Origin of the sequence: Vibrio gangliei (genome assembly GCF_026001925.1) — a bacterium.
GTDB lineage: Bacteria > Pseudomonadota > Gammaproteobacteria > Enterobacterales > Vibrionaceae > Vibrio > Vibrio gangliei.
The window spans coordinates 692057-749727 of the sequence record NZ_AP021869.1 but is presented as its reverse complement, the minus strand read 5'-3'; the positions used below and the strand labels follow the sequence as shown (position 1 = coordinate 749727).

The following is a 57671-nucleotide window of genomic DNA, read 5'->3' as shown; positions in this document are numbered from 1 at the left end:
AGCCCATGTGGTAAAGGTACGCTGATGCTAAAACGCGGTATCGAAGTAGGCCACATTTTCCAACTAGGTTCGGTTTACTCTGAAAAAATGAACTGTAATGTACTTGGCCCTGATGGTAAGAGCGTGACGCTAGAAATGGGTTGTTACGGTATCGGTGTTTCTCGTGTGGTTGCTGCGGCGATTGAACAAAATCACGATGAAAACGGCATCATTTGGCCAGATGCGATTGCCCCATTCCAAGTGGCGATCGTTCCAATGAACATGCACAAATCTGAGCGCGTAAAAGAAGCGGCAGAAAAACTGTACGCAGAGCTAACAGCGGCTGGCATCGAAGTTCTATTTGATGATCGTAAAGAGCGCCCAGGTGTGATGTTTAAAGACATCGAACTTATCGGTATTCCGCACACGGTTGTGATCGGCGATCGCAGCATGGATGAAGGCAACTTTGAATACAAACACCGTCGTGACGGTAACAAGGTTGCAGTGGCAATGGATAACATCATTGAGCACATTCAGTCTCAAATGAAGTAATAGCAACAAAGGCGAGCTTAGGTTCGCCTTTCTTTTTCCAAGAGTAATAAATATGAAAGTCTATGATTGTTGTGATTTAGTTCGTGAACTGTACGCACTGATTGGCAGTGGCGATCAAGGTTACATTCCACAAGCCATTACTTGTGTGGTCAAAACCTTAAATGATATTGCAGCGGACGAAAACCTACCGATGCCAACTCGTGAAAAAGCCGCATTTGCCGCCGCTAATTTATTAATTTCTGATTTTGAAGATTAGGAGTAAATATGGATTTAGCCAATTTTGACAAAATGGATCCTGTGATGCTGATGAGCATCGTCAATATGAAATTGCGTGATGAATATGGTGATTTAGATAACCTAGTCAAAGCGTTTGATATTGATAAAGATGCTTTAATCGCCAAACTGGCTTCTGCAGGTTTTGATTATTTGCCAGAAGCGAAACAATTTCGTTAAAGCTCATTTATAAACTACAACGCCCGCCTGAAGTCATCACTGGCGGGCCTTGTATTAAAATACATATCGGATTCCGGTTCCAAGAATCCAACTTTCATATTGGTAAAAATCAATATTCGATAAATGCTCAGTAAAACCCGCTAAAACACCGACACCAACGCCTTGCCAGCCGAAAATATCATCATAAGTGTACGTAGCTAATAGACCAACGGCGTCATTTTCTTGGACTTTATCAAACAGAGGATGTGATTCATCGAATTTCGCGTATTGATATTTTAGAGATAACGTTAATGTCGATTGCTGATAACGTTGAAATAAAGCGATTTGCCCGGTGTATTGATTCGATGCCATTGCATCACCATTGGCTTGGTTACGTAAATACGAAAATGAACTTCTTATCAAAGCGGTTTCGGTCACCGGTGTGACGTAATACAGCTCGCCGTAATATAAGTCGCCTTCCCTATCGAGTTGTGATTGCACTTGCGATGAATACTGACTACCACTTAATTCGTCATCAATTTCATTTTTACCTGCGGCGAACTCAAGCCCTAAACCAGTATCTAAAATTTCAGAAAATTGCAGCCTTGCGCCTTTAATGGTTCTATCGGTTTCGTGTCTTTTGCTGCCAACAAGAAAAGGATCTTGCCAAGTTGTCGAACTGATCAAACCGGGAATATAAGACAATTTTATCGTACCAACTTGATCAATATGCTGCCCATAACCAACCTGTAAATGAGGTCGGCCTAGCGCAATGTCAGCGTTACTGGTTCCAATAAACACCTGATGGTTTCCACCAGTAAAGGTATAACTCAGATCGCTACTGGCAATAGGAAAAACAAAACCTTCAGTCTGTTTCTCACCATCTTCATCCAAAGAGCCAATCGTATCGTCGCCTGAATCGGCTTGCGAGTTCGATTGTGTCACACCAAACAGTAACATCGCAGAGCCAGAGAAACCCTCTTCCCACTTGCCAGCTTGTTGTGACTGAGTTTGACCATTTCCCTGCAGGTTATCTTGCGTATTCTCTTGTGCATGAGCGACAAATGCCGTCGACATCATCATGCAAAGACAAGCCATCCTGACTTTCATATCCACTCCTTGACGTTCATATCCGCTTTTTTTGGTTTTTGCTCATTTATCCAAGCCAGTACGAGAGTTTACGAATGGCGAAGGGGTTAATAAATCGATTGTTTTAATCTCACTGACAGCTCGAAAATAAAATATTGAGCCTGTCCGCAATCAACATGATGAGATTGGTTCTTTCAAAATAGAAATGAGAACTCACCCGAAAGTTAACGTTTAAAAACCGTTTTCAGACATACGATACAAATAAATCAACTACTTAATATAAGGAATTATTCATAAATTCATAGTGCATGTTACGAATTTATAGTGCTGTTACGAATTTATGGTGCTGTTACAAATTTATAGTGCATCTGATGAGTTTTCTACTACAAAAATAGAATAAATGGAGAGAAAAATGAAACGGACCATTTTATATGGCGCAATAACAACGGCTCTACTCTTATCTCAGCAAGCCTATACTCAAGATTGTAGTACTCTGCCAATTTGGAATTCTAGCCAAGCCTATTCCGGCGGGTCACAAGTCCAACAGGATAATATCGCTTATGAGGCAAACTGGTGGTCACAAGGTCATTCACCCGCAGCTCATTCTGGTGATTGGCAAGAGTGGAAAAACATAGGAGTATGTGAAAGCTCAGATGGCAACCAAGCACCTTCCTTATCAATCACCTCACCACTTGACCAAGCTCAGGTAACGGCAAATACGACCATTACTTTAAAAGCTGACGCCTCAGATCCCGATGGCGAAGTGCAATATGTAGAGTTTTTTGCTGGCAATACGTCACTTGGCCAAGTAAGCAGCGCCCCATACCAACTTGAGTGGGAAGCCACGTTAGGCACAACCAGCATTACCATGACCGCCATGGATGATCAGGGGAAAACCAGCACCGCTTCGGTTTCGATTAACGTCCAAAGCAGTAGCGAGAATGTCGCACCAAGCATAAACCTTGCAAGTCCAGCCTCGGAAGATACCATTCAAACTAATGACACAGTGACCTTATCCGCGAATGCTTCCGATACAGATGGCTATGTCGCCAGTGTCGAGTTTTATGTCGATAATGCATTGGTCGCCACCGATACTTCCGAGCCTTATGAACACAGCTGGATAGCCACATCAGGTGAACACGCTTTAAAAGCCAAAGCCATTGACGACCTTGGTGCCAGCACCTTCAGTAATACGGTTCAAATTGACGTCACCTCCCCAAGCACTTCTGGTGGTTGCAGTGATCTACCAACCTATACAGCAGGAACGGGTTATACCTTAGGGCAATTAGTGCAATCCAATAATCAAAAATATCGCTGTGATGTGGCTGGTTGGTGCTCTTCAAGCTCAGCGTGGGCTTATGAGCCAGGAAAAGGATCACATTGGCAAGAGGCTTGGACTGAGGTCGGCGCTTGTACGACACCGCCTAGCGTCTCGTTAACATCACCGCTAGATGGCAGCGTTGTCTTAGCCGGCAGCGAAATCAACGTCAGTGCAGAGGCATCGGATCCTGATGGCACTATCTCGCAAGTTGAATTTTTTGCCAATGACACAAGTTTAGGGACAGATACTGAAGCGCCTTATAGCGTGTCATGGCTCGCCACCAACGTGGGCTCCAATGTTATTAAAGCGATCGCAACCGACGATGAAAACAATCAAGTTGAATCCATCAGCCAAGTGACGGTTAGCGACCAACCTGTTGTCACACGTTTAACCTCTCCGGTGGCAGGTAGCACTGTCGGATTAGGAAAAAGCGTTCAGATCACCGCCGATGCGACTAGCCTTTCTGGCAGTGTAAGCAAGGTTGATTTCCTTGTTAATGGCACAGTGATAGCCAGTGATTCCACCGCACCTTATGCGGTCAATTGGACACCTTCCGCTATCGGCTCTTACACCGTTTCAAGCTCCGCGACTGATAATCAAGGTAACAACGCCAAGTCTGATTCTGTATCGGTGAATGTGATTGAAAAAACATCGAAAGTTCACAAACTGATCGGCTATTGGCACAACTTTGTTAATCCAGCTGGCTGCCCTATTCCTCTCTCTGAAATGTCAGACGATTGGGATGTGATCGACATTGCCTTTGCGGATAACGATCCGAACAGTACGGGTACGGTGCATTTCAACCTATTCCAAAGTGACATTCGCAGCGATTGCCCAGCCATTGATCCGGTGAAATTTAAGCAAGATATGGCAGACCTACAAGCCAAAGGAAAAGTGTTTGTGCTTTCACTTGGCGGTGCAGAAGGAACCATTACGCTCAATAGTGATTCCGATGAACAGCATTTTGTCTCTAGCTTGACTGAAATCATTCAAGAGTGGGGTTTTGATGGGCTTGATGTCGATTTAGAAAGCGGCTCAGGTCTTGTTCATGGTTCGCAAATTCAAGCTCGTTTAGGAAGAGCGTTACTGCAAATTGAACAAAATATTGGTGGAGATATGTATCTCACCATGGCGCCAGAGCATCCATATGTACAAGGCGGTATGGTGGCTTACTCAGGGATCTGGGGGGCGTATATTCCTATCATCAATCAAGTTCGTGATACCTTGGATTTGCTTCACGTTCAACTGTATAACAACGGCGGACTACCGAATCCTTATATGTCAGGCTCAGCGCCAGAAGGCTCTGTCGATATGATGGTTGCTTCAGCCAAAATGCTGGTAGAAGGATTTGATTTAGCCGATGGTTCTCACTTTGCACCATTACGCGACGATCAAGTGGCCTTTGGTCTGCCTTCCGGGCCACAATCAGCGAACTCTGGACAAGCGCCAACACAAAACATCACCGATGCTTTAGATTGTGTCACTTATGGTAGCCATTGCGGTACGGTTGTGCCGAGCAAGCTATACCCTAATTTTGGCGGTGTAATGACGTGGTCAATCAATTGGGATGAATACGACGGCTTTAATTTCTCCAACCCCATTGGAGCAAAATTAACGCAGATGAATAGCGATCAATAAACCAAAACAAAAGTGCCAGCTAGATGATTAGCTGGCACTTTCACTTCATTGTTGAAGCTATCATTATCGAAACAATCATTGTCGAAGCAATGCTTTCAAAGCTATCGTCAATAATTAGATATTGACGAACGGCATTTAAATCACAAACACTTCATAGCCCTTCAACTCAGGAATTTGCTGACGCAGCTTCTCTTCATCTTTTGCTATACCTTGTAGATCAGTACAGTAATCGGTCGCTTCTTGTTGTAATTCAGCCGATTGCGATTCGAGTTTGGTTTGGACTTTAGTTTTGAGTTCTATCAACTTATTTTGCAGATCGCTTAAGTTAACACTGCCATCTTGTTTCATTTGGTTTGACAAAGCAGCAAACGCACTGGAGAAAAATTCTCCGTTAAATCGTTGCATCGCTGCGGCGGAATCCGCTTTCCAATTAGCAATAGCGTCACCAACCGCATCTTTTTTCAGAACCCATTCACCATTATTATAATAACGCGATTCGATATCGGCGTAAAAATCATTCATGGCTTGTTTTAGGTTATTGAAGGCATTCGGATCTTGAAATGACTCACTGACATCATCAATTACATCATTGGCAAGCTGAACACCTTGGTCGGCAATATCTTTTGCCTTAGGAACGTAAGTGCTGACTTTCTCACGATAAGTTTGCACCGCTTGCTGCTGCAACTGATTCAAGTCGAGCTTGTCACCATTAATGAAGACTTGGTTATTTTGATCGATGACCACTTTCGGCTGCCCCTGTTGGTAAACCGACACCACGTTGTCTTTCAGGTGTAATTCATTATTAATGTTGATATCGCATCGTGGTGCTTGAGCCAATGCGGTAAAAGAAGAAAGCGTTAATGCCGTCGCGAGAAGTGTTTTTTTCATTCCAATTGCCTCACTAGAGATGAGTAAATCCAAGTATTCGTGTAAATCCAGGTATTCGTATAACTCAAAGTATGATTGCACTTTTGATTTATTGAGCCCTTACCTTAATAGAGCATGATTTTTATATAACAATAGCAATCCTATACAACTGAACGTCAGTAATAAGTGAATTTATTGCCTATTTCAATCAAAACACGGTAACAATTTCATAACATGTATTCTTTCCGCCAATATTCAACTCAACCTCATCGCCCACCTGTTTGCGGTAAAGTCGTTTTCCTAAAGGAGACTCTTTGGTGAGCAATTGCACGGTTCTGCCATCAAATTCGACCGTTAATCCACCAGCGACTGGGCTTAAAAAGAACCATTTCACTATTTCTCGCTCTACATCTAACAACTCAATGTATGCACCCAAGTCGATCTCATGGCGCTCGGAATACGTCTTCACTGGCAATGCTTTGAAGCGCTGCAGGTCTTGCAAACTTTGTTCAACTCTCTGCGCCTGACCATGCGCCAAGTAAGCCGCTTCCAAGCTTAAAGTGTCATATTTATGCTCAGGAATATTTTCTTTATCTGTCGCACTTTTCATTGCTGTTTCCGTCGCTTGATAGGCTATATCATGCTTATCAATTAACGCTTTAATGATTACTTGGTGCAATAATTCTTTATTCATGGAATAACACAAGTTCCTTTTTCATTAGTGGCTTGAACACGCTAATATGCAACTTCATTTTTCAATCAGATGATTAACCTGAGGTAAAGGATTGCCATGAACCCAATTCAGCCCAACGTTCAAAAAACACTCCAGGACTATTTTGGTTTCGATAGCTTAAGAGGTGGCCAACAAAATGTGATTGACGCAATCATGTCAGGCCATTCTGCGGCAGCTATTTTCCCGACCGGCTCAGGAAAGTCCCTATGTTACCAACTTCCTGCCATTCTATTGCCAAATTTAACCTTGGTCATTTCACCTTTATTGGCGTTAATGAAAGATCAATTGGCGTTTTTACACAGTAAAGGTATTGCCGCCGCTTCCATTGATTCTAGTCAAGATAGAGAAGCGACCAACCGCATTATGCAGCAAGTTCGTAACGGTGAAATCAAAGTCTTGATGATTTCGGTTGAACGCTTAAAAAATGAACGTTTCCGTCAATTTATTGAACAGATCCCTATCTCAATGTTGGTGGTCGATGAAGCGCATTGTATTTCTGAATGGGGTCACAACTTCCGTCCAGATTACCTCAAGTTGCCAGATTACTGCCAACGTTTAAATATTCCACAAGTGCTTTTACTCACCGCAACAGCAACACCCGCGGTTATCGATGACATGAGTCATAAGTTCAATATCGACAAACACCACATTACCGTCACTGGGTTTTATCGTCCGAACTTGGATTTGAGTGTTATCGCGTGTGAGGAAGAAGATAAACCGCAAGCCTTGGTCGATTTGTTATGTAAACAGCCCAATTTGCCCACGATTGTCTACGTCACCTTACAACACACGGCTGAACAAGTAGCCAAGTATTTACAACAGCACGATGTCAACGCGATCGCCTACCACGCAGGGCTAGATTCAGACATTCGCCAAAATATCCAACAGCAATTTATGCAAGGTCAAGTCCCCTGCATTGTTGCCACCATCGCTTTTGGTATGGGGATAGATAAATCGGATATTCGCCGTGTTGTGCATTATGATTTACCAAAATCGATTGAGAACTACTCACAAGAGATTGGGCGTGCGGGTCGTGATGGTCAAACTTCTTACTGTACCGTGTTGGCCAACAAATCTGGCCTTAATGTTTTAGAAAATTTTGTGTATGGCGATACGCCCGAGCCACAATCTATTCAGTATTTATTGGAATCAATTTTTGATCAGCAAACGTCTTCTGGTTTATGGGAAGTGATGCTTACTCGCTTATCTCGCGACGCCAATATCCGCCAATTACCACTCAAGACTTTATTGGTTTACTTAGAGCTTCAACGCGTTATCCAAGCAAAATACAGCTACTTCGCAGAATATCGCTTTAAACATATTGCCTCAGAAGCAGAGATCTTGGCACGCTTTCCGGCAACCGGCCAACATGCCGAAAGACATCAATTTATTCAAGCCATTTTCAACTGTTCTAAAATGGCCAAAACATGGCGAACGGTAGATTTCGATGCTTTATGGATGGGCTATCAAGCAGACAGAAAGCGTGTGGTAGCAGCATTAGACTATTTCCACGAGCAGGGCTTAATCGAACTTGAGAGCAAACAAATCACCGATGTCTACCAAGTGCTTTCTCAATCTCAGCAAATTGACCATCAACACATCGCACAAGAACTTACCGAGCTGTTTCAGCAAAAAGAACATGGTGATCTAAACCGAATTCAAACTCTGATTAATTTGTTTGAAAGCCCGTCCTGTCTAAGCTCAAAGCTTGCGAGCTACTTTTTGGATCATGATGTTCCAAATGCTTGTGGACACTGTAGCGTATGCCGAGGGAAAGTCGCAAAACTGCCATCGCCTTACCTAGAAGATGTCGCTCTAGAACAAATTACTCAATGGTTAGCCCCATACCAGTTGGCTTTCAATCAATCAGATAAAGCACAACAATGGACGCTGAGTTTAGAAGCAAAAACTCGATTTTTATGTGGTATTGCAACACCTTTGAGTTCACAGCTCAAAGCATCCAAAATGGAAGGGTACAGCAAGTTAGAAATGTATCCATTTGCAAAAGTGAAGCAATGGGTTTCCGCTGCTGCAAACTAGCAGCGGAATAAGATTACTCTGGCAAGAACAGCAATTGCACCGTGACAGGAATCGTAGTGGAAATGGATTGTAACTGTGCAACATCTTGCAAGGCTTTAATCCCTCCCTCAAGCCCAAAATCCGCGGCAGAAATAACGATAGGTTCAAGAGTACTGACGAGACGCCCACCATCTTCTAGTGCCGTCACAGAAACCTTTGTTTCAATCGGCACTTGATGATCATGTAAAGAAAGTTCGGCTGTCAGCGGAATCACTTTACTTTCCCCTACAGCCATATTATTAACATCGTTAATATTCAACTTGGCATTAATGCTTGCCTCTGGGTAATTAACAACATCAAATAACAACTCTTTTATACGTTCATCACGGACTTCGATATTGGTATCTATACTAGCAAGATCGATATCAACTACTGCGGTACCTTGCTCGTTCACCATTCCGCTGATCGTTCTAAAGTTATGCACTTCTGTTACCGATTCATTTTTAACGGAAATAAAATTTACCTGTGAATGAAGTGGATCTAACCTCAATAACGCAAACGCCGGTTGAGAAATACCCAATCCCATAGCAAACAGTGCCGCTGATAGACCTACTTTTGACCCACTTTTTTCTATCAACCATTTCATGGCAGCATTCCTTATTTCACTTACCGTTTACAAATATCATCAAAGGTTCAGTGTATTGGGCGTTTGTGATGTTTACGTATTCATAATGTCAGGACTTTATCAATTCTGAGGTTTTCAATTGATTTTACGCCTTGTAGTAGACGTTTATATCAATAACCCAAAAGAATTATCTTATCTATCAAAAACCTTATCGTTCAAAGTTTAGTCATAAATAAGCAGTTGAGCTCAAAAAATAAAAACGGCCACCGAAGTGACCGTTTTACTCTTTGCTTATCTCTTTCGAACAACGAGAAGCGAAGCGTTCAAGCTACGAAAATCGATTAGCCAATATGCTTACGTGCGTTGCGGAACATACGCATCCATGGACTATCTTCATTCCAATCTTCTGGATGCCATGAGTTTGCGACCGTTCTAAAGACACGTTCTGGGTGCGGCATCATGATGCTGACACGGCCATCGGTAGTCGTTAAACCCGTAATGGCATTGGGTGAGCCGTTCGGGTTATTTGGATATTGTTGAGTTGGGTTACCCAAGTTGTCCACGTAACGTAGCGTCACCGTGCCCGAGTTTTCAATCGCTTGCAGATGTGCATCATCACGTACTTCCACACGACCTTCACCATGAGAAACCGCGATAGGCATACGAGATCCCGCCATACCATTAAAGAATGCAGAATTCGATTCTTGAACTTCAACTAGGCTGAAGCGTGCTTCAAAACGCTCAGATTCATTACGCACAAAACGAGGCCATAAATCTGCACCTGGGATCAACTCGCGTAGGTTTGATAGCATTTGACAACCATTACACACACCAAGTGCAATTGTCTCTTGGCGCTCAAAGAAAGCTAAGAATTGCTCACGAGCATTGTCGTTGAACAAAATCGACTTTGCCCAACCTTCACCAGCACCAAGTACGTCACCATAAGAGAAGCCACCACAAGCCACTAAGCCTTGATACTCTTCTAATGCTGCTTGACCCGTTAAGATGTCACTCATGTGAATATCGGTCGCTTCAAATCCAGCACGGTCAAACGCTGCTGCCATCTCAACATGTGAGTTAACGCCTTGCTCACGTAAGATCGCCATTTTAGGTTTAGCGCCAGTCGCAATATACGGCGCTGCAATATCTTCGTTGATGTCAAAGCTTAATTTCACGTTGAGACCAGGGTCTGTGTTGTCTTTCTTCGCTGCAAACTCTTGGTCAGCACACGCAGGGTTATCACGTAGAGCCTGCATCTTATGGGTTGTTTCCGCCCAAATGGTGCGAAGCTCAGTACGGTTACGATCAAGAACCACCGTATTGCCAGAAGTCACAACAATAGAATCGCTGTTTTCTACAGAGCCAATCACGTGCGAACATTGCGCTAAACCATTGGCCACTAATGTCGCTTGTACCGCAGTCAGATCGTCGTTATGGACTTGAATTACTACGCCTAGTTCTTCGTTAAAGAGCGCGGCTAGCGCGTCATCACCTAATGCTTCAATGTTCGCTTTCACGCCGCAGTGCCCGGCAAAGGCCATTTCAGCTAGCGTCACAAATAAGCCGCCGTCGCCTTTATCGTGGTAAGCCAAAAGTTTGTTCTCACGAACCAAGGCCTGCATCGCAAGGTAGAAACCTTTTAATTGCTCAGCATTGTCGACATCCGCAGGTTTGTCACCTAATTGCTTATACACTTGCGCAAGCGCAGTCGCGCCCATACGATTTTTGCCGTTACCTAGGTCGACCAAAATTAAGCTGGTGTCGCCTTTGTTCACTTGTAATTGAGGCGTCACGGTTTTACGTACATCTTCAACGCGAGCAAACGCCGTGATCACAAGAGAAAGTGGCGACGTCACTTCACGCTCTTCCCCATCTTGCTGCCACTTGGTCTTCATCGACATGGAGTCTTTACCCACAGGAATGGTCAAACCAAGCGCTGGACACAACTCTTCACCGACGGCTTTTACCGCTTCATACAGACCTGCATCTTCACCAGGGTGACCCGCTGGAGACATCCAGTTAGCCGACAGTTTAATGTGTTTGATATCACCAATATCCGTCGCCGCGATGTTAGTAATTGATTCACCTACCGCTAAACGTGCTGATGCACCAAAATCGAGTAGTGCAACCGGCGTACGCTCCCCCATCGACATCGCTTCGCCGTGATAAGAATCGTAACTTGCGGCTGTCACTGCGCAGTTTGCGACCGGAACCTGCCATGGGCCAACCATCTGGTCACGAACTACTAAACCAGTCACAGAACGGTCACCGATAGTAATAAGGAACGTTTTCTCAGCAACAGTTGGTAAGCGAAGAACACGATCAACAGCTTCATTAAGCTCAATACCACTGCGATCAATCGCTGGGTTATTCGCTTTCAGTGTAACCGCATCACGGTGCATTTTTGGCGTTTTACCCAAAAGTACATCCATTGGCATGTCGATTGGCGTATTGTCGAAGTGTGAATCTTCTAGTTTTAATTGACGTTCTTCTGTTGCCACACCAACCACGGCATAAGGCGCACGTTCACGCTTACAAATAGCGTCAAATAATTCCATATTCTCTGGTGCAACCGCTAACACATAGCGCTCTTGAGATTCGTTACACCAGATTTCTAATGGGCTCATTCCTGGCTCATCGTTTGGCACGTCACGAAGTTGGAAGATACCACCGCGCTCACCATCATCCACAAGCTCAGGTAATGCATTAGAAATACCGCCCGCACCCACATCGTGAATAAAGGCGATTGGGTTTTCTTCACCCAATTGCCAACAACGGTCAATCACTTCTTGGCAACGGCGTTCCATTTCTGGGTTTTCACGTTGAACAGAAGCAAAATCTAAATCTTCCGCGGATTGACCAGAAGCCATAGAAGAAGCCGCGCCGCCACCTAGGCCAATGTTCATTGCTGGGCCACCTAAAACAATTAGGCTTGCTCCAACAGGAATTTCTTTCTTCTGAACATGCTCGTCACGGATATTACCCATACCACCAGCGATCATGATCGGCTTGTGGTAACCACGAATTTCTTCGCCATTATGAGAGTTTACTTTCTCTTCATAAGTACGGAAGTAGCCCAACAAGTTTGGACGACCAAATTCATTGTTGAATGCTGCGCCACCTAGAGGACCCTCAAGCATGATGTCCAGCGCTGTTACGATACGGCTTGGTTTACCAAAATCGGTTTCCCATGGTTGAACAAAGTTAGGAATTTTCAAGTTAGAAACCGAGAAACCCACCAGACCGGCCTTTGGTTTACCACCAATACCGGTTGCACCTTCATCACGAATTTCACCACCTGAACCTGTCGATGCGCCCGGCCAAGGAGAAATCGCCGTTGGGTGGTTGTGAGTTTCCACTTTCATCAAGATATGTGCTTGTTCTTGATGGTAGCCGTATTGGCGAGTTTTTGGATCTGGGAAGAAACGGCCGACCGTTGAACCTGTCATCACCGCTGCGTTATCTTTATAAGCGGATAACACATTGTCAGGCGTCACTTCATAGGTATTTTTGATCATCTTGAACAAAGATTTTTCTTGCTCAACACCATCAATAGTCCAACCTGCGTTGAAGATTTTATGACGACAGTGCTCAGAGTTCGCTTGAGCAAACATCATCAATTCAATATCGGTTGGGTTACGTTTTAGCTTTTCAGTGAAGCTTTCAACTAGGTATTCAATTTCTTCTTCCGCTAAAGCCAACCCAAGTGAAACGTTTGCTTCTTCAAGCGCAGCTCGTCCACCGGTAAGTAGGTCAACTTCCGTTAATGGCGCAGGTTCAGCCACTTGGAATAAAGCATGGGCTTGCTCAAAATCCGTGAACACCACTTCCATCATGCGATCATGCAATAACGCTTTTAGCTCAACCAATTGCAATTCAGATAATGTTTCGCTCGATTCAATGTAGTAAGCCGTACCACGCTCAAGACGTTTAATTTGCTGCAAACCACAATTGTGGGCGATATCGGTCGCTTTCGACGACCAAGGAGAAATGGTGCCCGGACGAGGCGTAGTAAGAAGTAATAGACCTTGAGGCTCGTGATCTTCGATGGTTGGTCCGTAAGTCAGTAGCTTTTCAAGTTTAGAAAGCGCTTGCGGAGTCAGTTCAGAAGTGAGGTCTGCAAAATGCGTAAATTCCGCATAGATGCCAGACACAGGTAGATTCAATTCACGACAAAGCTCTAAAAGCTTATTGACACGAAACTCGGATAAAGCGGGTGAACCACGCAAAATTCTCATGTGCTTAGGTCTCTTTAGCAGTTGTTTTAAAAAAGAAAAGTGATATTGAAATCAGTTCATAAGCCTATGCGTTAAGGCTAACTTACCAGCTGATTTCAATCTCACCTTAGCCTTTTGCGGCGTATTATAGAGGAAATTCAACTGAGACGTAACTCAAAAAGCAACCGTTTGCGCAATTTTTTACGCAAAACATTTTTTATCTAATTGGGTTGTTGTTTTTTCATTCACAAAGCCAAAGGTAGCAGCAAAATGTTACATACCTAAAACAACAATTTTCACGGCAAATTTTGCTGATATAGACGCCATTTGATATAAAGTAGCTTCTATTGGCTTTATGAGATTTCCTTTTGACGACCTTTTACTCTCATTCTCAATTTAAGCGATTGGTTTTTATTGCTTTTATCCTTTTAGGATTAGCCGCATGCAAACCCAATCCTCAATCGATGACCGACCTAGAAAAGATCCAAGAGCGTGGCGTCTTGCGCGTGGGGACTCTGAATAACCAATTATCTTATTTTATTGGTCCAGAAGGTCCGACGGGGCTGGAATATGAGTTAGCAAAGCAATTTGCCGATGAACTGGGGGTCAAACTTGAAATCAAACCGGCCTATCATTTAACAGGGCTACTTCCTGCACTTGAAAATCAAGAAGTGGACATCGTCGCCGCAGGGCTTAGCCACACACCAGATCGATTGAAAAAATTCAACGCAGGCCCAGCCTATTACTACATTAGTCAACAAGTGATCTATAAGAAAGGCACTTGGCGCCCAAGAAATCTCCAACAACTCATCGATAAAGAAGCCACTTTAACTGTGGTGAAAGGCTCTCAGTACGAATACACCTTGCAACAATTGAGTAAAGTTTATCCTGAACTAAAGTGGCAAACCACGGCGACTGAAGACAGCACGGATTTATTAAAAGATGTGTCGGAAGGAAAAATCGACTTTACCATTGTTGACTCCGTTTCACTGTCTATCACTCAACGCCTACACCCAAACCTTGCGCTTGCGTTTGAACTAACCGAAGATCAACCTATATCTTGGTTTATTCGTAAAACCGACGATGATTCTCTGTACGCGTTAATGGTGGAGTTTTTTGGTAACTTTAACCAATCAGGGCAATTGGCCAACTTAGAAGAAAAATATTTTGGTCATATACAAAGCTTTGATTATGTTGATACCCGAGCCTTTATTCGCTCTCTTGATTCAAAACTGCCAAAATACAAAACTTTATTCCAAAAATATTCAAAAGAATTTGATTGGCGCTTAATTGCTGCGTTGGCATACCAAGAGTCACATTGGAACCCTAGAGCAACGTCGCCAACCGGTGTTCGTGGCATGATGATGCTGACACAATCCACGGCTAAAATGGTTGGGGTAAATAATCGTTTGGACCCAGAAGAATCCATTTATGGTGGTGTAGAATATTTAAGACGTGTGGTTGAACGTATTCCTGACTCGATTCCTGAGCATGAAAAAATTTGGTTTGCCCTTGCGTCTTATAATGTTGGCTACGGACATGTGATGGATGCACGCCGTATTACCCAGCACGAAGGTGGTAACCCGGACTCATGGACCGATGTAAAAGATAGATTGCCGAAACTGCGTATTCCCGGCTACTACAAATACACACGCTATGGTTTTGCTCGAGGGGATGAAGCGAAAAACTACGTTGAGAATATTCGTCGTTATTACCAAACCATTATTGGCTATGAGTCAGAAAATCAAATGGGGGGAACTAACACACCTAAAGGCGAAGATTTCCAAGTTATCGATGCAAGCTCTGTGAGTAATGCTGAAGCTAGCAATAGTGATATGTCTTCTACTAACACAAGGTCTGTATCACAAGCCAAAGGTAGTCAATAAGCATATTGAAGTCACGCTTTGAACGAAAGTGAACCCCATTAAGTAAAATCGAATAAGGGCGAAATCAAATATGGTTTCGCTTTTTTATGCCTATTGAAACCAAAAATAGAAGAAATAACAATCTCAACCAAAAAACATTATAAAAGCCGTTTTTTTTGTAAAAAAGAGTTAGCTGAGAAAAATAAACTGTGCTACAACTGTCATGAGTACGTCACAAAGAGACGATATAAAAAGAATAAAATAATAGACAATCATTAAGGAGGCATACCCTATGTTCTCTAAGAAGAAAACACTAAGTAAACTAGTTCGAACTCAATCGAACGCCACTCGTCGCCGTCGCATGCTGTCAAACAACAAAAAGCAAATTTTATGGCGTCATCGATCTTATATCTTCTGGTCTGAAGTATAGATTCTGACAATTTCGGCAAACAAATTCACATTTTGTTTGTCGATAATCCCCCCCTTTTTTTATTCTTCTTTCTCTTTCCTAGCTTGTTTAATTTCTTTACGTCGGCGTTTAAAAAACGCTTGCAACTGGTGACGACATTGCTCCTCTAACAGGCCGCCTTCAACTTGCGCATAATGATATGAGGCTTGGCTTTCAAATAGATTCAACACCGTTCCAGCCGCCCCTGCTTTCAAATCGTAAGCCCCAAATACAATGCGTCCAACTCGACTATGTAATAAAGCGCCAGCACACATAGGGCAAGGCTCTAAAGTGACATATAAGGTGGTATCAAGAAGTCGATAGTTTTGTAGGGTTTGCCCAGCTTTACGCAAAGTGACAATTTCAGCATGTGAGGTAGCATCATACGCCCCAATCGATGCATTCCACCCTTCTGCGATAATCTCACCATTTTTCACTAACACAGCCCCCACAGGCACTTCACCGTTATCTTCAGCGATGGCCGCTAGCTCGATTGCACGCAACATAAAGTCGTGGTCTTGTGGTGTAAATGTAGTCGCAGAGTCTGTCGGTAACGATGTCATGAATTTGGCTCTTAGAAAATAATGTGCCAGATTATACCTAGATCCGGCACATTATAAAAAGTTAGAAATCCTGCCAGGAACCTTTTACCCAGCGTGGTGGTGTCGAGCCAAGAACAGCATCGATGACATCTTCGTTGTAGCTGAATTTTAACGAGTCATGAAACATCACTAATTGATCATCAACATCTAAAAACTGCCCCCCCGTAAAATTAAAAGATCCTCGTTGGAAGTAGGCCGCGGTATTCGCATCAGGATAATCATCACCAAAAGCCTGATGAACCTGATTGTTGTAACCATTATTACTTAAATAGTCATTCCCTTCTAATCCCACCCAGTCATCACTTGTAGGTTGAAAGCCATCATTTAGTTGAAATAACACCCCTTTAAAGTTTCCCGATCCTATTAACGAAAATACACCGTTGTGAACCATCAGTAACACACCCTCTGTAGACTGTGAAGCCTGAGCCATACCGGATAAATTATCACCAGTAATTTCACATGAACCATCAATCCATATATGCGTATTGCCAAGTTCAATTAACTCTTTAACCTTTTGACCACAGTCTGTTACTCGTGGAATAGCACTTCCAGATACGGCTTTGTCACCCGTTATAATAGTAAAGTCATACTTAGGGTTATCTCTTACTTGCATCCATTCACTTTTCGATATTTCAAACATAGCTTCAAATGGTTTTAACTCTGTATCATGCAATAGGCCACTTTCTCTTTTATTTTTGCCTTTCTCCTTAAGGTCGATACAATTTTTCCCATTATCTTCAAAGCCATCATACGGTTTTTCATTGATTTGTACGCCATGGTTAACCAGAGAACCGCTTAACTCTATGGCATTTTTATACCTTATAGTTACACACTCCCAGCCCTCTTCTGTTTCTTCTCCAGGATCTGGAGGGCTAACTAGCGTTGCTGCCTGCATAAATAGATCTCCAGTGGATTGGATCGCCCCTGTAATACGATCGCTACTAAAATCCATCACCTTTTGCACTACAGGCTGGCTGCGCTCATCCAAGGGTTGAAGTGAATATTTTTTGCTTCCAAGAGAAACAACGTTAATACCATCTAACGCTAGTGGTTGCTGACAATCACTTTTTAAATAATCGGCTTGGATAAATTGGGGGCGGCTGCGATCTTGCTGAGCTTTAGTAAAAGCGCATTCAACCGCACCTTCACCCGCCCACTGATTCTGCCGAGCCTCAATTTCATTTTGAACTCGCTTGGCTTGAAAAAATGTTGATTTATAAGATGTCAGTAATAGTGTGAGAGCAGCAATTAAAATTAACCCACTAAAAAGGAGGCTGGCCGCCCCCTCTTGATATTTCTTCATTGCAATTCCTTTGCTTTCTTATTTTATTTGAAGACAAAGAAATATTAATTGATAAAGCTCTTAGTTAAATGCGTCTCATACTTTTCATCATACTTTTGATAAAAAACTTCGACTCAGTTATCAAACTCATTGTATTGAGAGATCATCGTTTTCAAAGCAACTGACTGACGCTCATTCCAACGGTTACTCCAGCCTGTTTCAATCTCAATGGTTTTAAGTGCACCCGATAAAGAATCAGAGACCATCCATTTAGTTAAGTAAGCCCCTGAAACAGCGCTTCCATCAGAAATACTGGCAAAAGTAATGGTTCCATCCGCCCCGCTAACAGAGCGTGTACGAAACAATTCTAATTGAGCCTCAGCTAAATGCAGTGCCTTGATGCTGTTTTCCGCATAGTCAGCTTGCCTTTCCATATAGGTTTGTAATTTGACTAAGCCCATAATACCAACGATTAAAATCACAAAGGTGATCAGCACTTCGATTAAGCTAAAGCCTTGCTGTTTAGAAATCATTCCATGATCCTTTTATCCATTTGGGTTTTAATAACTGCCCTAAAGGGTTTTCTATTTTGGATTTGTCATAAGTAAACTTAAAACCACCGTGAAATGTTGCTATCTGGTCTGGAGCATCAATAACGACTAAACCTTTAGGCTCATACGAACCAGAAAGATAAGCAATAGGGACCTGTCCAATATCAGAAAATGTACTATTTGCCCATACTTTACCTGTATAACCATCCCAAACAGATAAACTTGGAGAAAGATTGTTTGTGTATAGCTGATATAAAACACCATTAAATGGAACACTACCTGTTGATGAAAAAATGCCATTCTGAATAACAACAATGGTGCCAGTTGAACCCTTAAAAGCATCAGCACTTTGTATCTTTGAACCAAGGCCAATATCACAATTACCATCAACCCAAACTAACTTTTTATCTTGCAGTATTTTTTGTGCAATATTAGCGTCACACGCACAATTTGATGGATTTCTATCTGTAGTCCCATTCCCGTATAATGCACATTGCCCCCCATTAATTACTTCAAACTCATCTTTTATCGAAGTTAATTCACTCTTAGGCACACCAAATAATTCTTCAAAAGGTTGAAAATTTTCTTCGTATAAATAATCACCTTTAAATTCAGTTTCATCAGATAAACTGTTCCCATCACTATCAAGACCATCATTTATTTCAGAGAGTTTTTTCAATGTCGTCACAGCTTCAACATCAGTAATATATTCAGAATCACAACTCGTTAATAGCATTTCTGGTGTCATAACCTTATCGGTAACGAGCTCACTTTTTGGTGTATCTGGAGCTAAATATAAACTTTTCGAATATTTGACACTTACACACTTAGGTGACCCCGAAGCCAATATTTCTAGTGGTTGAGGATTAAATTCATACGATCCAAGAAAATAAATATCTGCATTAGCTGACAACGCTCCCATTGTTCCTACAGTAGGCACTCTTAACACCTTAACCACTCGATAGCCATTTTCATTCGACTCAACCGTATATAGATTTGAAGTACCTTGCCTGGTGATATGAATATTCGTTGGTTGATCACAGTCATTATATGAAACTGAGTTCGGGTCATTCGAAGAAACATCCACCAGTTTGGCGAATACACACTCTAAGCGCCCTTCCCCTTTCCAGTGTAGTTGCCTCGCCTCAATCTCATTTTGGGCACGCTTCCCTTGAAAAAAAACACTTTTATAGCTGGCAAGAGATACCACTAAAGCGGCCGCAAGAAGTAGCACTGCTGTTAGCAAAGTCGCTGCACCTTGCTGAGATGAAATAGAATAAAAATGTCTAGCACGGGAAATCATTATTTCCAATTCCTTTGCTTAATTTGTGTGCTTAGAGTTTGAGTATGAGACCCATCAAGTAAAGAAGCTGTCAAAGATAATGTAATAAGTGCAGAGCTCACCGTACTGCCTAATGGGGATTCAGTAACAACAAATGAATCAACGGTTAACCTGTGTTGATCAAGTAAAGATTGATCAGGAGTACAAATGGTAGAGATAGCAGCAGACGCCGTTTTCTCACAGATCTTAAGTTTGGCATCATTAAATGCAAAAGCCACTTGAGTATATTTACCGTCTGGCTTCTTATAGGTATAAGCAAGGCTTGAAGAGGACGTGCTGATCACATTTGAAGCCCCAGAAAGCATTAACGAATAACCATCCGTGCCGTTGAAACCCGCTCGTTGAGCATCTTCTTTGATATACCGAAGTGCTTCATTCACCCCTTGGATAACTAACAATCTTTGTGCTCTCTCTGTGGCTAATTTTTGCCCCGACAGAAAAACACTACCAACGGCGATGATTGCAATAATACTGATGGCAGATGCCACCATCATCTCAACTAAAGAGACGCCTTTTTGCTTTGCAATACGATTATTCACAAGATGGGTAGCCATAAAATGCCCCTCCATCCCCACAGATACGAATTCGGCCTGTCACATTACTAAACACTAATTTGAGAGGCTTATTGGCATCGACAAAAAATGACAAACTCGATGGCTGTATAGGCTTGCCATTGACGGGTTCAAACTCTAAAACTGAAAGCAAAGTCGAGCCATTAGCCATAGGAAAATTGACCGTTATATTTTTAAATGGATGGCCATCTAAATACACTAGTGCATCCGATTGCGCAGAAGATAATGACGTGGCAGGTGTCGCACTAGCTCGGGTTGCCAGCCCCCATTCTCCACTGTATTCAGACCCTATTTTGACAAAATTCAAATAAACAGGTTGATTTCGGAGCACCGCTTCAGATTTCGTTTGTACAAAAAAACCTTGAAGCTCCTCAGCTAACCTTTGCATCTTCGAACGTTCACTCATTCCGCCAAATGAAGGCACGGCTGCCGCTAGCAAAACTGCTAGTACAACTAATGAAATCAGCATTTCGATCAGCGTAAACCCTCGAGCCATTCCCCAAAATCCTTTGCAACTAGTTACATTATGATTTTTCAACTTGCACAGATGCTAGCACTTATCAAAAATGGCATAAGTCTCTAACAGGAAGTAATGGAAATGATTCGAATAAATCGATGCAACAAAGCAAAAGCTCAACATTTAGGAATGACATTGATCGAATTATTGATTGCAGTGGCGATCATAGGCATTCTCGCAGCAATTGCTTACCCAAGTTACCAAGAGCATATTTTAAAAAGTCATCGCTCTGCGGTTATGAGTGATATGGTAAAAATTCAACTGCAGCTAGAGCAAAACCGAACTCAAACTGGCAGTTATGACTACACCATTATCGATAATTCAACCGGTGATTGTGATGCCTCTGTGGGCTGTCAAAATGACACTGACCGCTACAAATTATCCATCATCTCTGGAGCAAGCGGCATTAACCTTTATACGATTAAAGCAACGCCGCAAGCGAAACTGGGCCAAACAAAAGATAAATGTGGCACGCTAAGTATGAATGCGGGATCGGTTGGTTCAGCTGAAAAGAATGGGACAAGCGTGGATGGGTGTTGGAATTAAGGCTCGTAACTCGGGGGCGCGGTCGTTTCACTGCTCGTTGCTCGATAAAGATACAATCCCCCTAGGAACTAGGAACTAGGAACTAGGAACTAGGAACTCATCTTATTCTTTTCCGATAAACGAGCAGCGCAGCGCCCGAAAAAACGAGCCCCGTAAACCAACAAAGCCCCCATCACTGGAGGCTTTGTACTTAATCATCTTGAATCTTTAACACTGCTTTAGCTCGTCAAATCATCAAAGAACTTTTTCACGCCATTGAAGAAACCGTCTGATTTCGGTTTATGCTTTTGGCTTGCTTCTTCCCCGCCAAAAGATTCTTCCAATTCACGTAATAGTTCTTTTTGGCGTGAGCTCAATTTCACTGGCGTTTCGACTACTAGTTTACAAATCAAGTCACCGGTTGCGCCGCCACGTACTGATTTCACGCCTTTACCACGCATGCGGAACATTCGTCCGGTTTGCATTTCAGCTGGTACTTTCAGTTTAAAACGACCATCTAGTGTTGGCACTTCTACTTCACCACCTAAAGCAGCCAGAGTAAAGCTCACAGGCACTTCACAGCGTAAGTTATTGCCTTCACGCTCAAAAATATGGTGTGGTTTTAAGTGAACTTGAACATACAAATCACCGGCTGGCGCGCCGAGTTCACCCGCTTCACCTTCGCCATTTAAGCGAATACGGTCACCGGTGTCGACACCGGCTGGGATCTTAACATTAAGCGTTTTGCTCTTGTTCTTACGTCCTTCACCATGACAAGCACCGCAAGGATCTTTAATAATTTTGCCGCGACCATTACAGGTTGGACAAGTTTGTTGTACCGCAAAGAAACCTTGGCGCATTTGCACTTGGCCGTGACCATGACAGGTTCCACAAGTTTGCGAGCTTGAACCAGCCTTAGCTCCGCTGCCATCACACACTTCACATTCAGCCAGCGTTGAAATGTGGATTTCTTTTTCACAACCACGAACCGCTTCCTCTAGGCTTAGTTCCATGTTGTAACGTAAATCGGCACCGCGTTGCGCACGTTGACCACCGCCACGACGTCCGCCACCAAAGATATCGCCGAATACATCGCCAAACATATCTTCGAAGCCGCCGCCTCCACCGAAGCCACCACCGCCTCCGCCGAAGCCGCCTTGTTCAAAGGCTGCGTGGCCGTATTGGTCATAAGCTTGTTTTTTCTGAGGATCGGTTAAGACTTCATACGCTTCTTTAACTTCTTTAAATTTATCCGCGGCATCCGCTTCCTGGTTGCGGTCTGGGTGATATTTCATCGCAAGACGTTTATACGCCTTTTTAATATCGCGCTCTGATGCATCACGGCTTACACCTAATACTTCATAAAGATCACGTTTTGACATGCTCGTTTCACCAATTATTTAACCGATAAGACAGATATTTATATGTAAATTCAGACTTACCTGTGTTTTCCAAAATGTTTAAATAGAAGTTCAGCTATATCTAGCTAGATAATCCGATATGCCTTGCTCTCAATTTCGTGGCAGAAGTGATTATCTAGCGGGACATTGCCCAAATAAATTAACCAGTATCAGATCGAAAATTGCGGGCGTGAGAGACAATCTCAAACGCCCGCATTTTTGTTCACTTACTCTGTAAACCCATTAACTCAATCTACAGAGCAGCAGACTCGACTTAACCCAAAGGATTATTTTTTGTCTTCGTCTTTTACTTCTTCGAACTCTGCATCAACAACATCGTCTTCAGGTTTTGCTTGTTCGCCACCTTCAGCTTGTTGTGCTTGAGCTTTCTGCTGAGCGATTTCCATCAATTTTTGAGCCGCTGCTGCTAACTCTTGAACTTTAGTGTCGATGGCTTCTTTGTCGTCGCCAGATTTCACTGATTCAAGCGCTGCAATCGCTGCTTCAATTTTCTCTTTCTCGTCAGCTGGAAGTGCGTCACCCGCTTCTTCGATTTGCTTACGAGTACCGTGGATCATTTGGTCAGCTTGGTTACGAGTCGTTACTAACTCTTCGAACTTTTTGTCCGCTTCTTTGTTAGCTTCGGCTTCTTGTACCATTTTCTCGATCTCTTCCTCTGATAGACCACCAGACGCTTGGATCGTGATTTTTTGCTCTTTACCTGTTGCTTTATCTTTCGCAGATACATTCAAGATACCGTCCGCATCCAAGTCGAATGTTACTTCGATTTGTGGCATACCACGTGGCGCAGGGTTGATACCTTCTAGGTTAAATTGACCTAGAGATTTGTTGTAAGACGCTTGCTTACGCTCACCTTGCAATACGTGGATAGTTACCGCGCTTTGGTTATCTTCTGCTGTTGAGAACACTTGATTCGCTTTTGTTGGAATCGTTGTGTTTTTCTCAATCAACTTAGTCATCACACCACCCATCGTTTCGATACCGAAAGATAGAGGCGTTACGTCTAGTAGAAGAACGTCTTTCACGTCCCCCGCTAGAACACCACCTTGAACCGCAGCACCGATTGCTACCGCTTCGTCAGGGTTTACATCTTTACGAGCTTCTTTACCAAAGAATTCAGCAACTTTCTTCTGAACCATTGGCATACGTGTTTGACCACCCACTAGGATAACGTCAGTAATTTCACTTACTGATAGATCCGCATCGGCTAGAGCAACTTTTAGTGGCTCAAGAGAACGTTGAACTAGGTCTTCAACTAGAGATTCTAGTTTAGAGCGAGTCACTTTAACGTTCATGTGCTTAGGACCTGTTGCATCCGCTGTGATGTACGGTAAGTTCACGTCAGTTTGTTGTGCAGAAGACAGTTCGATCTTCGCTTTTTCTGCCGCTTCTTTAACACGTTGCATCGCTAGAGGATCTTTCTTCAGATCAATGCCTTGCTCGTTCTTAAATTCTGCTACTAAGTAGTTGATTAAACGAGTATCGAAGTCTTCACCACCTAGGTGTGTGTCACCGTTAGTTGCTAGAACTTCAAATGTTTTTTCGCCTTCAACTTCATCAATTTCGATGATTGAAATATCGAATGTACCACCACCAAGGTCGTAAACTGCGATAGTGCGATCGCCGCCTTTCTTATCAAGACCGTAAGCTAGCGCTGCTGCTGTTGGTTCGTTGATGATACGTTTTACTTCAAGACCTGCGATACGACCAGCATCTTTTGTTGCTTGACGTTGTGCATCGTTAAAGTATGCAGGTACAGTGATTACCGCGCCTGTTACTGTCTCACCTAGGTAATCTTCAGCTGTCTTTTTCATTTTCTTCAAGATTTCAGCTGAAACTTGAGGAGCTGCCATTTTTTGGCCTTTCGCTTCTACCCAAGCATCACCATTGTCAGCCTTAACGATTTTGTAAGGCATGATTTCGATGTCACGTTGAACTTCTTCGTCTTCAAAACGACGACCGATCAAACGCTTGATTGCAAATAGTGTATTTTCAGGGTTAGTTACCGCTTGACGTTTAGCTGGTTGACCAACCAAAGTTTCACCGTCGGTGTAAGCGATAACAGATGGTGTTGTACGCTCACCTTCCGCATTTTCAATGACGCGTGGTTTGTCGCCATCTAGTACAGCAACACATGAGTTAGTTGTACCTAAATCAATACCAATGATTTTACCCATTTGAGATTCTCCAAAGAATTCAGTTATTCAGTTTTTGCTAAACCCAGCATTTTCATTTCAATTAAATGGGGGCTCAGAATTGGGATTCAACCCTGTAAGCTAATTTGTTTTGCATTTCGCATTACGTTTTTCTGTATGCTCAATAGATAGGGGCGACAAATTGCTTTTCAAGGGGAAAAATTAAAAAAATCCCCAGAATCAAAAAATTTATTCCAATGCCAAATACACAAAAAGCCACTTCACCAATGAAGCGGCTTCAAATTAATGGGAATTGTTGCAGTTTAAATCAACGAATCAATTCTGATTAAATCATTGTTAAGTTCGAGAAGATTTTGCCCATAAGTTGATGGATTCATCTTGTGCGTACAAGTCGATTTCATCTAACTCTTGCTGAGTAAACTCCAAATTATTCACCGCACCGGCGCAATCAAGCACTTGAGAGGCTTTAGACGCTCCGATAAGTGCGGTCGTGATCCCTTCGTTACGCAACACCCAAGCAATCGCCATTTGCGCCAATGTTTGCCCACGTCGCTGTGCAATGTCATTCAAGGCTTTAATTTTTTCAATCGCTTGTTCTGTGAGCATGTCTTGCTGTAGCGATTTCCCTTGTGTTGCACGACTGCCTTCTGGGATGCCATTAAGATATTTAGTGGTAAGCATGCCTTGAGCGAGTGGACTAAAGGCTATTGACCCTACACCGAGCTCTTTTAAAGTATCTTTCAAACCATCCGTTTCGACCCAGCGATTCAACATGCTATAACTCGGTTGATGGATCAAACATGGCGTACCTAAATCGCTCAAAATCTCCACCGCTTTGCGCGTACATTCAGAGTTATAAGAAGAAATTCCGACATACAATGCGCGTCCAGATTTCACAATATGTTCCAAAGCACCCATGGTTTCTTCTAATGGGGTATTCGGGTCAAAGCGATGCGAATAAAAAACATCCACATAATCTAGTCCCATACGCTTTAACGATTGATCACAAGAAGCAATTAAGTATTTACGCGATCCCCATTCACCGTAAGGGCCGTTCCACATGTGATAACCCGCTTTCGTTGAAATGACGAGCTCATCACGTAAGCCTGCAAAATCGGTTTTGAGAATTTGGCCAAATACCGTTTCGGCACTACCTGGCTCTGGGCCATAGTTATTGGCTAAATCGAAATGGGTAATCCCATTATCAAAAGCGGTTTGGCAAATATCACGCTTATTTTGATGACAGGCATCATCACCAAAGTTATGCCACAAACCTAATGACACAGCAGGCAGTAATAATCCTGATTGACCACAACGGCGATATTGCATTTTTTGATAACGATCTTCGGCGGGAACGTAACGATTCATGAATACTCCTAATCTAATACGAAAAAAGTGTAGAAAACGTTCTGCTTTCTACACTTTCATATTCAGCTCATGAGCCGCTAGTCTTTATCCATATTTTATGAAGCTGATCAGCTCAAAATGAATCAGTTAGTGATCAAGCTAACATATTTATATGGAGCGATGAATTACTTAGCAACCATCACCATTGCAGGGCGAATCACACGGCCGTTTAGCTCGTAGCCTTTTTGCATCACCATCATCACAGTGTTTGATTCGTGATCAGGGCTTTCTTGCATGCCGATCGCTTGGTGCAACTCAGGGTTGAATGGTTGGCCTTCTGGATCGATAGCCACTAAACCATATTTAGCAACGGTATCGACGAAAGATTTATGCGTCATTTCTACACCTTCAAGGATAGGCTTAACAGCTTCATCTTCAGGATTACCCGCTTGAATCGCACGTTCAAGGTTATCGATAACCGGAAGCAATTCTTCCGCGAATTTGTTCAACGCGTATTTGCGCGCTTTGTCCATTTCTTGTTCACTGCGACGACGCATGTTTTCAACTTCAGCTTTAGCGCGAAGAACAGAGTCTTGCTGCTCCTTCACTTGTGCTTCAGCTGCTTGCAATGCCGCTTCTAGCTCAATCACACGCGAGGCTTCTTGTTCAACTTGCTCGATTTCTTCGTTCCAGTCGATATCGCCTTCACCACCAATCGTTTGAGCATCATCCGTAAGAACTTCATCATCAACAAGCTCTTGCTCAACTTGTACGTCATCAGCTTTTAGCTCTTCATCTTGCGGTTTGTTGTGTTCTGTAGTCATGTGATCTCCAAGAATAAATTTAACTCTATACGTGCGCCCTAACGGAATAGGCACAAAACACTCGCATAGTCGTTTCACTTGCCTTTATTATGGGGACGAAGATTTATGATTCAAGCATAAGAATGCGTTTATCTTTTCTTAACCTTAATTGTTATGCTTAAAATAAACGTAACGCCTTGTAAAAAACTGATTATTGATGAGCTGAGTATGCAGAAGCCTTTTAACGTTATCGCTATTATTGGTAAACCTCGTGACCACAAAGCCGTGCAAACGCATAAAGAGCTTTTCCATTGGCTATGCGAAAAAGGGTATCAAGTTGTTATTGATGACCGCCTGATTGATATCTTGGATGACATTCCTAAAAACGTCTTTACTAGCCTACTTAATATTGGTGAACAAGCCGACCTTGCTATTGTCGTAGGAGGGGATGGCAACATGTTAGGCGCGGCGCGAATTTTATCTCGCTTCGATATTTCAGTGATTGGGGTTAATCGAGGCAACTTGGGCTTTTTAACCGACTTGAATCCAGAAGATTTTCACGATGCCTTACTCAAGGTACTACAAGGTCACTACCTCACTGAAGAACGCTTCTTGCTTGAAACAGAAGTTCATCGTAACAATCACATTAAGAGTCATAATTCAGCCTTAAATGAAGTCGTGCTTCACCCGGGTAAAATTGCTCACATGATTGAATTTGAAGTCTATATCGATGATCGCTTTGCCTTTTCTCAGCGCTCAGATGGTCTGATTGTTTCGACACCAACAGGGTCAACGGCGTATTCCTTATCGGGTGGTGGCCCCATTTTATCGCCTAGTTTGAATGCGATTTCACTCGTTCCTATGTTCCCACACACTTTGTCTAGCCGCCCACTGGTCGTGGACGGCAAGCGTAAAATTAAATTGATCGTTTCACCAGACAACCGCGGCACTCAAGAAGTCAGCTGTGATGGACAAATTTCATTGCCGGTCTCACCTGGAGATGAAATCCAAATCTACCAAAGCCCCAATATCCTAAAGCTGATCCACCCAGAAGATTACAGCTACTACCACGTGTTACGTCATAAGTTAGGCTGGTCGAGCAAGCTGTTCTAACTCCCTTCCTTTGTTTGAAGAATAAATTAGGGTCAAATGAGTGCTCTGCGGATTTGTGATCAGCGGAGCATTTTTTTATCCCAAAGAAAGGTCGAGCAAAAATTCACACAAAAACCTTTACTGTATAAAAAGCCAGTATATACTGTTTTTACATACAGTAATTTTATCTCTTTTTTAATGAAGGTGGATTTATGCTCTCCCATTTAAGTATTAATAATTTTGCAATTGTTAAATCTTTACAGCTAGAGCTTTTCAAAGGAATGACAACCATTACCGGTGAAACGGGTGCTGGTAAATCAATTGCTATCGATGCGCTAAGCCTATGTTTAGGTGGCCGTGCTGACAGCAATATGGTGCGGCCAGGTGAAGAGAAAACCGATATCACCGCCTCCTTCATTTTAGATAACAATATTAATGCCAAACGTTGGTTAGAAGATAATGAATTGCTGGATTCAGAAGAATGCATTATTCGTCGTATTATCACCAATGAAGGCCGTTCTCGCGCCTTTATCAATGGCCACCCAGTGCCTCTTTCTCAATTAAAATCACTGGGACAAACTTTGATCAATATCCATGGTCAACATGCCCATCATTTATTGATGAAACCAGAACACCAATTAACTCTATTGGATCAATACGCTGGCCACCAGCAACTGATCCAAGCAAGTAAGAAAGCTTATTCTGATTGGCGTCAGCTGCAAAACCAACTCAAAACCTTAAAAGCCAACAGCCAAGAAAACTTAGCGCAAAAACAATTATTGGAATACCAAGTTAAAGAGTTAGATGAACTCGCTCTTGGCGAAACTGAATTTGAAGAGCTAGAGCAAGAACACAAAGTTCTCTCAAGCAGCGGACAAATCGCCATTACTTGTCAGCAAGCCATCAATGAACTGTACGAAGGCGAGGAAGTGAATGCTATCGCCCTACTCCATTCAGTGAATAACTCTTTGGTTGAACTGGCTGATTTAGACCCTTCATTGGCGCATTTACCGAATTTAGTGTCGGAAGCCATGATCCAATTAGAAGAAGCAAATTCTGAATTACGTCACTATGCGGATAATATCGATGTTGATCCTGCCCGCATTGCCGAAGTAGAAGAGCGCTTCAGTAAAGTGATGACTACAGCGCGTAAACACCATGTTCGCCCTGAAGAGTTATATCAATATCACCAAGAAGTAAAAGCGCAGATTGAAGCACTAGATTGCTCAGATGAAAAATTTGAACAGCTTGAACACGAAGTTTCAGTAAAATTCCAACACTTCTTGGCCGCTGCAGAAAAACTCAGTAAGAGCCGCCATCGTTATGCCAAAGAGCTTAATAAACTGATTTCACAAAGCATGCATGAACTGAGCATGGAAAAAGCACAATTCTGTATTGATATTGTCAGCACAGAAAAAAATGCTGCGCCATTGGGTATCGATCAGGTGAGCTTCTTAGTGTCGACCAACCCAGGACAACCACTGCAAGCGTTAGCTAAGGTCGCCTCTGGTGGTGAATTGTCACGTATTTCATTGGCTATTCAAGTGATCACAGCTCAAAAAGTACAAACACCGAGCCTGATTTTCGATGAGGTGGATGTCGGGATCAGCGGCCCAACCGCAAGCGTGGTAGGAAAAATGCTGCGCAAACTGGGTGAATCAACGCAAGTATTGTGTGTGACTCACCTGCCTCAAGTAGCAGGAAGCGGTCATCAACAACTGTTTGTGGCTAAACAAACCAAAGCTGGTAAAACTGAAACTCGCATCCACCAGCTTAATGAAGAGCAACGTATTGATGAGTTAGCACGATTACTCGGTGGCAGCACCATTACTGACTCAACTAAAGCTAATGCCAAAGAGTTGTTGATAGCAGCATAGACGAAAGCCGAAACCGAAAACCGAAAGTCGAAAATATTTTTGATAATCAATAAAAGTTTGCAACTAAACTCTAAGTTTTTGGTCATAAATTGCATGATTAAACTCGCGGGCTTTTACTTCTGAGTCTTGCTTGTTTATTATCGAGACAGTTTATTGCCTTTAACTCAAAGAAAACCACTATGCATTTTAAAAAGTGGATACTGATTATCCCTTTCGTATTAACGATATTATCTGGTTGTAGCGTGCTTGAACGCTTTGTATACCGAATCGACATTGCTCAAGGAAACTACATAGAGCAACCCAGTGTAGATAAACTACGCATTGGCATGAGTAAGGAACAAGTTCGTTATGTTCTCGGTTCACCAATGCTAGTGGAAAATGGCTACCCAGATACCTGGTATTACATTTACCATTTCACACATGGTCATGATGATTCGGTTCAAAAGAACTTCATTGTGAATTTTGATCCGCAAAGCCAAACTTTGGCGAGCGCATCTGGTGATTTTGAACTCAGCCCAGAATTTAATACCCCGCTGAATTAACTGTCTTAACGAAACACACCAGAATCAAAATGGCACTTACTTCAACATGAGGTAAGCGCCATTTGTTTATTTATGCTTTACAAGCCGTTTCTAGTTTCTAGTTTCTAGTTTCTAGTTTCTAGTTTCTAGTTTCTAGTTTCTAGAGAGGATAATAAACTTTTAATCCTATTTCGCTTGGGCGGCTTTGGCTTGTTCAGCGCGTTTGCGACGTATTTCTTTTGGATCGGCAAGCAAAGGTCGATAAATTTCAATTCTATCTTTATCGCGCACTGTCGCATCAAGCTTCACGTTTCGGCTATAAACACCAACTTTATTCTTGTCCAAATCAATTTCAGGGTACGCTTCAAGCACGCCCGATTGCTCTATGATTTCTTGTACCGTTAAATCCGATGCGACGGCCAACTCAAACACTTTTTGTTCATGAGGCAAGGCATACACCACCTCTACATGAATCAATGTATTTTCTTCAGTCATTAATAATCCACTTAGGCCAATTAGCCGGCTAATTTGTATAGATTTGTTTTGCGCGTTGAGTAAATGAGTTCACCATATTATTAGTCAACTCATTAAAAACCTTACCAAAAGCCATTTCAATCAACTTATTGGTAAACTCAAAAGAGAGGCTAAATTCGATTTTACAGGCAAAATCATCAAGCGGGGTAAACACCCAAAATCCAGTTAAAGACTTGAAAGGTCCATCCACCAACTCCAAATTAATTCTACGCCCCGGCTCCATTGTGTTGGACGTCGTGAATGTTTTTTTGATTCCCGCCTTTGAAACATCAATTGAAGCCACTAAATCAGTATCAGTGGATTCAATTAATTTGGAGCCTGAGCAGCCTGGTAAAAATTCGGGGTATTTTTCAACATCATTGACCAGATCATACATCTGCTTGGCACTAAACGAGACCAAGGCTGAACGGTTAACTTGAGGCATAGTGTTTCCTAAATTTGAGCTATAAAGCAAATTCTCGAATAAGAAGTTGAAAGTTATCAAGAACAAAAAGTTATCAAGAACATAAATTTATCAAGATTCCGCTAAAAGAATTCGCCAAAATTAAAGCAATCCGTATAATGAGGCCATTATGGCAAAGAAAAAATCAAAATCAAAAGCCGGTAGTAATACTATCGCTCTCAACAAGCAAGCTCGACACGAATATTTTATCGATGATGAAATAGAAGTCGGTCTTGAGCTGCAAGGTTGGGAAGTCAAATCTTTACGTCAAGGTAAAGCCAATATCGCAGAAAGTTACGTCTTTCTTCGCGACGGAGAAGCATTTCTAAGTGGCGCATCCATTATTCCACTGCAACAGGCTTCTACTCACATTGTGGCTAATCCGACACGTGTGCGTAAATTATTATTGAAACGTCGTGAACTCGACAACCTATTTGGTCGTGTCAACCGTGAAGGCATGACACTGGTTGCGATGTCTCTGTATTGGTCGAAATCTTGGGCCAAAATGAAAATTGGTGTCGCAAAAGGTAAAAAACTGCACGACAAACGTGAAGATAAGAAAAACCAAGATTGGCAACGCGATAAAGCTCGCATCATGAAGAGCAATTTACGCTAAAAACAATTTGACGTATTAATAACCACTTGAGTGTAAGTCACTAGACTCTAAAAGGGATTGTGTTACTATGCGTTCACTGTGTGTTAAGTGACTTTGGTAAATAAAGTTCTTAACAGAATAAAAAAGTTTGAAATTTTGTTGAGTAGTTGCAAAATCACTCAAACGACCTTGGGGCTGATTCAGGATTCGACGGGAATTTGTAAGTCTGAGGTGCATGCCGTGGGGCGGTTGGCCACGTAAAAAGCCGCAAAAAAATAGTCGCAAACGACGAAAACTACGCACTAGCAGCTTAATACCCTGCTGAGAGCCTTTCTGCCCTAGCTTCCGTTTGTAAGACGGGGAATAACAGAGAGTCAAACCCAAACAAACTCGTGTGGCGTCTCCCGCCTGAGAGACAAAGCATTAAAAATAATTCAGGATAGCCATCAGCTAGCGTGTCGGTTCGCAGGTCGGTGGTGAAATTAAAGATCGACTAAGCATGTAGTACCAATGATGGATGATTTTCGGACGCGGGTTCAAATCCCGCCAGCTCCACCAATTCATAGTTTAAAGACGTCCTAGGGCGTCTTTTTTCTTGCCTGTAACAACCTAAAATCAATAACTTAGAACCCATCAACATCCAAAGACGTCTAACTACTTCTTTGATCTTTGGGTACACAACAGGGTACACTGGTTTTAATGAGTTAATCTGGTGTACCCAACATGGCAAAAATAACTACACGTCTAACAGACAAAGATATCAAATCAGCGAAGCCCAAAGATAAAGAATACAACTTGTTTGATGGTGATGGGCTTCGATTACGTATCAAGCCTAACGGTTCAAAACAGTGGATCTTTAACTACTACAAACCCATTACAGGAAAACGAGCAAACCTTAGCCTAGGTAGATATCCAGACTTATCTCTTGCCAATGCTCGTAAAAATGCAATGGCAGCCAGAGAGCTGCTAGCTCAGCGGATTGATCCTCAAGAAGAACGAAAACGCCAAGAACTCGTTCACAAAGAAATCTACGAACATACCTTTGCTAAAGTCTCTAAAGATTGGTTCAACCTCAAAAAACACGAAGTCACTCCAGACTATGCTGTCGATATCTGGCGCTCACTAGAACTTCATGTATTTCCGCAAATAGCGAATTCACCAGTAAAAGATATCGATGCCCCACTCGTTATTGATCTACTTAGGCCTATCGAAGCAAAAGGCAGCCTAGAGACGGTTAAACGCTTATCTCAACGCTTAAACGAAATAATGAACTACGCGGCAAACTGTGGTCTTGTAAAAGCTAATCCATTAACAGGGATTCGAGCCGCTTTCAAAAAGCCCAAAAAAGAAAACATGGCAGCACTAGCACCAGATGAACTACCAGAGCTAATGGGAGCTATCGCCAATGCCAGTATAAAGCGTACTACTCGTTGTTTAATCGAGTGGCAACTACACACTATGACTCGTCCTTCTGAAGCCGCAGTTCTATCTGGTAGGCTTCAACTTTCTAGGACATGAAGGAAAACAAAATGAATGCTCGTCACGTAAAGCAACAGTTATTTGAAGAGAGTGGTCAGAATCTTATTGTAGGAAGAGTCATTGACTGTCCCATTGAACCTGAGCATTTAGCACAAACGACAGCTGATTCCCCTTATGTTATCGAAGCTTTTGACAGCGGTTTGACGGCGGAAGTCTATAGAGTTCGTTTTGACAATAAGGACTTTACTCTAAAGAAGAAGCGTCAAAGTGCAAAGGTGCAAAACTTAGATGGTCAATTTTCTTTTCTTAATGAGGTTCAGCGGCGTCAGGACTTTCAGAAGTTAAAAGCAGAGCGTCGTACTGGTCGGTCTCTTGATGGAATTGTGAATACCGCTTATGCCGACTATCGATTAGGGATCATCTTATCTGAATGGATAGAAGGTGCGCCAATCCAAAACCTAACGACTGAAATACTCCAGCAACTGTTTTCGACTTTGATGACGTGTGAACAAAACGGATTGTTCGAGTGGGACTTATGTTCTGGCAATTTGTTAGTTGACCATCATCAACAACTTAAATTGTTCGATTTTGGTTACATGTATGAGTTTGACCCGCGACGGGCATTTAATAGTAACGGAACGAATGATCCGCTATTTAACTTCTGTGAACGGTTTGAGACGCGTTTCTTATCTGGATGGTTACTCGAAAAGGAGTATCCCCAGGATAAGGCCCTCAGTTTGTTTAGGGAGGTCAAACTGACCGCACTAAAAGCTATAGAGAATAAAATAACTTGGCTCGAGGTGAACGGTGGCGAGTCTCATATCATCGAATACTATTGTGGTATCCAGAGAGAGTTCAGCGAGGCCATTTCTAACCAAGCAGTACTTGAGCGGTGTTTCTTGACAACCATGTTCCGCTCTCATGTGCTTGATATTGAAGACGATCTGGAAGGGAAAAGTTGCACTGCATTAACACTCAAGCGTATTGATGTCGTTCAAGAAATTCTCAATCATCATTTTCCACTGCTTGAAAACTACGGTGCCCTATTTTATCAGAATGAAGGAGCCTCGCAGGAAGAGTTGCGCCTTCGATATGAACAGAAGTGGAAGCTAGCGGAAAGCTACCAGTTGTAAAACAGAAGTTGGAGCTATTAAGCGAATATTTAGTATTTATTGCAAGAGTTGCTTAAAGCAACACTTCTATTGACTAGGCGCTCATCCTAGCAACATGGAATAGTTGGTTCTTGAATAGGTAAATGAAAATGGACAAACAGACCTTACCGCAATTATTGCTCAGTCTTTTAGATACCGCGAGTGAAGGTTTGTGGTTTATGGGAGATGATAATGTTGTTCAGTTCTACAACAGTACTTTCTATCAGCAGTTTAGCGGCCTTTTTCATTTTGTATACTTAACCTATCTCCAGTCCAGTGCTCCATTAGTACATACTCTCAATGCTAATCTTCACGTCGTAGTCCCCTATCCCAAAAATAACAATAGTTTTTACCTATCAAAACAATAAGAATAATCAATTTTTAAAATTAACTCGTTAATGTGAATATACTTCCCGTAAGCAAAACAAAGCGCGACTGAAAACATATTCAGAGCCTTTACTAGCTAAAGAATCCAAGAGATGAAGCTAGTCAACTTGTGCAGAATTTTTTCAAAAAGAAAAGGGAAAGTGAATATTATGATTAACACTCAAATCAAACCATTTACAGCAACAGCATACAAAAACGGCGAATTCGTTGAAGTAACAGAAAAAGATGTACTAGGCAAATGGGCAGTGTTTTTCTTCTACCCAGCGGACTTTACTTTCGTATGTCCAACGGAACTAGGTGACCTTGCTGATCACTACGAAGAGCTACAAAGCCGTGGCGTTGAAGTTTACTCAGTATCTACTGATACTCACTTCACTCACAAAGCATGGCACGACAGTTCTGAAACTATCGGTAAAATCAATTACTACATGCTAGGCGACCAAACTGGCAACATCACTAACAACTTTGGTGTAATGCGTGAAGGTCAAGGTCTTGCTGACCGTGCAACTTTCCTAATCGACCCAGAAGGTACTATCCAAGCAATGGAAATCACTGCTGAAGGTATCGGTCGTGATGCAGAAGACCTACTACGTAAAGTGAAAGCAGCTCAATACGTTGCAGCACACCCAGGTGAAGTATGTCCTGCTAAATGGAAAGAAGGTGAAGAGACATTAGCTCCATCTTTAGACCTAGTAGGTAAAATCTAATCCTACGATAAAAAAGAATTACCTATCCCCCAATAGGTGATATCTGAGGGCTGGTTGGTTGTATTACTTCTGACGACCTATGCCGCCAATTGGCCCTCCCCCCTATTTTATGCCCTCTAAATTTGGATATAGCTTTATCCAGAGTAACCACTTTTTAAAGTAAGTAAGGTGCGATCGAGATGTTAGATGAAGCGATTAAACAACAACTAAAACAATACCTCCAAAATCTAAAACATGATGTCCAGCTAGTGGTTAGCCTAGATGAAAGCAAAGCCGCTAATGACATTTTGTCTTTAGCAAACGAAATTGCTGAGTTAAGTGATTTTGTCTCTGTCACTCGTGATGACGCAGCCAGTGAACGTAAGCCTGTCATGACGATCTCAAACCCGCAAAAAGGCACTCAACTGCGCTTTGCAGGTTTGCCTATGGGTCATGAATTTACCTCTTTGGTACTGGCTCTACTTCACTCAGGTGGTCACCCAATCAAACTTGAGCAAGATGTGATTGAGCAAATCGCGCAGTTAGATAAGAAGCTCGATGTTGAGATCTTTATTTCTCTGTCGTGCCAAAACTGTCCTGACGTGGTGCAAGCCTTTAATATGATGGCAGCGATCAATCCAGATGTACGCGTCACTATGATTGATGGTGCGTTATTCCAAGGTGAAGTCAAAGATCGCGACATCATGGCGGTACCAAGTGTTTTCGTAAACGGTGAATTGTTTGGCCAAGGCCGTATGACACTGAATGAAATCTTAGCGAAAGTGGATGATGGTGCAGCTGAAAAAGCGGCAGCAAGTCTGAATGAAAAAGACCCGTACGATGTATTGGTTGTCGGTGGCGGTCCTGGTGGCAGTGCAGCGGCGCTATACGCAGCTCGTAAAGGCATTCGTACTGGTGTGGTTGCAAAACGCTTCGGTGGTCAAGTGATGGATACCATGGCGATTGAAAACTTCATTTCAGTGAAGCGTACAGAAGGTCCTCGCTTAGCGACCGATCTCGCTGAACACTTGAAAGAATACGACGTAGATGTGATCACTGAGCAGCAAGCTGACAAATTAATGGGCAAACCATTTACTCAAGATGGCTACATCCACATTAACTTGGAAAGCGGCGCAACACTAAAAAGTAAAAGTGTTATTTTAAGCCCAGGTGCTCGCTGGCGTGAAATGAACGTACCGGGTGAGCAAGAGTATCGCAACAAAGGCGTGGCGTACTGTCCGCACTGTGATGGTCCATTGTTTAAAGGCAAAAAGACCGCAGTAATCGGCGGTGGTAACTCGGGTATCGAAGCGGCGATTGATCTTGCTGGTATCGTCGAGCACGTAACCGTATTGGAATTTGCTGACACATTACGTGCCGACCAAGTTCTGATCAATAAAGCGAACTCGTTGCCAAACATCGACATCATCACGATGGCTCAAACTACGGAAGTGATTGGTGATGGTAAACGTGTGACTGGTTTGAAATACAAAGACCGTAATACCGATGAAATCAAACAGATTCAACTAGCAGGTATCTTTGTACAAATTGGTTTAGTACCGAACACCGAGTGGTTAAAAGACAGCGATGTGAAATTGTCGGAACGTGGTGAGATCATTGTCAACGACCGTGGCGAAACGAACCTACCTGGTGTATTTGCCGCAGGTGACGCGACCACTGTACCATATAAACAAATCATCATTGCGATGGGTGAAGGTGCAAAAGCAAGCCTAAGTGCGTTTGATTATCTGATTCGCCAAGATGGTTAAGCTGTCATAGTTAAGGCTCTGCTTTAATGACGAAAAGCTTTTATTAACAAGCGCTTTAAATTTGAATCCCATAACTCAAAGGGCCCACTGATTTCTCAGTAGGCCCTTTGTTCTTTTTATTTACATCATGTTGTATTTACTTTATTTTACGCCTAAAGCAAATATTATGGTGTAACGATATTGAACCAGAATTCAAAGCTATCCATATAGCTGATCAACTCATCCAATTTCGCAGCATCGCCTGAAATCTTAACATCACCATTCTTCTCAGCATCTTTCAGTTTTTCTTGCTTCAAGATAATGCGATTTAGCGTGTCACGAGACAGTTTGATAGTGGCATCAGCACCTTTCGCTTGAGAGTTCGCAGTATGGTTCAGTACACCATTTTCTAACTCTACTTTGTACTGCTGACCTTTCTGACCAAAATCAAAGTTCAGTACCATATTGGCATCCGCTGCCTTCATACCATTAATATGAACAGCTAGGTAATCGAAGAACATTTCTGGCGTCATCGCTTTAACCGTATCAGGGCTTGCTGTATTTGGTGTTGGCAATACTTTCACGCCGTTTCGTAATTCTTGCGCGCCACTCAAATAGAAGTTACGCCATGGGCCAGACTCTGCTTGATAACCTAATTGCTCTAGTGCATCCGCTTCTAAGTTACGAGCTTCTTTATTTTCAGGGTCAGCAAAGACAACTTTACTCACCACTTGTGCTACCCAGCGGTAATTTCCATCAGCAAAATCTTTCTTCGCTTTTGCTAGGATCTTATCCGCACCGCCCATGTACTCAACAAATTTCTTTGCTGCTTCTTGTGGTGGTAGCTCATCCAATGTTGCTGGGTTACCGTCAAACCAACCTAAATAGAAGACATAAGTGGCTTTCACATTATGGCTTACCGAACCGTAGTAACCACGGCTTGACCATGTTTTTTCCAGTGATGGTGGCATTTTGAAATTAGCCACGATTTCATCACGAGTTAAACCTTGGTTCGCCATGCGTAAGGTTTGATCGTTGATGTAACGATAAGTATCACGTTGTGTTTTCATCAGCTTAACGATATTGTCATTACCCCAGGTTGGCCAGTGATGCTGAGCAATAATCACTTGTGCATCATCACCCCAGCGGTCAATCGCTAGGTTAATGTATTTTGACCACGCCAATGGATCACGAATCTTCGCACCACGTAGAGAATACGTATTGTGCAGCGTATGCGTTACATCTTCCGCCGATTCAATCATCTTCTTCTCTTTAACATACCAAAGCATTTCAGAAGGCGCTTCTGAACCCGGAGCCATTAAGAAGTCATAGGTTAAACCATCAATCACTTCTTCTTGACCAGTATGAGTGATGTAATTAGTTGGCGGGATCAGTGTCACTGTACCGGCAGACGTCGTTGTGCCTAAGCCTGCACCTACTTGACCTTTTTCGTTTGGCTGCAATAAGTTACCGTACATATAGCTCGCACGACGACTCATGGCATTACCAGCCATAATGTTTTCCGATACCGATTCTTCCATAAAGCCATTTGGAACATAAATCTTCACTTTACCGGCTTTGACATCTTTCTCATCGACCACACCACGAATACCACCGTAATGGTCAACATGGCTATGAGTGACGACAACCGCTACTACAGGCTTTTTACCGCGGTATTGGTAATAAAGTTCTAATGCCGCTTTAGCTGTTTCAGCCGAAACCAGAGGATCGATAACCGTAATCCCTTTTTTACCTTCAATGATGGTCATATTCGATAAATCAAAGTTACGGATTTGGTATACGCCATCAGTGACTTCAAACAGACCGCTGATATTAATCAACTGAGATTGACGCCACAGGCTCGGGTTTACAGTAGCTGGCGCTTTTTCGCCTTCTTTCACAAATGAATATTTGGTTGGGTCCCAAATCACATTGCCCGATTCACCTTTAATAATGCTTTTCGGTAAAGGGGCGATGAAGCCTTTGTGCGCATTTTCAAAATCGGTTTTATCCGAAAAAGGCAGTGTAGAGTACAGTTTATTATTAGCTTGTTGCGTTGCAGTTGTCGCCTCTTTAGGGGCAACCGTCACCGTATTGGCTATTGCTGAAAAAGATAAGGTCGTGACCAAACCTGCAACCGCGAGTGAACGAACGATAGGTTTTATTTTCATGGAAACCTCTACAATAAATAGGGCGTTATTCGAAATTGATAACATTAGGATTACGCAAAATATTGTAGGGAGTGGCTGATGATTAACCAGTCTCAAATGAGACTCTTCATACTAATTTCAAAAAGATTTAGAATCGTATTTTTGCAAATCACGGATAGCCTATGACGTTTTCAGATCTGCATCAATATTATCAAACTCTCGAGCTGGATCAGCATGTCAATGCCCTACTGCAAACAGGCATAGAATTAAACATCCCTTTTAAGCAACCGCTGAAACTTGAAAAGGATGCCATCTATTTTGTCGTGAAAGGTTCTATGGCCTTAGTCATTGAAGATAATCACTTAATCATTGGCAATACCATTGAATACATGCCAATTGGATTAATGGAAAAGTGTTGTCCGCTTGCAAAATTTTCCTACACCGCAATGAGCGATGTCACGTTAGTTAAATTATCCTATCAACAATTTTCCGATTATTTTTATCAACAAGATAAAGCAGAAGTATTGACCCAGATTCTGTCTTTCATGGCTATTTTTACACTGGATCTGCATAGTGAGCGTAAAAAAGTGTCTAGCTACCACACCATACGTTCAATGTTATTTCGATACATTTACCGAACGGAAAGCCATGAACATGAGAATGAAGGCATTGCTTCATTTATCATTTCACGTACCAATTTATCCCGCGCTCATGTGTTCCGCGTACTGGCCGATTTAAAGCAAGGTGGCTACATCACCATAAAGAAAGGGCGACTCATCTCAATCAATAAAAACCTACCGTCGGATTATTGATAAGATTCATCGCCCTAAACTCGATGCTCTAAGCTCTAAGAGCAAAAAACAAAAAAGCAAAGCTCAATTTATACTTCAGGTTGAGCTTGTTTGGTTTCTTCTGATAACTTCTCTTTCGCCACTTCCGGTACCTGCCCTTCATTAACCGCTTCTTGATAACAGCCACTCATTTTTATCGCTAAATACATGTCGGCACGAATACGGATCCCTCCTTCACCCACTTTAACCCCAGAAAGTGCACACCACTGTTTTAAGCGATGTTTATGCCCAGCCAACACCAGACGTATTCCGCGTTTCTTCAAGATTGCTTGAATATCATCAATGACCGCCATCACACTTAAATCCAAATGAGTAAAGCTGGCGACCGCATCAATAATAACGTATCGAATCTCATTACTACCGGCCTGTGCAACGTGATATAACAATCGACGCTTAAAGTGGTCTGCATTGAAGTAAGTCAACGGAGAATTAAAGCGATAAATCACTAATCCAGGAATAGGGTGTGCTTTTCCAGAACGACCTAAACTTCTCACCGTACCTTTACTATCCAAGCCTAATACTTGATCCGTTGGCCGCATCACAATACGCAAAAACTGAAATAAACCAAGTAAGACCGCAAGCGTGATCCCAGGGATCACCCCAATAACTAATACTGCGACAAAGGTAATGCTAGACAGGTAAAAAGCATCTTTGTTTCTACGGCGTAGTAGCCAAATGCCTTTTAAATCAATTAACGACATCGAAGCCACAATCAGCACAACGCCTAATGCCGCCACCGGAATAAACTGCAAGGGCTGATAAGCAACCACCGCCACAATGGCGATAATCGCGGCAGAAATAATCGAAACCAATTGGGTTTTACCGCCATTAGCATCATTGACCGCGGTTCGAGAACTGGTACCGCTCACCACAAAACCTTGTGAAAAAGCCGAAGCAATATTGATCATGCCTAGTGCGCGAAACTCTTTATCGGCATCAATATCGTAGCCATTTTTGGCGGCAAAACTTCGAGCGGTGATCATCATACTCACAAAGCTAACCATCGCTAAGTTCAGTGCCGGCATAACCAGTTCACGGCTAATACCAATATCGAATTCAGGCGCTTGAAAAGCTGGTAGCCCACCTTCAACCATACCCACGATGCCGACCCCGACGGAGTCAAAATTGCCTAGCCACACAAAAAGGCTTGCAATAATAATCGCCAGCATCGCCGCAGGCCAACGTGGCCTCAATTTTTTACAGCTATAATAAACCCCGAAAGTCATAGCGCTCACTAATAACGTTTGCCAATGCACATTCACTAATTGCGATGGGGCCTCCCAGACTTGCTCGATCAAGTAAGGCTGGTTATAGGTGATGCCAAACACTTTAAAAAATTGATCAACAATAATCGTGATAGATACACCATTGAGTAAACCTAATAAAATAGGACGCGATAAAAAGTCGGCAAATACCCCCAGTTTGAACTTACTGGCAATTAAACACCATACCCCCGTCATCGCCGTCATCGTAATAACCAATTGCCAATGTTTAACCGTATCGCCCGCAGACAATGGTGTCACCACCGCCGCAATCACTGCGCAAGTTGCGGTATCAGGGCCAACAATCAATTGTCGCGAAGTCCCCATTAGCGCGTACACTAGCATAGGCAATACGCAAGAATACAAACCGACAATCGCACTGACACCTGTCAATTGAGCATAAGCAATCGCCACAGGCAAGGCGACTGCGACAACTGAAAGTGCCGCGCGAACGTCGTCACCTAACCATGATTTATCATAATTTTTTAATTGAATCAGGCCAGGTAGCCACTCTTCAACCCATGCCCCTTTCCATGCTCGTTTCAATCTGAATCACCTTACTTTTAATCCGATTACTTATTCACTATATACCATATTTTAGGAAGAAAGCTGTCGGTTAAAGATGATAATCAAGAATAAAGATCTGACAAACCCCCAATAAAAACAGCCAGTAATAATAATGACTGGCTGCTTACTAATATTCGATTGTTTATTGTACGAATTAACGCGGAGGATCGACTCGTTGTGTATCGGAGCCATTAACACGAAACCAACCGGCAATAGAATAGCGGTCACGATTGGCGGGCAAAACTTCATGTGGAAAATCTTCACTGAGAAAAGCCACAATGGTGCCAAATCCCGGTGTCACTCGAATCAATTCTTCATTGGATTCATCTTGATAGATCACCAACTCTCCTTGATCTTCTTTATTCCAATCAGGATTTAAGTAAACCACTAAGCTCACCACTCGGTTTGACTGACCTTTAAACGCGTCTTTATGAGTCTTATAAAAATCACCTGGGGAGTAATGTGCAAAGTGACTCTCAAATGAAAATAACCCGAGAAACAAACGACGGTTTAAATATTGCTGCAACTGTCCAGCCCAATCGAGCCACTCTCGTCCGGCACGACTGTCACCATTAATCCAACATACTTCATCTTTACGGACAAACTGATTAAGCATTAAATTATCGTCACGCCCTATGCCAGCACGCTTGAAATAATACTCAGGCATAGAGTGAAGATGTTCGTGCAATGAATGTAATAATCCAGCAGGTAATGCATTAGGGTGAATACTGTAACCAGTATCGGCAAGATGATTGGCAATCGATTCAAATAAAGCCGTATCTGAAACGGGATCAATCGCCATATCTTCAGTTAAAACAACGCTCATTTTTTCCTCAAAAAAAACATACGCTGCCTCTCCTTCTCTTCCTAATGAGAGAAAACCAAAGAGGTCAGGACAATTCGGATTTTAATGTCAGTTTGCGATTGTGGCGAGTGTTATTCGTTCATTCCGTCGCTTATATCTAACAAAACAATAATTTAACAACTCGCATAAAAAAACACCAAGTTGGGGAGACTTGGTGTTTTTCTTTTATTTACTAGCTAACTTGGAGTTGGACTAGATTTTCAGAGAGATACATCGCTATTCCAATTGAAATAAACTCAGTTAATTTCAGCGATGAAAAGACTTCTGAACCGTAAAGGTTGTTGGTTAATCTACCTAGGTAGAGAATATTTTTACATTGACTCTGTTTAAAACAGCGTCATTAACAGTCAACAACTTGATTACATTTCATTCATTATGCTCACATTCAGGCAGATTAAAACCTTCATTTTTGAAATGTAAAATTACTGTAACAACACCCATTTCAGTTAACATTTTGAACGTTTTTTACTGGACGAAACCTCTAGCTCAATGAAAGCGGAATCAATTCCAAACCTAAGACGGAGCTAAATGCCATCACCACAAGTAATGATGTTTTAAACACCGACTTAGACCACTGAATATAATTGCTTTCATCCATACGGCTAAACGTCACTTTAGACCAAGCAAAGCATGATAGCGCAGCCACAGCTAGGTATTCATAACCAGTATGACCAAATGCATATAAACCTAGAGCCACCAGCGAGAAAGCAGCGACATACGCCATCATGTGCTGACGCGCTTTTTGAATGCCTTTCACCACCGGTAAAACTGGAATACCCGCTTCTTTGTAGTCTTGCATACGGAACATCGCAATCGCATAAGAATGCGGCATTTGCCATAAACAAAACAGACTAAACAAAAGCACAGCTTCTAGGCTGATGTAATTGGTCACCGCTAAGTAACCAACCAGCGGCGGAATCGCCCCCGATACACTGCCCACTAAGGTGCCGTATACCGAGGTGCGTTTGTACCACATGGTGTAAAAGAATACGTAGAACACATAACCAAGTAACACCATCACCGCAGACAGTGGATTCGCCATTTTATACAGCAAACCCGTGCCAGCTAATAGCATCACAAGTGCGTATAAAAAGGCATGATCAACCTTAATACCGCCTTGCACCATGGTACGGTTTTGAGTTCGAGACATTTTAAAATCGATATCACGATCAAAAATGTTGTTGATCACACACCCTGAAGCAATGACCAACGCCACCCCCAGTAAGGTGTATCCCAGCAGTCCGAGCGTCACTGTCTCGGATTTTGCAGCCAAGAAATACCCGGCCAATACTGAGATTAAATTCCCGACAATAATGCCGGGCTTGGTGATCGATACGTATTCTTTCAACATGAGCACTACCTACATCATCATGTTGTGGTTCAGGTTCCACATAATCCAGATAGAACCAGCAACCACGATAAAGACAATGACAGCGGTAAAAGCAAAAGATAAGGCATTGAACTTACCTTTTTCTGAGCTATCCATATGCAAGAAGTACACTAGGTGAACGAGCAACTGGATAACCGCTGTGATGATCAAGATTTCAATGGTGGTTTCGCGAGACAATACTCCGGTATACGCAAAGTAAAACGGAATAATCGTTAAGATAAGCGAAGCAACAAACCCAATGATGTAACCTTTTGCGCCAGAATCTTCATGGCCTTTTGATACTGATGAATTTGACATTACACCACCCCCAATAAGTACACGATTGTAAATACACAAATCCAAACGATATCAAGGAAGTGCCAGAACAAACTTAAGCAGTAAAAACGGCCTTTCATTAAATCATTCAAACCTTTCGTACTTAATTGGAAGTAACACACTGCCAACCAAATAAGACCAAATGTCACATGCAAACCGTGAGTTCCGACCAAGGTAAAGAAAGCCGATAGGAACGCACTGCGTTGTGGTCCAAAACCTTCTTCAATTAAATGATGGAATTCGTATATTTCCATCGCAATAAAGCCGAGGCCGAGTAGCGCAGTGATCAGTAGCCAGCGTTTTAAGCCGGCAACATCTTCACGTTTCATGGCAATGATGCCAAAACCAAAAGTGATACTACTTAACAGCAGCAACATGGTTTCTACGAATACAAATGGGAGTTCAAAAATATCTTTCCCTGTTGGCCCACCCGCGGTGGCGTTAACCAGTACTGCATAAGTGGCAAACAAAGTACCAAACAGAATGCAGTCACTCATTAAGTAGATCCAGAAGCCGTATTGCTTCATCTCATTTGCGTCATGATGATCGTGATCATCATGATGACCATGCTCAGCTGCAGGATTAGCGTGCATAATCGACCTCCATATCTTCGTCATCATCGGATGCATTAGCTTGTTGTGCTTTCGCTTTTTTCAGCTGCTCTTTATGCGCTTGCTCGATAGCTTTGATTTCTTCAACCGTCACGTAGTAATCACGGTCTTCATTGAAGCTATGTACAATCGCAGTCACGATAATGCCGACAAATCCTACGATAGCTAACCACCAGATATACCAGATCATGGCAAAACCAAAGATCAAAGAGAAACCTGAGATTACAACACCGGTTGCCGTATTTTTCGGCATATGAATCGGAGCGTACTCTTCTTCTTCCGCCAGTTTCGCATCAATACCCGCTTTACCTTCTTGCTTTTGATACCAGAACGCATCCAGTACATCGCCTTTTGGCAATTTCGCAAAGTTGTAGAACGGCGGTGGTGATGAAGTCGACCACTCAAGTGTACGACCGCCCCATGGGTCGCCAGTAAGATCGCGGTTTTGTTCACGGTCACGCACGCTCACGAAGAACTGAATCGCTTGACACGCTACACCACAGAAAATGATGAAAGTACCGAACGCAGCCGTCGCTAGCAGTGGGAAGTACTCAGGGTCAATGTGTTGGCTCAAACGACGAGTCATACCCATAAAGCCCAATGCGTATAGCGGGATAAAGGCAAATAGGAAGCCAATAATCCAACACCAGAATGCACGTTTACCCCAAGTTTCATTCAGTTTGAAACCAGTTGCTTTCGGGAACCAGTAAGTCACACCAGCAAAACAGCCGAACACCACACCACCGATAATCACATTATGGAAGTGCGCGATCAGGAACAAACTGTTGTGAAGTACGAAGTCTGCGCCAGGAACCGCCATCAATACGCCAGTCATACCACCAACTGTGAAGGTGATCAGGAAGCCGATAGTCCATAACATTGGTGAGCTGAATTCAACACGACCACGGTACATGGTAAATAGCCAGTTGAAGATCTTAACCCCGGTTGGAATTGAGATAATCATGGTGGCAATACCAAAGAAGGCGTTTACATTTGCGCCAGAACCCATGGTAAAGAAGTGATGTAGCCAAACCACGAACGCAAGGATGGTGATAACCACAGTCGCCCAAACCAGCGATGTGTAACCGAACAGTTTCTTACGAGAGAAAGTCGCCACCACTTCTGAGTACACACCGAAAATAGGCAGTACCAGAATGTATACTTCAGGGTGACCCCACGCCCAAATCAAGTTGACGTACATCATCATGTTACCGCCCATATCATTGGTAAAGAAATGGGTACCTAGGTAACGATCAAGCGTCAATAGCGCGATAGTCACAGTTAAGATTGGGAACGAAATGATGATCAAAATATTGGCACACAGTGATGCCCAAGTGAACACTGGCATTTTCATCAAAGGCATAGACGGAGTACGCATGCGCATGATGGTGGTGAAGAAGTTCACACCGGATAGCGTGGTACCGACACCTGAAATTTGCAGCGCCCAAATCCAATAATCAACCCCTGTTCCTGGGCTTGCTTTAATGCCTGATAGCGGCGGATAAGCCAACCAACCAGTACGAGCGAATTCACCCACACCAAGTGATACGTTGGTTAGAATCACACCCACAACAAACAGCCAGAAGCTCAAGTTGTTCAAGTATGGGAAAGCAACGTCACGCGCACCTATTTGCAGAGGAACAACAATGTTCATCAAGCCAATGATCAGTGGCATAGCAACGAAGAAAATCATGATCACACCGTGCGCACTGAAGATTTGGTCATAGTGCTCAGGTGGCAGATATCCGGCCTCGCCCGCAGAAGAAAGCAATTGTTGGCTTCGCATCATCACCGCATCCGAGAAACCACGGATTAACATGACTAATGCCACCACAATGTACATAAAACCGATTTTCTTATGGTCGATCGAAGTGAACCACTCAGACCATAAATATTGCCATTTACCGTAGTAAGTAATGGCTGAAACAAGCGCGATACCAACAAGAGCAATCACGGTCAAAGTGACCATAATAATCGGCTCATGGTATGGAACGCTGTCGAGAGAAAGTCTTCCAAACATAGTATTTCCTACCCTTTAATGTTTTGCCATGTCCATATGGTGCCCTTCACTCATGCTTTCTTCGCCTGAGTTTAAAGAGCCCTTATACTGCTTGACCACATCGGCAAACAAATGCTCTGGAACGCTTGAGTAATACGTCACTGGCACGTTTTCGCTTGGTTTCGCAAGCTCACGATAACCATCGAAATCACTCATCACTAGGGCATCTTGTTTGTTCTTAACGCTTTTCACCCAGTCATTAAACTCATCACGCGTTTCGGTGACGTGCGCGGTGAACTTCATGCCTGAGAAGCCTTCACCACTGTAACTGGCTGAAATGCCTTTATAATCATTCGCTTCATTTGCCATTAGATGCACACTGGTCATCATGCCTGGCATCGCATAAATCTGGCTGCCCAAACGAGGAATGAAGAACGAATTCATAATGTTGTCTGAAGTGACTTTGAACTTAACTGGCACATCTTTAGGGAAGGCTACGTAGTTCACCGTCGCAATATGTTGCTCAGGGTAAATAAACAACCATTTCCAATCCAAAGAGACGACTTCAATCGTCATATGGTCGACTTCGCTCACAAGCGGTTTAGATTGCTCTAATTCGTGAGTCGTGCGCCAAGTGATGGTTCCTAAAATGGCAATAATGATGATAGGAATAGTCCACACCACCACTTCAATTTTGGTTGAATGTGCCCATTCTGGATCGTATTTTTCATCCGTATTAGTTGAACGATATTTATACGAAAAAAATACCGTCATTAGGATGACAGGAATAACAACAATCAACATCAACAATAATGCTGTGATGATCAGTTCTTTTTCTTGAATGCCGACGATCCCTTTAGGATCAAGCAAAGCAGATTCACATCCAGACAACAGAAAAGGGACGGCGAGCATTCCTCCACGTGACAAGATGTTTTTATATCTTGAGGCTTCCATTCTAATTCTCGATATTAAAGGCGAAGAAAAGCACGTCGTTATAGCAATAACGAAACCATTCAACGCAAAACCATGAAATCGATAGAAATGATGTTTAGCTGCAAATTTCTACATCTAAATACCATTTGCGACCAAGTAAATTTCACTACTAGGTAGCCAAAATGCACGAAAATGCAAAGTAACCACCAAGTTAAGAGAAGAGAATAACAATGCACAGATAGTTGCACCAAGGCAAACATGGTTACACCAAAACATACAATGTTACATTTGAAACATTATGCTTACATAGCACAACAATCTCATCAAATAAAAGTGAAAACTAACTTTTCGAAAATGGAATTATAATTTCATCTTCCCTAGCACAGCGAACAACACTAAATAAAAATTAAAATTGGATGAAATAGCAGAAGTTAAAGGAGGTTAGACGCTGTTTGAGTACTTTATATACATTTAGCGAATTTATTCTACGTTAACTTCAACGACTTAAAGGCTGAAGTCCATTTCAACTCAAGCAAGTCGGAAGCCTAAAACCACTCAGCATACCCACATGCTTTATAAACCTTTTGAGTATTGCGCCATCGTAATTAGGAAAATCATGCGATTAAGGTGCACTTTTCGTTACATACTTTAACATTTTCGACATCATTTGAGATCATCTTCAAAAAATAAGTAATGATCTAAGCCGGTTCAATCTGAACTTGTGTATCTGTCTTAATGTTCCTCAAATCAAATAAACGAATAATTTTTCACATACAGAAAGGGCAGCCACTTCGCTTAATGCCAGTCAATTAAGCTGACTGGCATTCTTTTTATTAGGGTACTTCTTCGCTTTGGGCTTTATCGCTCTAGGGTACATTCTATCTTCCCGCTTAACAGGAAGAACATGGTGGTGAGCTTCTTCAAGCAAGTGATTTATTCGTTTCGGTATCGTCCCAGCCGACTCGAGCCAGAAGCTGTGGATTAGGTGGATAATGGCATTCGCGCTTGTCGTGAAGCTCAGCTGATTCGGGTGTAGCCCCGGGATTTGTTTCGCCATACTTATCATCTGATAACGGATGATATTGTAGCTCAGTAGCAACCCCCATAGCTCTTGACGGACCATCTCAGGTTTTTTACTGCGTAAGGTAAATTGGTTCTTAAGTAGCGATGACTTCATTTCTCTATAACCAACCTCAATTTCCCATCGATGGCTGTATAGGTCAGCGATTTCTGCGCTAGGGTAGCGCAAAGCATCGGTCATCGACGTGAGGATATTGACCTCTTTTCCCTTAATCGTTTTGGTTATGAGCCTAACCGTCACTGACTCTGGTAAATCCGAGAACTTCTTTCTGGCTTGAGGGCTAGACTGCAAGCGGACTATTCTATCATTCCTGCCAAGCTTACTGATTATCGTATACTGCGTACCTTTCTTCATTGGCATTAACCAATGGCGCTCAACGCCTGTCGATGCCCAGCGATTGAGTAGACCTAGTGAGAAAAAGCCTCTATCAAACAGGGTTAAGCTATTATCTGGTGTCGTGTCGATGAGTTGTTCAGCCAATACCATTTCATTGGTTTTGTAGCTATCGAATGCACTTGCAATCAGCATATGACTTGTCACTTCCATCTGGCACACCATACGAACTTGAGGGAAGGCGCCTTCGCTATTTTGGTTCGAGGGGGCTTGAAAGGTATTCCTATTTTCATCGCTGTCCGGTGTTCGCCATACCACGCCATCGACAGCAAGAAGCTTTAAGCCAGCCCAAGTAGGATGTTGAGCCACTTCATTCCACAGCTTCTGACTTTGAACAAAAACTTCTTTCACTGCCTGCTCACCAAGTCTCTGTCTCGCCTGAACGATGGCGCTAGGAGCGACAAGCGCTCGTTTTCCAGGCAGAGCCAATTGAGCTTTGGAAACGATACTCCACAGAGGTTCTTGTCGATAGAGAGACATAGCAATCACAGACCAAACCGCCATATCAAGAGGGATTCTGCGCTTTCGAACCGTTGCTACCCCCGACGTTTCAAGACATTGATTAATGAAGTCTGGGCACAGGATGTCACTAAGTTGTCCTAGTTGCTCTGTATTTGAAGCATAGCTATTGGCGAGTGAGAGGGCTGTCGTTAATTGCAAAAGAAAAGGCTCTAAGTGGGAATACTTAGAGCCTTTATAAGCTATCTGCAGGATCGTTCAACCGATCATTTTTTGCTTAACTGATCGGCATTAAGCCACTTCGCTGCCCTTTTTCATGTTTTACCTTCTACCAAGTTATTTCAAATACTGAGCATGAAACTTCAAATGCTCATCTATGAAACTGGCGATGAAAAAATAGCTATGGTCGTAACCAGAGTGGACATTGATTTCAAATGGATACCCCACATCATTAGCGGCATTTTCCAATAAGTGCGGTTTTAATTGATCTTCTAAGAAGTTATCGGCAAGACCTTGATCCATTTTGATCGGCGGCAAATACGCTTCGTCTCCTTTGATTTTTTTCATCAGCTCAACCGCATCGTATTTAACCCACAAAGCTTGGTCATCACCAAGATAAGCGGTTAATGCCTTGTGTCCCCACGGGCAATGCAATGGGCTCACAATCGGGCTGAAAGCGGAAATCGATTTAAAGCGCGGACTATTGCGTAAGCCAATGGTTAACGCGCCATGCCCGCCCATCGAGTGACCTGAGATCGAACGCTTATCATTAACAGCAAAGTTTGCTTCAATCAAGGCTGGTAGCTCGTAAGCAATGTAATCGTACATTTGATAATGCTTAGCCCAAGGCTCTTGGGTGGCATTAAGGTAAAAGCCTGCCCCTTTACCTAGATCATAGGCTTCATCATCAGCCACATCATCACCACGCGGACTCGTATCTGGCGCAACAATCGCGATACCTAATTCCGCCGCCAATCGCTGCGCACCGGCTTTTTGCACAAAGTTTTCATCGGTGCAAGTTAAGCCCGATAACCAGTACAACACCGGCACTTTCTCATCAGCGGCTTGCGGCGGCATAAAAATCGAAAAGCGCATGGTGCAATTGAGCACAGTAGATTCATGCTCAAATTGCTGTTGATAACCACCAAACGATTTATTTGAATTGAGTTGTTTCATTATACGGTTCTCGTTTATACGTTTCTCGTAGCTCGGAAGCTCGGAAGCTCGGAAGCTCGGAAGCTCGGAAGCTCGGAAGCTCGGAAGCTCGGAAAAGTCTATTCTCGTTCCCAAGACTAAAACAACAGCCCTAAGCTACACTTTAACCTTAAAATTCATCGAACTTATAGCTAAATAAACACCGACTATGGTTGCTCGAGCTTGAGTATTTCACCTCGAGATACGAGCAACGAGTTTCCTAGCTACGTACCAATCTTCAAAGTAATTGGGCTTACAAGTAAGAAAGTACCTATTATTGTGGCTCGATCTCACGTATTTCACCTCGAGACACGAGCAACGAGTTTCCTAGCTACGTCTCTTAGTAATGAATGACAGTACGAATACTCTTACCCTCATGCATCAAATCAAACGCAGTATTGATGTCTTCAAGGCCCATGGTATGAGTAATGAAATCATTCAGCTTGAATTCACCTTTCATGTAACGTTCTACGTAATCAGGCAATTCTGAACGGCCTTTTACGCCACCGAATGCCGAGCCTTTCCATACACGGCCAGTCACTAGTTGGAAAGGACGAGTTGAGATCTCTTGACCTGCGCCAGCCACACCAATGATGATCGACTCGCCCCAGCCTTTATGGCAACACTCTAGCGCTGAACGCATTAGGTGTACGTTACCGACACATTCAAATGAGTAATCCACGCCGCCGTCAGTCATTTCAACGATCACTTCTTGAATGGGCTTATCGAAATCTTTTGGATTCACCACATCAGTTGCGCCTAGTTTCTTGGCCAAATCAAATTTCGATTCATTAATGTCGATAGCAATAATACGGCCCGCTTTTGCCATCGCAGCGCCAATCACCGCCGATAGACCAATGCCGCCTAGACCGAAGATCGCTACAGTGTCGCCTTCTTGTACTTTGGCCGTATTTGCCACAGCGCCCATGCCGGTAGTCACACCACAACCCAGTAGACACACTTCTTTTAAATCCGCTTCAGGGTTTACTTTGGCGAGTGAGATTTCTGGCAGAACCGTGTATTCCGAAAACGTTGACGTGCCCATGTAATGGAAAATTGGCTCACCGTTAATTGAAAATCGTGTCGTACCATCTGGCATCAAACCTTTACCTTGAGTTTCACGTACCGCTGAACACAAGTTGGTTTTACCTGAAGTACAGAATTTACATTCGCCACATTCAGCAGTGTAAAGTGGAATAACGTGATCGCCGACTTTAAGTGAAGTCACACCTTCGCCAACAGATTCAACAATACCGCCACCTTCATGGCCTAAAATTGCTGGGAAAACGCCTTCAGGATCATCACCGGATAACGTAAATGCATCGGTATGACACACACCAGTGGCAATAATTTTCACGCGAACTTCACCTTTCTGTGGTGGCATTACATCCACGGTTTCCATTTTTAGAGGTTCACCGGCTTTCCATGCCACGGCCGCGCGTGACTTAATTACTTGTGCTGTCATTTCAATTCCTTACTCATTAATTCAAGGGAGAACATCAGAGGCACACCAAAAAGCGAGCCACTCAAGATATGCATTCAGTATAGACACCAACCGAAAAATGATAAGACTCGTATAAGTAAAACACTTTTACCAAATTGTAATAATAAGTAGGATATAGGCTTCATTAATACATATAGGTGATAAACATGCATTGGCAGGGAGTTTCAGAATTTGTCGCGGTAGCCGAAACTGGCAGCTTCACCTTAGCCGCCAAACAACTCAATATTTCTACCGCGCAAGTCAGCCGACAGGTCAATCAGTTGGAAAAACGCCTCGCGATTCGTTTGTTTTATCGCACCACCCGTCAAGTCAAACTCACAGATCTTGGTCAACAATATTTTGAACAATGCCGTGAGATATTAGATCAATTAGCCGAAGCGGAACGCTCTGTCACCAGTTTGAACCACAGCCCGCAAGGTCAACTTAAAATTTCAGTGCCGATTGCATACGGTGAAAGCCATGTCGCACCGCTGATCAATGATTTCTACCTGGCTTACCCCGATCTCAATATTGAATTATGGCTCACTAACCAGGTGGTGGATCTCACTGAAGAAAAAGTCGATTTAGCCATTCGCTTAGGCCCGTTAGAAGACTCCAGCATGATGGCAAAAAAACTGCGTTCACGTCAGCAGTTCCTGTGCGCATCACCTAAATATCTACGTCAATGGGGCGAGCCTGAAAATTTAAGTGACTTAAAACGTCACAATTGTTTGGTGGGTACGCTAGATTACTGGCGCTTTCATAATCGCAAGCTCAGCATTAAAGGCTCGCTAAAATGCAATAACGGCTATGCGCTATTGGATGCTGCATTAAAAGGCATTGGGATTGTGCAACTGCCCGATTATTACGTGAAGAGCTATATCGAATCAGGTCAGCTGGTCTCATTACTCGAATCATCACAACCAAAAAATGATGGCGTGTGGGCGGTTTACCCTCACAACCATCATTTATCGACTAAGGTCAGATTATTGCTCGATTATCTCGACAAGCATTTACCGATATAAGTCCATCATATTGGTCAAGTTTCTCTATTAACCGCTATTTATCACGTTAGATTACGAATGCGCTTGCCATTGACGAAAGTCATTACCGGTTGGCGCTTGCGATACTCGGAGATCAAATTCCGGCAATACCGCATAAATATGATCAAAAATATCCGATTGAATCGACTCATACTCTAACCAAACCGTAGTATTGGTAAAGCAATACACCTCTAACGGGATCCCTTCATGGGTCGGGCTCATTTGACGAACCATTAGCGTCATTTCATTGTGAATGCGTGGATGCGCAGAAAGATAATGTTCTAAATACGCTCTAAAGCTGCCCAAGTTCGTTAATTTCCGGCCATTGATGCCACACTCATGGTCAAAATCATTGCTGGAATTATATTCCGCTAACTCTTCCACTTTATTGAGTAAATAAGGTTTTAATAATTTTGCTTTGGTTAAATAATCGATTTCTTCTTTTTTAAGAAAATGGACACTAGTAGCATCAATAAGCACGCTGCGTTTAATACGGCGGCCCCCAGAGTTTTGCATTCCTTTCCAGTTTTTAAACGAGTCCGAAATTAAAGCATAAGTTGGAATAGTCGTAATAGTTTTATCCCAGTTTTGTACTTTTACCGTGGTTAAACTGATATCAATCACATCACCATCTGCGCCATATTTCGGCATTTCAAGCCAATCGCCCACACTTAACATTTTATTAGCGGATAATTGAACCCCTGCCACTAAGCCTAATATTGGATCTTTAAAGACCAACATGATGACGGCTGTCATCGCACCTAAACCACTTAATAAAATGACTGGTGATTTACCAATTAAAATCGAAGTAATAAGCAGTGCTGCGACAACAAAGAAGATGATCTTCAAGCTTTGCATAATACCACGTATTGGCATATTTTTACCGGCTTGGGTACGACTTACCGCCCGTTCAATAACATCTAAAATTGAAAACACCACCAGCAAGGCATAAATCACGACCCACAAGGCAACGACTGTCATGATCGCTTCTCGGATAAAGCTTTCTTGAGAGAGCCATAATTTAGCTTGAATACCGATGACCGAACCTTGAATTAACAAGGCCAAACGGCTAAATAAATTTTCATTGGCAACGATACTTCGCCAGATCCCACCAGATACATTGGCGCGATTTTTAATCCATCTCAATAATCCTCGATGAAGGAGTAAATGAATAATAATCGCGATAATGACAATAAGACCCAGTGCTTTCGCCACCGGAAGCATTTGTTGTAAGGGGATACCAATCTCCTCAAACCAATTTAGTACATTCTGATACATAAACACACCTTAAAAGATAACATCTGGGAACACTATAAAACTTGAAGCATTTTTTAAACTAGGAACAGGCAAAATAATCCTTTTCTTATGTCAAAATAATCCTTTACTTATATAAAGCTGCAATAATCTGGATGCCTCTGACAATGAAAGCCGTAGCAATACAATGACCGCTATTTAGGTCGTATTAGTTTGTAAAAATGCCATTAACTCATATTGTCAGCATACCTTCCCCACATCCTAATCTAGACAAACTTTCCCTTATTAATCAACAACTTTAATATAAATTACATTAATAAAAGATTAATCCTTCATATTATTGAGGGCGCGTTGCAATTGATCCAATTTTTGATGCAGCGCTTGGATCTCTTGCGACGTCGCCAGTTTGTCTTGATTGGCATCGCCCTCCTCACTCAAACGCTCTTCTCGCAATTGCTTGTGCTCTTCCGACATCACTTCCAAAATCGTTCCCACCATCATATTTAAAAAGATGAAAGCGGTCAGGAAGATAAACGTGAGGTAATAAATCCAGCTCAGTGAATACACTTGCATGGTTTCGTACATCACATCGGTCCAATCCTCAAACGTCGCCACACGGAACAAGGTCAGCATCGAAATCGACACATCACTCCACAGCGTTGGGTTGATATCCGCAAACAACATGCTGCCCACTGCGGCGTAAATGTAGAAGATCACAAACATCAACAAGCCAATGTAACCCATCTGCGGAATGGCTTTAATTAATGCGTTCACCAACACCCGTAATTCCGGCACCATAGAGACTAAACGCAGCACACGGAAAATACGCAACAAACGCGCCACAAACATGGTCGAGCCGGCCGCTGGGTATAAGCTGCCAATCACAATAATGGTGTCGAAGATATTCCAACCTTTTTTAAAGAAAGCGCGAATACCGTCACTGGCTAAATAGCGGATCACCAACTCAATAAGAAAGAACACCGTGATCGCGATATCCATAATATTGAGCGCATATTCCATACTAGGCGGCAAAGAATACGTATGCGCCCCGACGGTTAGCGCCGAAATGACAATCACCGCAATCACAAACCACTGAAATGATTTGCTGTTATCAATACGTTTAAACGCATTTTGTAAGTGCCGGAATGTCGTTGTCTGTTCCAATCACATCACCCTTCAAGAAAATTTATATTAGTTATTAACAGCTTCACCGCCAACATGTATGGTTAGTCTTCAAATAATTCAAGAGCAAAAATCCACATAGGATGTTGTCATGATGAAACTGGGTTTTATTGGCTTTGGGAAAAGCACCAACCGCTATCATATGCCTTTTATAGATGCGGCAAACAAGTTTGAAGTAACAGGGTATTACACACGAGGCACTCGACAATTTGAGATGCTCTACCCCAACCTAAATGGCGAGATTCAGCGTTTCGATGATGTGCAATCGCTACTCGCTAGCCCAGTTGAGCTAATTGTCATTACCACTCCAGCCAGCAGTCATTACTCATACGCCAAGCAAGCCATCGAAGCTGGCAAACATGTGATTGTTGAAAAACCATTTTGCGATACGGTTGAGCAAGCGAAAGAATTATTCCAGTTAGCCAAGCAACGAAATGTACGAATCACTCCGTATCAAAACCGACGCTATGACAGTGACTTTCTTACGATAAAAAACCTGTTAGCTCGCCAAGATATCGGCAAAGTGATGGAAATTGAGTCCAACCATACTCACTACCGAACCGACGGAGCTAATCAAAGAGGCAATCAATACGATGGCAGTGTTTATGGTCATGCGGTGCATTTTCTCGATCAAATCGTATCGTTATACGGCGAGCCAGATGATGTGATTTATGATATTGCTAACCAAAAGAATTACTACATTGGCGAAGGACTTAGCTATCAAATGACCAATGAGGCCGAGACAAGTATTCCAGAAGATCACTATGATATTAAATTGGTTTACGGCAACTTGAGAATTCGCGTGCGCTTTTCACAACTTATCGTCAAAGAGCCGCCACGCTGGATAGTTAATGCCACTAACGCCACCGTTGAAAAGTATCAAATCGACCAACAAGAGCGCGACTTAAAGCAAGGCATTTTCCTTGATAATCCGAACTTCGGCCAAGATACCGCTCAAGGCACTTGCACGATTTACTTTCACGATCACCATGAGCTCATCGCTCCCATCCACCAGCATTACACCCAATTTTACCTTGATACTTATCAAGCGATTCGTGAAGGCACCGAAATGCCAGTCACAGAACAACAAGCCTTGATCGTGATGAATATTATGGAGACGATTGTTAGTGGGAGGTTGTATCAGAAGTTAAATTGAAGGAAGCCATTTCGTCATGCTTGAATGCCACTATCCTCGATTACTATGTTAAAAAATACATTTTATGT

At 42.7% G+C, this 57671-nt stretch carries 50 protein-coding genes, 1 other RNA gene and 1 pseudogene (2 of these 52 running past the window's edge); 22 read left to right on the top strand and 30 right to left on the bottom strand.

Annotation, left to right across the window (positions count from 1 at the left end):
* The 3 genes in view from Vgang_RS03415 to Vgang_RS03405 are tightly spaced (at most 52 nt apart) and all read left to right on the top strand, a layout consistent with a single transcriptional unit that may run on beyond the window.
* On the top strand, positions 1 to 531 hold the 3' end of the coding sequence (locus Vgang_RS03415) for a proline--tRNA ligase (protein WP_105903070.1). Its footprint begins 1185 nt before the window's first position; 531 of the gene's 1716 nt are visible here — the last part of the coding sequence; its start codon lies off the left edge, out of view; the stop codon is at positions 529 to 531.
* Positions 532 to 583: 52 nt separating this feature from the next.
* Positions 584 to 787: a YaeP family protein gene (locus Vgang_RS03410; RefSeq protein ID WP_105903071.1), complete on the top strand. Its 204-nt coding sequence runs from the start codon at positions 584 to 586 to the stop codon at positions 785 to 787.
* An 8-nt stretch (positions 788 to 795) separates the two neighbouring features.
* Positions 796 to 984 carry a DUF4250 domain-containing protein gene (locus Vgang_RS03405; protein WP_105903072.1) on the top strand — a complete coding sequence of 63 codons (189 nt, stop codon included), beginning with the start codon at positions 796 to 798 and terminating at the stop codon, positions 982 to 984.
* Positions 985 to 1038: 54 nt separating this feature from the next.
* On the opposite strand, the gene Vgang_RS03400 is transcribed toward Vgang_RS03405, so the two are convergent.
* On the bottom strand, positions 1039 to 2073 hold the full coding sequence (locus tag Vgang_RS03400) for a DUF2860 family protein (protein ID WP_105903073.1): 1035 nt from the start codon (positions 2071 to 2073) through the stop codon (positions 1039 to 1041).
* 391 nt (positions 2074 to 2464) lie between these two features.
* Here Vgang_RS03400 and Vgang_RS03395 point away from each other — a divergent pair, with 391 nt between their 5' ends.
* Positions 2465 to 5011 carry an Ig-like domain-containing protein gene (locus tag Vgang_RS03395; protein ID WP_105903074.1) on the top strand — a complete coding sequence of 849 codons (2547 nt, stop codon included), beginning with the start codon at positions 2465 to 2467 and terminating at the stop codon, positions 5009 to 5011.
* Positions 5012 to 5146: 135 nt separating this feature from the next.
* Here Vgang_RS03395 and Vgang_RS03390 read toward each other — a convergent pair whose 3' ends face one another.
* A complete protein-coding gene (locus Vgang_RS03390; RefSeq protein WP_105903075.1) occupies positions 5147 to 5899 on the bottom strand; it encodes a DUF2884 family protein in 753 nt (250 codons plus the stop codon).
* Positions 5900 to 6086: 187 nt separating this feature from the next.
* The gene (locus tag Vgang_RS03385; protein ID WP_105903076.1) at positions 6087 to 6572 is read right to left on the bottom strand and encodes a GreA/GreB family elongation factor; all 486 of its coding nucleotides are present in this window, start codon (positions 6570 to 6572) and stop codon (positions 6087 to 6089) included.
* Between the two features lie 96 nt (positions 6573 to 6668).
* Here Vgang_RS03385 and Vgang_RS03380 point away from each other — a divergent pair, with 96 nt between their 5' ends.
* On the top strand, positions 6669 to 8651 hold the full coding sequence (locus Vgang_RS03380) for a RecQ family ATP-dependent DNA helicase (protein WP_105903077.1): 1983 nt from the start codon (positions 6669 to 6671) through the stop codon (positions 8649 to 8651).
* Positions 8652 to 8664: 13 nt separating this feature from the next.
* Here the strand turns inward: Vgang_RS03380 and Vgang_RS03375 are convergent, their stop codons facing one another.
* Together Vgang_RS03375 and purL are read right to left on the bottom strand one after the other, a co-directional pair.
* Complete coding sequence (locus Vgang_RS03375; protein WP_105903078.1) at positions 8665 to 9276, bottom strand: YceI family protein; 612 nt, start codon at positions 9274 to 9276, stop codon at positions 8665 to 8667.
* Between the two features lie 320 nt (positions 9277 to 9596).
* Positions 9597 to 13493, bottom strand: coding sequence for a phosphoribosylformylglycinamidine synthase (gene purL / locus Vgang_RS03370; RefSeq protein WP_105903079.1), 3897 nt, complete (start codon positions 13491 to 13493; stop codon positions 9597 to 9599).
* Between the two features lie 347 nt (positions 13494 to 13840).
* Here purL and mltF point away from each other — a divergent pair, with 347 nt between their 5' ends.
* Both mltF and Vgang_RS03360 read left to right on the top strand, forming a co-directional pair.
* Complete coding sequence (gene mltF, locus Vgang_RS03365) at positions 13841 to 15358, top strand: membrane-bound lytic murein transglycosylase MltF (protein WP_105903080.1); 1518 nt, start codon at positions 13841 to 13843, stop codon at positions 15356 to 15358.
* Positions 15359 to 15629: 271 nt separating this feature from the next.
* Complete coding sequence (locus tag Vgang_RS03360; RefSeq protein ID WP_170066853.1) at positions 15630 to 15767, top strand: hypothetical protein; 138 nt, start codon at positions 15630 to 15632, stop codon at positions 15765 to 15767.
* Between the two features lie 59 nt (positions 15768 to 15826).
* Here Vgang_RS03360 and tadA read toward each other — a convergent pair whose 3' ends face one another.
* The 6 genes from tadA to Vgang_RS03330 form a co-directional block, all read right to left on the bottom strand.
* Positions 15827 to 16348, bottom strand: coding sequence for a tRNA adenosine(34) deaminase TadA (gene tadA, locus Vgang_RS03355; RefSeq protein ID WP_105903081.1), 522 nt, complete (start codon positions 16346 to 16348; stop codon positions 15827 to 15829).
* Positions 16349 to 16409: 61 nt separating this feature from the next.
* Positions 16410 to 17690 carry a hypothetical protein gene (locus Vgang_RS03350; protein ID WP_105903082.1) on the bottom strand — a complete coding sequence of 427 codons (1281 nt, stop codon included), beginning with the start codon at positions 17688 to 17690 and terminating at the stop codon, positions 16410 to 16412.
* Positions 17691 to 17803: 113 nt separating this feature from the next.
* Positions 17804 to 18202, bottom strand: a complete 399-nt coding sequence (locus Vgang_RS03345) for a type IV pilus modification PilV family protein (protein WP_105903083.1) — start codon at positions 18200 to 18202, stop codon at positions 17804 to 17806.
* Positions 18192 to 19523, bottom strand: coding sequence for a hypothetical protein (locus Vgang_RS03340; protein ID WP_105903084.1), 1332 nt, complete (start codon positions 19521 to 19523; stop codon positions 18192 to 18194). Before Vgang_RS03340 ends, Vgang_RS03345 begins: the two co-directional genes overlap by 11 nt.
* Entirely contained in the window at positions 19523 to 20116 is a 594-nt protein-coding gene (locus Vgang_RS03335; protein WP_105903085.1) for a PilW family protein, read from the bottom strand. The genes Vgang_RS03340 and Vgang_RS03335 overlap by 1 nt, the downstream gene beginning before the upstream one ends.
* Positions 20094 to 20630 (bottom strand): GspH/FimT family pseudopilin, encoded by a 537-nt coding sequence (locus Vgang_RS03330; RefSeq protein ID WP_105903086.1) that lies wholly within the window; start codon positions 20628 to 20630, stop codon positions 20094 to 20096. Before Vgang_RS03330 ends, Vgang_RS03335 begins: the two co-directional genes overlap by 23 nt.
* Before the next feature lie 96 nt (positions 20631 to 20726).
* Between Vgang_RS03330 and Vgang_RS03325 the strand changes: the two genes are divergently transcribed.
* Complete coding sequence (locus Vgang_RS03325) at positions 20727 to 21197, top strand: type IV pilin protein (protein WP_170066854.1); 471 nt, start codon at positions 20727 to 20729, stop codon at positions 21195 to 21197.
* A 218-nt stretch (positions 21198 to 21415) separates the two neighbouring features.
* On the opposite strand, the gene dnaJ is transcribed toward Vgang_RS03325, so the two are convergent.
* The 4 genes from dnaJ to grpE all read right to left on the bottom strand — a co-directional run bounded on the left by dnaJ (position 21416) and on the right by grpE (position 26924).
* Positions 21416 to 22558, bottom strand: coding sequence for a molecular chaperone DnaJ (dnaJ, locus tag Vgang_RS03320; RefSeq protein WP_105903087.1), 1143 nt, complete (start codon positions 22556 to 22558; stop codon positions 21416 to 21418).
* A gap of 305 nt (positions 22559 to 22863) precedes the next feature.
* Positions 22864 to 24774 carry a molecular chaperone DnaK gene (dnaK, locus tag Vgang_RS03315; RefSeq protein WP_105903088.1) on the bottom strand — a complete coding sequence of 637 codons (1911 nt, stop codon included), beginning with the start codon at positions 24772 to 24774 and terminating at the stop codon, positions 22864 to 22866.
* 315 nt (positions 24775 to 25089) lie between these two features.
* Positions 25090 to 26121 carry an L-glyceraldehyde 3-phosphate reductase gene (gene mgrA / locus Vgang_RS03310; RefSeq protein ID WP_105903089.1) on the bottom strand — a complete coding sequence of 344 codons (1032 nt, stop codon included), beginning with the start codon at positions 26119 to 26121 and terminating at the stop codon, positions 25090 to 25092.
* Between the two features lie 164 nt (positions 26122 to 26285).
* A complete protein-coding gene (grpE, locus tag Vgang_RS03305) occupies positions 26286 to 26924 on the bottom strand; it encodes a nucleotide exchange factor GrpE (protein ID WP_105903090.1) in 639 nt (212 codons plus the stop codon).
* 207 nt (positions 26925 to 27131) lie between these two features.
* On the opposite strand from grpE, the gene nadK reads away from it, so the two are divergent.
* The 3 genes from nadK to Vgang_RS03290 all read left to right on the top strand — a co-directional run bounded on the left by nadK (position 27132) and on the right by Vgang_RS03290 (position 30414).
* Positions 27132 to 28016: an NAD(+) kinase gene (gene nadK, locus Vgang_RS03300; RefSeq protein ID WP_105903113.1), complete on the top strand. Its 885-nt coding sequence runs from the start codon at positions 27132 to 27134 to the stop codon at positions 28014 to 28016.
* A gap of 191 nt (positions 28017 to 28207) precedes the next feature.
* On the top strand, positions 28208 to 29872 hold the full coding sequence (gene recN, locus Vgang_RS03295) for a DNA repair protein RecN (protein WP_105903091.1): 1665 nt from the start codon (positions 28208 to 28210) through the stop codon (positions 29870 to 29872).
* Between the two features lie 179 nt (positions 29873 to 30051).
* On the top strand, positions 30052 to 30414 hold the full coding sequence (locus Vgang_RS03290; protein ID WP_105903092.1) for an outer membrane protein assembly factor BamE: 363 nt from the start codon (positions 30052 to 30054) through the stop codon (positions 30412 to 30414).
* Between the two features lie 165 nt (positions 30415 to 30579).
* Here the strand turns inward: Vgang_RS03290 and Vgang_RS03285 are convergent, their stop codons facing one another.
* Together Vgang_RS03285 and Vgang_RS03280 are read right to left on the bottom strand one after the other, a co-directional pair.
* On the bottom strand, positions 30580 to 30888 hold the full coding sequence (locus Vgang_RS03285; RefSeq protein WP_105903093.1) for an RnfH family protein: 309 nt from the start codon (positions 30886 to 30888) through the stop codon (positions 30580 to 30582).
* Positions 30889 to 30916: 28 nt separating this feature from the next.
* Positions 30917 to 31351, bottom strand: a complete 435-nt coding sequence (locus Vgang_RS03280; protein ID WP_105903094.1) for an SRPBCC family protein — start codon at positions 31349 to 31351, stop codon at positions 30917 to 30919.
* Positions 31352 to 31499: 148 nt separating this feature from the next.
* Here Vgang_RS03280 and smpB point away from each other — a divergent pair, with 148 nt between their 5' ends.
* From smpB to ahpF, 7 genes and pseudogenes are all read left to right on the top strand, one after another.
* Entirely contained in the window at positions 31500 to 31985 is a 486-nt protein-coding gene (gene smpB, locus Vgang_RS03275; protein WP_105903095.1) for an SsrA-binding protein SmpB, read from the top strand.
* A 170-nt stretch (positions 31986 to 32155) separates the two neighbouring features.
* Positions 32156 to 32522, top strand: a transfer-messenger RNA (tmRNA) gene (gene ssrA, locus Vgang_RS03270).
* A gap of 165 nt (positions 32523 to 32687) precedes the next feature.
* Positions 32688 to 33446 (top strand): annotated as a pseudogene (locus Vgang_RS03265) (integrase arm-type DNA-binding domain-containing protein); the annotation flags it as partial.
* Positions 33447 to 33493: 47 nt separating this feature from the next.
* A complete protein-coding gene (locus Vgang_RS03260) occupies positions 33494 to 34576 on the top strand; it encodes an AarF/UbiB family protein (RefSeq protein ID WP_105903096.1) in 1083 nt (360 codons plus the stop codon).
* A gap of 128 nt (positions 34577 to 34704) precedes the next feature.
* Positions 34705 to 34962 carry a hypothetical protein gene (locus tag Vgang_RS03255; RefSeq protein WP_157946036.1) on the top strand — a complete coding sequence of 86 codons (258 nt, stop codon included), beginning with the start codon at positions 34705 to 34707 and terminating at the stop codon, positions 34960 to 34962.
* Positions 34963 to 35130: 168 nt separating this feature from the next.
* Positions 35131 to 35688: an alkyl hydroperoxide reductase subunit C gene (gene ahpC / locus Vgang_RS03250; RefSeq protein ID WP_105903098.1), complete on the top strand. Its 558-nt coding sequence runs from the start codon at positions 35131 to 35133 to the stop codon at positions 35686 to 35688.
* A 179-nt stretch (positions 35689 to 35867) separates the two neighbouring features.
* Positions 35868 to 37436: an alkyl hydroperoxide reductase subunit F gene (gene ahpF / locus Vgang_RS03245; protein WP_105903099.1), complete on the top strand. Its 1569-nt coding sequence runs from the start codon at positions 35868 to 35870 to the stop codon at positions 37434 to 37436.
* A gap of 164 nt (positions 37437 to 37600) precedes the next feature.
* Here the strand turns inward: ahpF and Vgang_RS03240 are convergent, their stop codons facing one another.
* Positions 37601 to 39586 carry an alkyl/aryl-sulfatase gene (locus Vgang_RS03240; RefSeq protein ID WP_105903100.1) on the bottom strand — a complete coding sequence of 662 codons (1986 nt, stop codon included), beginning with the start codon at positions 39584 to 39586 and terminating at the stop codon, positions 37601 to 37603.
* A 161-nt stretch (positions 39587 to 39747) separates the two neighbouring features.
* On the opposite strand from Vgang_RS03240, the gene Vgang_RS03235 reads away from it, so the two are divergent.
* Entirely contained in the window at positions 39748 to 40377 is a 630-nt protein-coding gene (locus Vgang_RS03235) for a helix-turn-helix domain-containing protein (RefSeq protein WP_105903101.1), read from the top strand.
* 68 nt (positions 40378 to 40445) lie between these two features.
* On the opposite strand, the gene Vgang_RS03230 is transcribed toward Vgang_RS03235, so the two are convergent.
* The 10 genes from Vgang_RS03230 to Vgang_RS03185 all read right to left on the bottom strand — a co-directional run bounded on the left by Vgang_RS03230 (position 40446) and on the right by Vgang_RS03185 (position 52950).
* The gene (locus tag Vgang_RS03230; RefSeq protein WP_105903102.1) at positions 40446 to 42224 is read right to left on the bottom strand and encodes a SulP family inorganic anion transporter; all 1779 of its coding nucleotides are present in this window, start codon (positions 42222 to 42224) and stop codon (positions 40446 to 40448) included.
* 175 nt (positions 42225 to 42399) lie between these two features.
* Positions 42400 to 43071 (bottom strand): 2OG-Fe(II) oxygenase, encoded by a 672-nt coding sequence (locus Vgang_RS03225; protein ID WP_105903103.1) that lies wholly within the window; start codon positions 43069 to 43071, stop codon positions 42400 to 42402.
* 520 nt (positions 43072 to 43591) lie between these two features.
* Positions 43592 to 44461 carry a heme o synthase gene (cyoE, locus tag Vgang_RS03220; protein WP_105903104.1) on the bottom strand — a complete coding sequence of 290 codons (870 nt, stop codon included), beginning with the start codon at positions 44459 to 44461 and terminating at the stop codon, positions 43592 to 43594.
* A gap of 9 nt (positions 44462 to 44470) precedes the next feature.
* A complete protein-coding gene (gene cyoD, locus Vgang_RS03215) occupies positions 44471 to 44797 on the bottom strand; it encodes a cytochrome o ubiquinol oxidase subunit IV (protein WP_105903105.1) in 327 nt (108 codons plus the stop codon).
* Positions 44797 to 45408, bottom strand: a complete 612-nt coding sequence (gene cyoC, locus Vgang_RS03210; protein ID WP_245879957.1) for a cytochrome o ubiquinol oxidase subunit III — start codon at positions 45406 to 45408, stop codon at positions 44797 to 44799. The genes cyoD and cyoC overlap by 1 nt, the downstream gene beginning before the upstream one ends.
* Positions 45398 to 47446: a cytochrome o ubiquinol oxidase subunit I gene (gene cyoB, locus Vgang_RS03205; RefSeq protein ID WP_105903107.1), complete on the bottom strand. Its 2049-nt coding sequence runs from the start codon at positions 47444 to 47446 to the stop codon at positions 45398 to 45400. The genes cyoC and cyoB overlap by 11 nt, the downstream gene beginning before the upstream one ends.
* A 15-nt stretch (positions 47447 to 47461) precedes the next feature.
* Positions 47462 to 48379 carry a ubiquinol oxidase subunit II gene (cyoA, locus tag Vgang_RS03200; protein ID WP_105903108.1) on the bottom strand — a complete coding sequence of 306 codons (918 nt, stop codon included), beginning with the start codon at positions 48377 to 48379 and terminating at the stop codon, positions 47462 to 47464.
* 784 nt (positions 48380 to 49163) lie between these two features.
* Positions 49164 to 50492: an IS4 family transposase gene (locus Vgang_RS03195; RefSeq protein WP_105903795.1), complete on the bottom strand. Its 1329-nt coding sequence runs from the start codon at positions 50490 to 50492 to the stop codon at positions 49164 to 49166.
* A gap of 135 nt (positions 50493 to 50627) precedes the next feature.
* Complete coding sequence (gene fghA / locus Vgang_RS03190) at positions 50628 to 51467, bottom strand: S-formylglutathione hydrolase (protein ID WP_105903737.1); 840 nt, start codon at positions 51465 to 51467, stop codon at positions 50628 to 50630.
* A gap of 358 nt (positions 51468 to 51825) precedes the next feature.
* Complete coding sequence (locus Vgang_RS03185; RefSeq protein WP_105903738.1) at positions 51826 to 52950, bottom strand: S-(hydroxymethyl)glutathione dehydrogenase/class III alcohol dehydrogenase; 1125 nt, start codon at positions 52948 to 52950, stop codon at positions 51826 to 51828.
* A 185-nt stretch (positions 52951 to 53135) separates the two neighbouring features.
* Between Vgang_RS03185 and Vgang_RS03180 the strand changes: the two genes are divergently transcribed.
* Positions 53136 to 53993, top strand: a complete 858-nt coding sequence (locus tag Vgang_RS03180) for a LysR substrate-binding domain-containing protein (protein WP_105903739.1) — start codon at positions 53136 to 53138, stop codon at positions 53991 to 53993.
* A 51-nt stretch (positions 53994 to 54044) separates the two neighbouring features.
* On the opposite strand, the gene Vgang_RS03175 is transcribed toward Vgang_RS03180, so the two are convergent.
* Positions 54045 to 55289: a mechanosensitive ion channel family protein gene (locus Vgang_RS03175; RefSeq protein WP_105903740.1), complete on the bottom strand. Its 1245-nt coding sequence runs from the start codon at positions 55287 to 55289 to the stop codon at positions 54045 to 54047.
* Positions 55290 to 55589: 300 nt separating this feature from the next.
* A complete protein-coding gene (locus Vgang_RS03170; RefSeq protein ID WP_105903741.1) occupies positions 55590 to 56429 on the bottom strand; it encodes an ion transporter in 840 nt (279 codons plus the stop codon).
* Between the two features lie 109 nt (positions 56430 to 56538).
* Here Vgang_RS03170 and Vgang_RS03165 point away from each other — a divergent pair, with 109 nt between their 5' ends.
* Positions 56539 to 57603: a Gfo/Idh/MocA family oxidoreductase gene (locus Vgang_RS03165; RefSeq protein WP_105903742.1), complete on the top strand. Its 1065-nt coding sequence runs from the start codon at positions 56539 to 56541 to the stop codon at positions 57601 to 57603.
* A gap of 64 nt (positions 57604 to 57667) precedes the next feature.
* Positions 57668 to 57671 carry the 5' end (the start) of a dihydrodipicolinate synthase family protein gene (locus tag Vgang_RS03160; RefSeq protein WP_108745532.1) on the top strand. The gene runs 251 nt beyond the window's last position, so only the first 4 of its 255 coding nucleotides appear in the window; it begins with the start codon at positions 57668 to 57670; its stop codon lies beyond the right edge, outside the window.

Coding starts and splice junctions, on each gene's coding strand:
- Vgang_RS03235 (WP_105903101.1), top strand. CDS start 39,748: ATGACGTTTTCAGATCTGCATCAATATTATCAAACTCTCGAGCTGGAT.
- dnaK (WP_105903088.1), bottom strand. CDS start 24,774: ATGGGTAAAATCATTGGTATTGATTTAGGTACAACTAACTCATGTGTT.
- dnaJ (WP_105903087.1), bottom strand. CDS start 22,558: ATGTCAAAACGTGATCTTTATGAAGTATTAGGTGTAAGCCGTGATGCA.
- Vgang_RS03175 (WP_105903740.1), bottom strand. CDS start 55,289: ATGTATCAGAATGTACTAAATTGGTTTGAGGAGATTGGTATCCCCTTA.
- ahpF (WP_105903099.1), top strand. CDS start 35,868: ATGTTAGATGAAGCGATTAAACAACAACTAAAACAATACCTCCAAAAT.
- Vgang_RS03280 (WP_105903094.1), bottom strand. CDS start 31,351: ATGCCTCAAGTTAACCGTTCAGCCTTGGTCTCGTTTAGTGCCAAGCAG.
- cyoD (WP_105903105.1), bottom strand. CDS start 44,797: ATGTCAAATTCATCAGTATCAAAAGGCCATGAAGATTCTGGCGCAAAA.
- Vgang_RS03390 (WP_105903075.1), bottom strand. CDS start 5,899: ATGAAAAAAACACTTCTCGCGACGGCATTAACGCTTTCTTCTTTTACC.
- Vgang_RS03290 (WP_105903092.1), top strand. CDS start 30,052: ATGCATTTTAAAAAGTGGATACTGATTATCCCTTTCGTATTAACGATA.
- Vgang_RS03285 (WP_105903093.1), bottom strand. CDS start 30,888: ATGACTGAAGAAAATACATTGATTCATGTAGAGGTGGTGTATGCCTTG.
- Vgang_RS03405 (WP_105903072.1), top strand. CDS start 796: ATGGATTTAGCCAATTTTGACAAAATGGATCCTGTGATGCTGATGAGC.
- Vgang_RS03400 (WP_105903073.1), bottom strand. CDS start 2,073: ATGAAAGTCAGGATGGCTTGTCTTTGCATGATGATGTCGACGGCATTT.
- fghA (WP_105903737.1), bottom strand. CDS start 51,467: ATGAAACAACTCAATTCAAATAAATCGTTTGGTGGTTATCAACAGCAA.
- Vgang_RS03335 (WP_105903085.1), bottom strand. CDS start 20,116: ATGGCTACCCATCTTGTGAATAATCGTATTGCAAAGCAAAAAGGCGTC.
- grpE (WP_105903090.1), bottom strand. CDS start 26,924: ATGACTACAGAACACAACAAACCGCAAGATGAAGAGCTAAAAGCTGAT.
- Vgang_RS03180 (WP_105903739.1), top strand. CDS start 53,136: ATGCATTGGCAGGGAGTTTCAGAATTTGTCGCGGTAGCCGAAACTGGC.
- ahpC (WP_105903098.1), top strand. CDS start 35,131: ATGATTAACACTCAAATCAAACCATTTACAGCAACAGCATACAAAAAC.
- nadK (WP_105903113.1), top strand. CDS start 27,132: ATGCAGAAGCCTTTTAACGTTATCGCTATTATTGGTAAACCTCGTGAC.
- cyoB (WP_105903107.1), bottom strand. CDS start 47,446: ATGTTTGGAAGACTTTCTCTCGACAGCGTTCCATACCATGAGCCGATT.
- Vgang_RS03330 (WP_105903086.1), bottom strand. CDS start 20,630: ATGGCTCGAGGGTTTACGCTGATCGAAATGCTGATTTCATTAGTTGTA.
- Vgang_RS03345 (WP_105903083.1), bottom strand. CDS start 18,202: ATGATTTCTAAACAGCAAGGCTTTAGCTTAATCGAAGTGCTGATCACC.
- Vgang_RS03225 (WP_105903103.1), bottom strand. CDS start 43,071: ATGAGCGTTGTTTTAACTGAAGATATGGCGATTGATCCCGTTTCAGAT.
- Vgang_RS03325 (WP_170066854.1), top strand. CDS start 20,727: ATGGAAATGATTCGAATAAATCGATGCAACAAAGCAAAAGCTCAACAT.
- cyoC (WP_245879957.1), bottom strand. CDS start 45,408: ATGCACGCTAATCCTGCAGCTGAGCATGGTCATCATGATGATCACGAT.
- tadA (WP_105903081.1), bottom strand. CDS start 16,348: ATGACATCGTTACCGACAGACTCTGCGACTACATTTACACCACAAGAC.
- Vgang_RS03350 (WP_105903082.1), bottom strand. CDS start 17,690: ATGAAGAAATATCAAGAGGGGGCGGCCAGCCTCCTTTTTAGTGGGTTA.
- Vgang_RS03360 (WP_170066853.1), top strand. CDS start 15,630: ATGTTCTCTAAGAAGAAAACACTAAGTAAACTAGTTCGAACTCAATCG.
- Vgang_RS03380 (WP_105903077.1), top strand. CDS start 6,669: ATGAACCCAATTCAGCCCAACGTTCAAAAAACACTCCAGGACTATTTT.
- mgrA (WP_105903089.1), bottom strand. CDS start 26,121: ATGAATCGTTACGTTCCCGCCGAAGATCGTTATCAAAAAATGCAATAT.
- Vgang_RS03260 (WP_105903096.1), top strand. CDS start 33,494: ATGAATGCTCGTCACGTAAAGCAACAGTTATTTGAAGAGAGTGGTCAG.
- cyoE (WP_105903104.1), bottom strand. CDS start 44,461: ATGTTGAAAGAATACGTATCGATCACCAAGCCCGGCATTATTGTCGGG.
- Vgang_RS03340 (WP_105903084.1), bottom strand. CDS start 19,523: ATGATTTCCCGTGCTAGACATTTTTATTCTATTTCATCTCAGCAAGGT.
- Vgang_RS03165 (WP_105903742.1), top strand. CDS start 56,539: ATGATGAAACTGGGTTTTATTGGCTTTGGGAAAAGCACCAACCGCTAT.
- smpB (WP_105903095.1), top strand. CDS start 31,500: ATGGCAAAGAAAAAATCAAAATCAAAAGCCGGTAGTAATACTATCGCT.
- cyoA (WP_105903108.1), bottom strand. CDS start 48,379: ATGGAAGCCTCAAGATATAAAAACATCTTGTCACGTGGAGGAATGCTC.
- Vgang_RS03385 (WP_105903076.1), bottom strand. CDS start 6,572: ATGAATAAAGAATTATTGCACCAAGTAATCATTAAAGCGTTAATTGAT.
- recN (WP_105903091.1), top strand. CDS start 28,208: ATGCTCTCCCATTTAAGTATTAATAATTTTGCAATTGTTAAATCTTTA.
- purL (WP_105903079.1), bottom strand. CDS start 13,493: ATGAGAATTTTGCGTGGTTCACCCGCTTTATCCGAGTTTCGTGTCAAT.
- Vgang_RS03240 (WP_105903100.1), bottom strand. CDS start 39,586: ATGAAAATAAAACCTATCGTTCGTTCACTCGCGGTTGCAGGTTTGGTC.
- Vgang_RS03410 (WP_105903071.1), top strand. CDS start 584: ATGAAAGTCTATGATTGTTGTGATTTAGTTCGTGAACTGTACGCACTG.
- Vgang_RS03375 (WP_105903078.1), bottom strand. CDS start 9,276: ATGAAATGGTTGATAGAAAAAAGTGGGTCAAAAGTAGGTCTATCAGCG.
- Vgang_RS03185 (WP_105903738.1), bottom strand. CDS start 52,950: ATGACAGCACAAGTAATTAAGTCACGCGCGGCCGTGGCATGGAAAGCC.
- Vgang_RS03255 (WP_157946036.1), top strand. CDS start 34,705: ATGGACAAACAGACCTTACCGCAATTATTGCTCAGTCTTTTAGATACC.
- Vgang_RS03395 (WP_105903074.1), top strand. CDS start 2,465: ATGAAACGGACCATTTTATATGGCGCAATAACAACGGCTCTACTCTTA.